Here is a 54,538-nt window from a genome sequence, read left to right as displayed (position 1 = left end):
TAGTCATAAACGGCAGTGTGGCCCCGCGGCCAATAGTTAGCAGTAACGACGATGCCAGCAGCGCGATGGTGGAGCGCCTGAGAGTGGTGATCATGATTTCCTTGCCTGTCATGTTGTTATAATTTTATGTCTTCGATCACAAATAACATGCTCATTACGCCTTGTACAGGTCAGCCCGGTCGCCGGGCTCACTTCCTGGCCTGCCAAAAATAATGATCTATCCTGGCGGCCGCTTTTTGGTTACTTTGATTTTGTTCACAAAAATTCTAATAACGACAGAGGCAGGGTATGACGAGGAAAGATGGACTGCTGGCGCTGCTGGTAGTGGTGGTGTGGGGGCTTAACTTTGTGGTGATTAAGCTGGGATTACACAATATGCCGCCGCTGATGCTGGCGGGGCTGCGCTTTATGTTGGTCGCCTTCCCGGCGCTGCTGTTTGTATCCCGCCCGGCCATCCCGCTGCGCCTGCTGCTGGGTTATGGCCTGACCATTAGCTTTGGTCAGTTTGCCTTTCTGTTCTGCGCTATTGGCCTGGGTATGCCTGCCGGGCTGGCATCGCTGGTGCTGCAGGCGCAAGCCTTCTTCACCATCATTCTCGGCGCCTTCGTCTTTGGCGAACGTCTGCAGGGCAAGCAACTGGCGGGGATCGCCCTGGCGATCTTTGGCGTGCTGGTGCTGGTGGAGGGCAGCCTTGGCGGGGAGCATGTGCCGCTGGTGGGCTTTATGCTGACCCTGGCGGCGGCGCTCAGCTGGGCCTGCGGTAATATCTTCAACAAGAAAATCATGTCGCATGCCGCCCGGCCGCCCATTATGTCGCTGGTGGTGTGGAGCGCGTTGATCCCGGTGCTGCCGTTTATGCTGGCCTCATGGCTGATTGATGGCCCGCAGACCATGCTGGCGAGCCTGCAACACATCGATCTGCTGACGATACTGTCGCTGCTCTATCTGGCATTTATCGCCACTATCGTCGGCTATGGTATCTGGGGATCGCTGCTGGGGCGCTATGAGACCTGGCGGGTGGCGCCGCTGTCGCTGCTGGTGCCGGTGGTGGGGATGGCCAGCGCTGCGCTGTTGCTGGGGGAGACGCTGAGCGGACTGCAGCTCACCGGGGCGGTACTGATTATGGCCGGGCTCTATATTAACGTCTTCGGCTTACGTCTGGTGCGGCCGGGTATGGCGCGCGGATAAAAAAAAGCCCCGAAGAAGGGGCTACACAATTATGCGTGTAATGGCATCACAGGTCGTGCTGCTGGTAGTACGGCACGCCCAGTTCGTCGGATTTATCACTGCCAGCCGCCATATGATTGAAATCAAATGGCGAATCGTTATGTTCCGAAGGGATAATCATTGTATCACGCTGGTTTTGACGCACCGGCGTGGTGTTTTGCTCCGCATAGCTGAGGCTGGAGACCAGCGACAGGAGTACGATAGCTGCGGCAGCGAATAGTTTCATGATTTCCTCAATACGTCTTTGATAATACAGGCGATTAACATCAGTTATTTAGCGGATGCAGATAGCGGGATTCGCCAGGTACATTCGTTATGCGATACTTGTGGGGCGGAACATCGAAATAGTTCTTGAACGTTCGCGTCAGGGTCTGCTGCGACTCGAAACCGTAGCGTTCCGCCAGGTACAAAATGGGCTCATTGCTCTGCTTGAGCTTTTGCGCAATCTCCGTCAGCTTGCGGCTGCGGATGTACTGGCCGAGGGAATGGCCGGTCTCTTTCTTAAACATACGTTGCAGGTGCCACTTGGAGTAACCTGAACGCTCAGACACTTTTTCCAGCGACAGGGGCGATTCCAGGTTATCCTCGATCCACGACAAAATACTATGGATAGTGATGGCGTCATTATTACGTCTGGACATCATCTTACCTCTTCTTATTTTACGGCAGGACCTTCTTGAGTAGTTGCTCAAGCGCGACGACTTCGTCCGCCGACAGATTTTTTGTTAACTCCTGGTGTAACTTCTGACCCACAACCTGATGACACTGCTCGCAGAGGGCTGCGCCGTCCGGTGTCAACTGCACCAGCACGCCGCGCTTGTCAGCGGGGTTGGGTAACCGTTCAATCCAGCCTTTGCACGCCAGGCGGTCGAGCATACGCGTCATCGCGCCCGGGTCGACGGAAAGCACGGTTTTCAGCTCAACGGGGGTAATACATACCTCGCAACGAATGGAACAGAGCACGCGAAACTGGGTCGCGGTAATATCCATGGGTGAGAGGTAGTCGTTGAGCAGGCGATCTTTTTTCTGGTTAACCATCTGGATCAAGCGGCCCAACGGGATCATTTCATTAAACAGGTCGCTGGTACTTTTCATGATGGTTGCCCAGGCAAGTAATTAGTTGCAGGTGATACTATTGCCCAGGCAATCATAAGTCAACATTATGAATTGGCCGATGCCACGATTTGCTAAAATAAAAAATTCTGACGTGGGTCACTGTTTGTGGTTTTGCTAACGCTTGTTAATTTTTAGCGGAAGTGGTTTATCAGCAGGCTGGCGGCGAAAGTGTCGAAGCCGGTATACTCACGGAACGAAACAATACTTAAAAAATGAATATTAACGGGACTTTAATTAACTATGTTCGATTTGTTTAAAGCAATAGGGCTTGGCCTGGCGGTGCTTTTACCGCTGGCAAACCCACTCACAACCGTGGCGCTGTTCCTCGGCCTGGCGGGCAATATGAACAACGCCGAGCGGAACAAGCAGGCGTTGATGGCATCGGTGTATGTGTTCGCCATTCTGATGGTGTCGTGGTATGCCGGTCAGGTGGTGATGAATACATTCGGCATATCAATACCTGGGCTGCGTATCGCCGGGGGATTGATTGTGGCCTTTATCGGTTTCCGCATGCTGTTCCCCCAGCAAAAAGCCCACGATTCGATGGAAGCGAAGATCAAATCGGAAGAACTGCAGGATGAACCGACCGCCAATATCGCCTTTGTGCCGCTGGCGATGCCAAGCACCGCCGGTCCGGGAACCATCGCGATGATTATTAGCTCCGCCTCGACCGTTAAGCACGGCGTGGACTTCCCGGAGTGGGTGGTACTGGCGGCGCCGCCGATCATCTTTTTGCTGTTAGGGGGGATTCTGTGGGCTTGTCTGCGCAGTTCCGGCGCGATTATGCGTCTGGTAGGCAAAGGCGGCATCGAGGCCATTTCGCGGCTGATGGGCTTCCTGCTGGTCTGTATGGGCGTGCAGTTTATTATTAATGGCGTGCTGGAGATCATTTCGACCTGGCACCCCTGATCGCCCCGGATGGGATGAGAGACAACAGCCTGCCGGTAGCCATGCCGGCAGGCTTTTTTATCGCGGTAACTCAGGAGTGGTGCGGTTGATGGTCTTCCAGCGATACCGGCCAGCGGCGGAAGATCATCAGAGACCATACCAGCGCGGCCAGCGCCGGGATGGCACCGATGTAGCCGATGGAAGCCATCGACAGATGCAGACTCACCTGGCTGCCCACCAGCGCGCCAGCGCCAATACCAATATTAAAGATGCCCGAGAACAGGGACATGGCGACGTCGGTGGCATCCGGCGCGGAAGCCAGCACTTTTACCTGCATACCGAGGCCGATAATCATGATCGCCACGCCCCAGAAGATACTGAGCAGCATCAGATGATGTGCATTGTCCGAGGCAGGCAGGAGCAACAGCAGGCAGGCCAGCAGCAGGCCGATAGCGATGCTAATCAGCCCGGAAGCGTGCTGGTTGCCGAGCTTACCGAACAGAATGCTACCGATAATACCGGCCCCGCCGAGGATCAACAGCAGCACGGTAGCAAAGTTGCCGCTCAGGCCCGCCACCGTCTGGACAAAGGGTTCGATATAGCTGTAGGCGGTATAGTGGGCGGTCACCACCACCACGGTCAGAATATAAACGCTGACCAGCGCCGGGCGGCGGAACAGCACCGGCAGGCTTTTCAGCGAGCCAGAATGTTCGCTCGGTAGCGTCGGCAGCAGTTTTACCAGACAGGCAAGGGTGGCTAACGCGCCGAGGCCAATCGCCAGGAAGGTCATTCGCCAGCCAAAATACTGGCCGATGATGCGGCCAATCGGAATACCGAACACCATCGCCAGGGCTGTACCGGTGGCGATCAGGCTCAGCGCCTGCGCCCGTTTGCCAGGCGGCGCCATACGGATGGCCAGCGCTGAGGTAATCGACCAGAAAACCGCATGCGCAAAAGCGATGCCAATGCGGCTAATCACCAGGACATCAAAACTCCACGCAAAAAACGACAGAACGTGGCTGGCGATAAACAGAATAAACAGGCCGATGAGCAGCTGCCGGCGCTCCATTTTGCTGGTCAGCAGCATAAACGGCAGCGACATCAGCGCCACCACCCACGCATAAATGGTGAGCATCATGCCCACCTGGGCGGTTTCCATGCCGAAGCTGCCGGCAATATCGGACAGCAGACCGACAGGGGCGAATTCTGTGGTGTTAAAAATAAACGCGGCGATGGCCAACGTCACGACACGTAGCCACGCTACCTTGCGTGAGACCGTATTCGTAGTCATAAGCTCTGGACGGGTGATTCAAGGGAAGATGTGACGGTGATCTTAAAACGATTACTGGCGAAAAGACAATCATTTTGTGATCTGCATCTCATTTCGCTGCAAGTGGCTGGCCGCGGTTAAGCAATTAATTTTGCTATGGATAGTGTCAGGGGAGCGCTTTTATGTCATGTTGAAGGAAAGTAAAAAAAGTAAGGACAGTGTATGCAGGAAATTCAATTTTATCTGGTCGATGCCTTCAGCGATAAAAACTTTGGCGGTAATGCCGCGGCCGTTTGCCCGCTCAGCGAGTGGTTAGCGGACGATGTATTGCTGAAAATGGCCCAACAGCATAACCAGTCCGAAACGGCGTTTTTCGTCCACACCGACGAAGGCTATGAGCTGCGCTGGTTTACCACGCTGGGCGAGATCAACCTCTGCGGCCACGCCACCCTGGCGACGGCGCATGTTATTTTCGAGTATCTTGACCATCCCTCGGCGACGATTACCTTCAGCACCCGTTTTGTCGGTGAACTGCGGGTGACCCGCAGCGGCGACTGGCTGACGCTCGACTTCCCGGCGTGGTCGACCACCCCGGTGGACAACCCGCCGGCGGACCTGCTGGCCGGACTGGGGCTTGAGTCTGCCGTCGAGGTGCGGGAGGGGCGTGATTATCTGGTCGTGCTGGCGGATCGCCAGCAGGTTGAAGCGGTGCAGACCGATATGGCACGTCTGCAGAAGCTCGGCAAAATGATCTGCGTCAGCGCGCCGGATGAGGAGTATGACTTTGTCAGCCGCTTCTTCTGCCCGGGTGAAGGGGTGCCGGAAGATCCGGTCACCGGCTCCGCCCACAGCATGCTGATCCCCTGGTGGGGCGAAAAGCTGGGGAAAACCACCATGATGGCGCGCCAGGTCTCCGCCCGCGGCGGCGACCTGCGCTGCCAGTGGCAGGGCGACAGGGTGCTGATTAGCGGCCAGGCCACCACCTATCTGCGCGGAACGGTTTACCTGCGAGGGTAACATTGTGTTTACGCCCGGTGGCATCCTCTACCGGGCGGATGGTTTTTAATGTTGTTCTGCGGTACTCAGGACGGAGGCTTTTTCTCCTTTGTCATTGATAGGTTCGATTTTACCCATCAGGAACAGGTAGTTGATTATCCCGATAACCACCAGAATGGCCGAGAAAATCAGTGCCCAGTTGAATGATCCTGTCGCAGCAACGATCGCCCCGGTAATGATAGGTCCTACCGCTCCTCCCATATTCGAAACTGTATTTTGCAGCCCAGCGACAATTGAGACGCTGTTTTTAGGGGCGACATCACCCGGTAAGGCCCAAACCTGTGATGCGGCTACCGTAGTGCCTGATTTGGCAACACACAAGAGAAAAACGGTCATGAAAACCGAGTCGGTAAATGGTGCAAAACCGATGCAAAGTGCCATGAGTAAGCCGATGGTCAAAAACAGTTTACGGGTCGCTGTTAGAGACAGTATTTTCTTATGTACCAGGCGATCTGAGGCCCAGCCAGCAAAAACTTCAATCACCATTCCACATAATAAAGGCAGAGCGGCTACCATCCCCATTTTAATAAAATCCATACCTTTCTCTTTTACCAGGTAAGTGGGAAGCCAGGTAATGAAAAAATAGGACGTATAATTGATGGTGAAAAAGCCGATGCACATTGCCCAAATGTTACGATAACGCAAGAGCTTATACCATTTCATTGGCAATACGGTTTTGTCGCCGTGATGTTGTTTTTGGCCATCGCGAATAATCCGCACTTCCGAAGGACTGATGCGTTTATGTTCTTCTGGGTTTTCAGCATAGATAAAATACCAGGCGATAACCCATAAAATGCCCACACTGCCGATGATCAGAAAGGTCAGTCGCCAGTCAAAGGTGTAGATCATCCAGACGATAAGCGGCATGGCAACGGCACCGCCAAATTTAGACGCGCTGTCGAACAGGCCGGATACCGTCGCGCGCTCTTTGTCCGGAAACCAGCGTGCGGCGATCCCTGCGTTGCTGGGGTAGGCGGCGGCCTCGCCAACACCTAAAGCCAGACGCAAGGCGAGAAGTGATTTAAATCCCGTGGCAACCCCCATCATCGAGGTGGCGATTGACCACCAGGCAACGGCTAGACCAAGACCTTTTTTCTGTCCAAAACGATCGGCGAACCACCCCGCGGGGATCTGTAATAACGAATATGACCAAAAAAAAGCAGCCATGATAAACCCCATCATTTCGGGGTCGAGCTTCAGTTCATCAATTAAATGAGGGGCGGCGGCAGATAATACTGTCCGGTCGATATAGTTAATGGCAATAGCCAACCACATTAATCCGGCTATCCACCAGCGAATACGAGTAGTGTTAGCTGTCGTGTTCATATATTCGGCTCTGAGTAGATGTTCGATATATTGGTGGGAATGACGTGCTTCCCACCTCGTTATTTACAGCGAATTCATAATGTTTTCAGGTCGTTCACCGCGACAGACGCAGGTAATAATATTGTTGACGCAGCGCGCGCTGATATTGCTTATTGCACCATCCGTATATCCAGCAATGTGAGATGTTGGCGCAAAATTTGCCAGGGTAAACAAAGGGTGCTTAGCGCACGGCTCCTCGAGAAAAACGTCAGCTGCGGCTCCGGAGAGGTGTCCTGATTTCAGTGCTTCATACAACGCTTGTTCATCAACGATACCGCCTCTGGAAACATTAATGAGGATTGCCCCTGATTTCATCTGCTGTAGCCGGGCGGCATTAAACATATTTTCAGTTTCCGGGGTTAACGGCGTATGCAGACTAATAAAATCACTTTGCGCCGTCAGGGTATCCAGTGAAACATATTCAACCTGATGCTCCTGAGCAAATTCTCTGTCCGGCCAGGCGTCGGTGGCCAGCACTCGCATATTGAATCCGCGCGCACGTCGCGCCACTTCCTTGCCGATATGGCCTAAACCGACGATCCCCAGGGTTTTGCCATAAACATCAGTGGCAAAAATACGAGGCCAGTTGCCTGCTTTCGTTTCACTGATTGCCTGAGAAATCTGGCGGGCAGTATTGAGAATTAAACCAAAAGCAAAATCGGCCACCGCATGCTTATTGGCATCCGGAACGTTAGTGACAAAAATATTGCGCTGACGTGTCGCGTTAAGATCGATGTTATCCACACCAACGCCGTGTTTGCAGACAATTTTAAGCCTGGGAGCTTTTTCCAGCAGAGATTCATTGATGTCGGTAAAGGCGACAATCATCGCTATGGTATCAGGCAGATGCTGAGCCAGCATCTCTATAGAGGCATCGGCAGGCAACATGACCAGTTCCAGATCGGCCTCTTTCAGTGCCGAAATGGGCGCGTCGTCGTATTTGGCGAATGAGGGCGAGGTGCAAATTACTTTCATAACCGTTTCCTGTTTACTGGCGACAATGAGCGTCGCAAATACAAGACCTTGCCCCAGCCAGTGATGGCCGGGGCGGATACGTAAATTAGTGAAGGTAGGTATTAATGATATTTTTAATCTGCTGCAGCTGTTGGTCACTGAACTGCACCGCGTAGCGGCTGTCGCCCACCTCATGACCCATCAGTTGCAGGGCTTTTTTCACTGCCGCGGGTGAGAACGCCACCTTATACAGATCGGTGCGCAGGCCCGTCACGCGCTCCTGCGCCTGGCGCGATCCGGCGATATCTCCGGCGTGAAACAGCGACCAGATCGCGTTGATTTCAGCGGGGGCGACGTTGGCAAGCCCTGAGATGCAGGCCGAACAGCCGTCGACATACCCCTGATGGATAAGGGAGTCCGGCCCGTTCAGAACGTCGAAACCGTCAATGTCGCGTACCGCGTCAAGAAAGCCTTTCAGGCTATCGTAGCTGCCGGCGCTGTCCTTAATGCCGACGATATTCTCGTGTCGGGCCAGCTGGCGTGCCGTCTCCGGAGCAATGGTGTTCCCGGTGCGGGCGGGAATGTTATAAAGAAAAAGCGGGACGCTCAGCGCGTCGGCGATCGCCGTATAGTGGTTAATCAGCTCTTCCTGCTTCAAGGGTACGAACCACGGGGTAATGGCCGATACCGCGTCAACCCCGAGGCGGGCGATCTGCTGGCCCAGCCGGCGAGTCTCACGGGTGGAAATCTCCCCGATATGCGCTACCACCGGCGCGCGTCCGGCGGCTTCTTCCACGCAGGTTCTGGCGACGGCGATCTTCTCCTCCTCATTGAGGACAAAAAACTCGCCATTGGTGCCGCCGCAGAAAATCCCGTTGCCTGCGGCGAGCTGGCGCTGCACCTGCTGGCGTAGCGCTGGCAGGTTAAGGGCTCCCTCGGCGGTAAAGGGGGTGACGATGGCGGTGAGTACGCCGCTAATGGCTCTCCTCATTTTCTTTCTCCTGTTAGGCATGTTCTGGAAACAGCGTTTGATAGATAGCCGCAATCTCTTCGCGGCTGACGCTGCAGGGGGCGTTGTTCATCAGGCGCTTGACGTTTTGCGCCGCTGCGCTGAGAGCAGGGATGCTCTCCCTGGGCACGCCGAGCGCGGCCAGGTTGTCCGGCAGGGGCAGTCGTTTCACCAGCGCCGCCAGCCACGCGACCAGCGCATGGGATTTCTCTTCCTCACTGAGCGTGCGATCTGCGTCGGGGATCAGATCCCAGACCTGAGCGAATTTTGCCACCGCGTGGGGGCGGACCACCCGCATGCAGGGCGCCAGCAGAATGGCGTTAGCCACCCCGTGCGGCAGGTGCCAGGTACCGCCAAGCGGATAGGAGAGCGCATGCACCAGATGGGTGCCGGCATGGTTGATCGCCGCGCCGCCGTACCACGAGGCCCAGAGCATCTCCAGCTTCGCCGTCAGATCCTGCGGCTGATCCACCGAGCGTTCGATATGCCGCACCAGCTTGTGTAAACCGATTAACGCCGCGTTGTCGCTCACCGGATTGGCGACGGTGGAGGTAAAGCACTCCAGCAGATGACACAGGGCATCGATACCGGTCGACGCCGCGATGCTGGCCGGCATGCTGGTGGTCAGCTCCGGCAGCAGGGCGACATAGTCCGGCAGCAGCACCGGGGAGATGATCCCCACTTTGGTCTGCTGCTCGGGGATCGCCAGAATGGCGTTCGGCGTCGCTTCGGAGCCGGTGCCGGCGGTGGCCGGGATCAACAATGAGCTAATCCGTCGTTGCGGCAACTCGCCTGCCAGCATGGCCGTCAGAGAGGGCGCCTCAGTATGCAGGAGCACCGAGAGCAGTTTCGCCACATCCAGTACGCTCCCCCCGCCGATGCCCACGATCATCTGGGGCTGACTGGCGCCCAGTTGGCTGACAATCTGCGCCACATCGTGATGGCTGGGCTCTGCCGGTACTGTGTCAATGACCTCAACCTGACGCCCTTCGGCCGCCAGCAGGCGATGGATCGCCCGGGTCGCTTCCAGCGCGCCAACGTTCTGGTCGGTCACCAGCAGGATGCGGGTTTTACCTGACAACAGCGGGAGCAGGGCCGTTGAGGCGCCCGCCCCGCTGATGATTGTGCTGTGTATCGTCGCCACGCGTTTCTCCTTGGTAGTAATTGATTGAATTCAATCATTCATGAATCTTGTCACTCGTCTGGTGGGGAAAAGTTATAATTTATACGGCAGTTTAATAACTTGAGCTTGCTCACATTTAATCAAATATGATTGAATATAATCAGTTTCAGATTTTCATCGACCACAAGGCAGAACAATGAACGATGGTAATAACCAGGTGCTGGTGCTGGCAGATGACTTTACGGGAGCCAATGACGCCGGTGTCAGCCTCGCGGAGGCGGGCATGTCGGTGGAAGTGGCCTTCAGCGCCGGGCAACCATCAACCGCCCGGGCGTTAATTCTCAACAGCGACAGCCGGGCAATGAGCGCCGCCGCCGCGGCGGACAAGGTCACCGGTCTGCTGCGCGGCGCGGCAAGATTTGTCCCGCACTGGCAGGTAAAGAAGATCGACTCCACGCTGCGCGGCAACCTTGGCGGCGAACTGGAGGCAATGATGGCGGCGCACGGCTGCCGGCTGGCGGTGGTGGCCCCGGCGTATCCGGCGGCCGGGCGGCATACCCGGGACGGGCGCTGCTATGTGCATGGGGTGGCCCTCGATCAGACCGAATTTGCCAGCGATCCGAAAACGCCCGTGAGCCGGGCGGAGATTAGCGAAATTATCGCCATGCAGAGCCGTCTTCCCTGTCTGACGTTGAACGCTGCCCGGCTTCCGGCGGCATTAGCGACCGCGGGCGAGGAGAAGCGAGTGTTGATTGTCGACGCCTGGGAAGACAGCCATCTGGACCAGGTGATCGACGCCGTTGCGCCCCATGCGCGGGAGACCCTGCTGGTCGGCTCGGCGGGACTTTGCGAGGCGCTGGCGCGCCGCCTGCGCCGCTGCGAGCAGGGGCCGCTGCTGGCGCTGGTTGGTTCGATGAGCGAGATGGCGCAGCGCCAGGTCGCTGCGCTGCAGGCTCATTCCCGAGTGAGAAAGATCGAAATAGATGTCGAACAGGCCTTTAGCAGATCGCCGAAGGAGGAAGCCTCGCGGATCGCCGAAGTGCTGCGTGAGGGTCATCACTGCGTGGTGACCACCCGCCCGAATAACGCCGCCCGGCACGGGATAGAAGCCCAGTGCCGCGAACATGGCCTCACCCGCGCGGCCTACGGGGAGCACATCTGCGCCTGGCTTGCCGACGTCACGGCGCAGGCGGTGGCGCTGTGCCCACCGGGCGCCCTGTACCTCTCTGGCGGCGATGTGGCCATCGCCGTCGCGCACGCGCTCGGCGCCACCGGATTTCAGATCCGTGGGCGGGTGGCGCAGTGTGTGCCTTACGGGCACTTTCTCGGCGGTCGCTGGTCGCGGCCAGTGATGACCAAAGCAGGGGGATTCGGCACCGACACTACGCTGTTAAATGTTGTGAATTTTATTGAGGAGAAACTGAGTGTCTAACATGATTGCAGTGACAATGGGCGACCCGGCAGGGATTGGTCCGGAGATTATTATCAAATCCCTCGCCGAAGGGGCGCTGAGCGGCGCGCCGGTGGTGGTGGTGGGCTGCGCGCAGACGCTGCGGCGGATCCTGGCGCTGAATATTACGCCGCGGGCGGAGCTGCGCATCATTGACCATCCCGCCGAGGCGAGTTTTTCCCCAGCGACCATCAACGTTATTGATGAACCGCTCAGCGACCCGCAGGGGCTGCGCCCTGGCGAAGTTCAGGCCCAGGCAGGGGACCTCGCGTTTCGCTGCATCAGGCGGGCGACCGCGCTGGCGCTGGACGGCGCGGTCGCGGCCATCGCGACCGCGCCGCTAAATAAAGAGGCGCTGCATCTCGCCGGGCACGCTTTCCCCGGCCATACCGAACTGCTGGCCCACCTGACGCAGACCACCGATTACGCCATGGTGCTCTATACCGAGAAGCTCAAGGTTATCCATATCACCACCCATATCGCCCTGCGCCAGTTCCTCGATACCCTCAACCAGCCGCGAATCGAGACGGTGATTGGCGTGGCGGATCGGTTTTTGCGCCGGGTCGGCTATCAGCGTCCGCGCATAGCGGTTGCCGGCGTTAACCCGCACGCCGGGGAGAACGGCCTGTTTGGCGATGAAGAGATCCGCATCGTCGCCCCGGCGGTCGCCGCCATGCAGGCGCAAGGGATAGAGGTCACCGGCCCCTGTCCACCGGACACGGTGTTTATGCAGTGTCATGAAGGTATGTACGACATGGTGGTGGCGATGTACCACGATCAGGGGCATATCCCGCTGAAGCTGCTCGGGTTCTATGATGGGGTGAATATCACCGCCGGGCTGCCGTTTATCCGTACCTCAGCGGATCATGGCACCGCGTTTGATATTGCCTGGACAGGTAAAGCGAAGTCTGAGAGCATGGCAACCTCCATTGAGCTCGCCATGCACATCGCGCAGGAATAACATGAAGGGATATAACCGGTTAGAGCAGATTATGGACTTCCTGAAAAGCCATAATCTGGTGACAGTCGACCAGCTGGTGGCGGCGACCAACGCCTCGCCGGCCACCATTCGTCGCGACCTGATCAAACTCGATCAGGAAGGGGTGATCAGCCGTACACATGGCGGGGTGACGCTGAACCGGTTTATTCCTTCCCAGCCGACGACGCTGGAGAAAGCCCAGCGCAGTCCGCTGGAAAAGCAGGCTATCGCCAGCGCGGCGGCCGCGCTGGTGAAGGCCGGCGACGCGATTGTGCTTGACGCCGGCACCACCATGATTGAGCTGGCGCGGCAGATCACCCATCTGCCGCTGCGGGTGATCACCAGCGATTTACATATCGCGCTGTTTTTGTCGGAATTTAAGCAGATAGAAGTGACGATTATCGGTGGGCGCATCGATGACAGCAGCCAGTCGTGCATCGGCGATCACGGCCGCCGCCTGCTGCAGACCATCTGGCCGGACCTTGCCTTCGTCAGTTGCAACGGCTGGGACCTCGAGAAGGGGATCACCGCCCCGACGGAGGAGAAGGCTGCCCTGAAACGTGATCTGATGGCTAATGCCCGGCGGCGCATCCTGCTGGCGGACAGCTCCAAATACGGCGCCTGGTCACTGTTCAATATTGCCCCGCTGGAGTCGTTGACCGATATCGTCACCGACGCCCATCTGCCGGAGGCGACCCGCGAGGCGCTGGTGACCCTTTCCCCACAGCTGATCATTGCTGACTGACTTGCAGGCTGCCGTCAGGGCAGACGGGCGATATTGGCCTTGATCACCGCTATCGACTGACTGAACTTCGCCTGCTCCTCGGCGGCCAGCTGCAGTTCAATAATCTGCTCCACGCCACCCTGGGCCAGCACCGCCGGCACCCCAGCCGCCGCGCCGCTGACCCCGTATTCACCGTCAAGAATGCAGGAGACCGCCAGCGCGCGGTGGCTGCCGGTGAAGATATTGCGGCAGATCTCGGCGATGGTGCCTGCCACGCCATATTCGGTGCAGCCTTTACCCGCGTAGATCTCAAACCCCAGTTTTCGTACTTTTTCGGCCATTGCCTCGCGGTCAAGCGGGTGGCCAGTGCGCTGCTGGTAGAGGTCGGCGATCGGCGAGCCATACACCGAGGAGTGTGACCATACCGGAAACTGGGTATCGCCATGCTCGCCGAGGATAAAGGCGTCGATGCTCTGGGCGCCAATATCCAGCTCCTGCGCCAGCAGGCGACGCAGGCGGGTGGTATCCAGCCAGACCCCGGTGCCCAGCACCTGACTGCGCGGTAGGCCAGAGAGTTGCCATACCTGCCAGGTGATGATGTCGCAGGGGTTGGTGGCCACCAGAAAGATGCCGTTAAACCCGTTGGCCATCATCGTCGGCACAATACTTTTCACAATCTTCGCCGTCGTGGTCAGTTCATCCAGCCGACTCTGACCGGGGCGCAGCGCACCGCCGGAAACGGTGATCACCGCGATATCGACATCAGCGCAGTCGCTGGCTTCCCGGGTGGAGATGGTCATCATCCCCGGCAGATAGGCCGCGGCATCGCTGAGATCCTGAGCATGGGCCTCGGCGCGCTGTTGGTTAAGGTCGACGAGGATCAGCTCCTCGCAAATGCTCTGGTTGAGCAGGGCGTAGGCCGCCGACGCGCCGACATTGCCGGCGCCAATAATCATCACTTTACGGGCTTTGGTGTGCATATTCAGATCTCAAGTACGAACGGCAGGGGATAAAATTACTGTGTTTCAGCGAGTTAGCGCAAGAGATGGGCAGCAATATAAGTTAATGCTATGGCGGAAACGGGCCGAGGGCGCGCTACAGTGGCGTAAAAAAAGGAGTTCACCTATGTATACCGTTACCGACATCGCCCCCACCGACGCTGAATTTACCGCCCTGATTGCCGCTCTCGATGCCTGGCAGGAGACACTCTATCCGGCAGAGAGCAACCATTTGCTGGACCTCAGCCAGCTGCCGCCGCAGACGGTGATCGCCCTGGTCATCCGCAGCGCGCAGGGCGAGGCCGTTGGCTGCGGGGCTATCGTCCTCAGTGAGGAAGGTTTCGGCGAGATGAAGCGGGTCTATATCGATCCGCAGCACCGCGGACAGCAGCTGGGAGAAAAGCTGCTGGCGGCCCTGGAAGCGAAAGCGCGTCAGCGTGACTGTCATACGCTGCGGCTTGAAACCGGTATCCATCAGCATGCGGCCATCACCCTCTACACGCGCAACGGCTACCAGACCCGCTGCGCGTTTGCCCCGTATCAGCCCGATCCGCTCAGCGTGTTTATGGAGAAACCGCTGTTTGCCGATCTTCGTTCAGCAGCGCTATAAACGCCTCCAGCTGGCGGGTTTTGGCGCCCCGGCGCCACACCAGCCAGGTGGTTAACCAGCGCCACTCTTCGGCCAGCGGCCAGGCGGAAACCTGCTGATGACCGGGCATACTCTCCAGCATACTGCGCGGGATCAACGCCAGGCCCGCGCCGGCGATCACGCAGGCCAGCATCCCATGGTAAGACTCCATCTCGTGGATCCTGCCCGGGGTTGCTCTGTCGGCATGGAACCAGCTCTCAAAATGCCGGCGGTAGGAGCAGTTGGCGCGAAAGGCGTAAACGTTGGCCCCGTTCACTTCGCTGGCGCGGGCGATGGGCGCGTGGCCGTACGGGGCGACGATCATCATCTCTTCCGGGAACACCGGCAGCCCCTCCAGACCCGGATGCACCAGCGGGCCGTCAACGAACGCGGCGCTCAGGGCGCCCTCCAGCACGCCGTCGATCATCGTCCCGGAAGGGCCGGTGGAGAGCGCCAGGTGAATTTTAGGGTAGCGCTGATTAAAGTGGGCCAGGGTGGTGGGGATCCGTACCGCCGCGGTGCTCTCCAGCGAACCAAGAGAAAACAGCCCCTGGGGTTCGTCGCCCGCCACCACCATCCGCGCCTCGTCCACCAGGGCGAGGATCTGCTGGCTGTAGCGCAAAAAGCTGTGTCCCGCAGGCGAGAGGCGCAGGCGCTGGTTCTCGCGGATAAACAGCTCAACGCCGAGGTCTGCCTCCAGCTGGCGGATGCGGGTGGTGAGGTTGGACGGCACGCGATGCACTTTCTGGGCCGCCTGGGTAATGCTGCCGGTGGTGGCGACAGCGTTAAACATCTCTAGCTGAGTCAGGTCCATACTATTCTTCTTTTGTGAATGCGTTGCTTAATATTATTCATTTTCAATGAATGGAAAGGTAAGCCAGAATACGGTTACTTCGCAAGCAACGAGAGAGAGAATAACGATGAATTTATCTGCAACGCACGCGGTTTCCGTCAACCCGACTACCGGTGAGGTGGTCTCCTCGCTGCCCTGGGCCAGCGAACGCGAGGTCGATGCGGCTATCGCTCTCGCCGCGGCAGGCTATCGCCAGTGGCGTCAGACGCCGCTCGCCGAGCGCGCTGATGCGCTGCGCCGCATCGGGGCCGCGCTGCGCGCCCGCGGGGAAGAGGTGGCCCAGATGATCACCCTCGAGATGGGCAAGCCGATCGCTCAGGCGCGCGGCGAGGTGGCGAAATCCGCCAACCTCTGCGACTGGTACGCCGAGCACGGCCCGGCGATGCTGGCGACGGAAGCCACCCAGGTGGAAAATAACCAGGCGGTGATTGAGTATCGTCCGCTGGGCGCCATTCTGGCGGTCATGCCGTGGAACTTCCCGGTCTGGCAGGTGCTGCGCGGCGCGGTGCCGATCCTGCTGGCCGGCAACAGCTACCTGCTGAAGCATGCCCCGAACGTGATGGGCAGCGCCCGCCTGCTGGGCGAGATTTTTGCCGCCGCCGGCCTGCCGGATGGCGTGTTCGGTTGGGTGAACGCCACCAATGACGGCGTTTCGCAGATCATCAATGATGACCGCATCGCGGCGGTGACCGTCACCGGCAGCGTCCGCGCCGGCAAGGCGATTGGCGCCCAGGCGGGGGCGGCGCTGAAGAAATGCGTGCTTGAGCTGGGTGGCTCCGATCCCTTTATCGTGCTCAACGATGCCGACCTGGATGAGGCGGTGAAGGCCGCCGTCACCGGTCGCTATCAGAACAGCGGCCAGGTGTGCGCCGCGTCGAAACGCTTCATCCTCGAAGCTGGCATTGCCGACGCGTTCACCCGCAAATTCGTCGACGCCGTGGCGGCGCTGAAGATGGGCGACCCGCGCGATGAGCAAAACTACGTCGGGCCGATGGCGCGTTTCGACCTGCGCGATGAACTGCACCAGCAGGTAACGGCGACCCTTGATGAAGGGGCAACTCTGCTGCTGGGCGCAGAAAAAATCGAAGGAGCGGGCAACTACTATGCGCCAACGGTGCTGGGCAATGTCACCGCCGGGATGACCGGTTTTCGTCAGGAGCTGTTTGGTCCGGTAGCAACCCTGACCACCGCTCGCGACGCTGACCATGCGCTGGCCCTCGCCAACGACAGCGAGTTTGGTTTGTCGGCAACGGTCTATACCACCGACGAGGCGCAGGCCCAGCGCTTCGCCCGCGAGCTGGAGTGCGGCGGCGTCTTCCTCAACGGCTACTGCGCCAGCGACGCCCGCGTGGCCTTCGGCGGCGTGAAGAAGAGTGGTTTTGGTCGCGAGCTGTCACATTTTGGTCTGCACGAGTTCTGTAATGCGCAGACCGTCTGGAAAGACCGTCGCTAATCAACGTTAGCCCCCTGACGACCGTCGTCCACGTCTGCTATACTCGCCCACCAAATTTCGATGGTGGGCAAGGAGCTGCATGTGGCGGCGGTGATCAATAACGCAATGCTGGAAGCCATTCTGGCAGAAATCAGGCCGCTGATTGGCCGCGGTAAAGTGGCGGATTACATTCCGGCGCTGGCCAGCGTCAGCGGCGATAAGCTTGGCATTGCGATCAGTACGGTAGACGGGCAGCACTTCGCCGCCGGCGATGCGCATGAACGTTTTTCCATCCAGTCTATCTCCAAGGTATTGAGCCTGGTGGTGGCCATGAACCACTATCAGGAAGAGGAGATCTGGCAGCGGGTGGGCAAAGATCCCTCCGGCCAACCCTTTAACTCCCTTTTGCAGCTCGAGATCGAGCAGGGCAAACCGCGAAACCCGTTTATCAACGCCGGGGCGCTGGTGGTCTGCGACATGCTGCAGAGCCGGCTCAGCGCCCCGCGTCAGCGGATGCTGGAGATTGTCCGCCGCCTGAGCGGCGTGGCCGATATCGCCTACGATCCGGTGGTGGCCCGTTCTGAGTTCGAGCATTCGGCGCGCAACGCCGCCATCGCCTGGCTGATGAAATCCTTCGGTAACTTCCATAACGACGTCGCCACCGTGTTGCAGAACTATTTCCACTACTGTTCGCTGGAGATGAGCTGCGTTGAGCTGGCGCGAACCTTCCTGTTCCTCGCCGATCGCGGTATCGCCCCGCACCTGGAGGCACCGGTTATCGCGCCCATTCAGTCCCGTCAGGTGAATGCCCTGATGATGACCAGCGGCATGTACCAGAACGCCGGCGAATTCGCCTGGCGCGTTGGCCTGCCGGCGAAATCGGGCGTCGGCGGCGGAATTGTGGCGATAGTGCCGCAGGAGATGGCGATCGCTGTGTGGAGCCCGGAGCTTGATGACGCCGGGAACTCGCTGGCCGGCGTGGCGCTGCTGGAAAAACTGACTCAGCGGATGGGGAGGTCGGTGTTCTGATGGTTGAGCAGGATCGGTTGTTTGCCCGTCTGGCGCGCTCGACGTTTCGTTCACGCTTTCGACTCGGGGTCAAAGAGCGGCAATACTGTCTAGATAAGGGGCCGGAGATCATCAACCAGCACGCTGCGGATTTTATCCGCCAGCGGCTGGCGCCCGCCGAACCGATGAACGACGGTAAGCAGACGCCGATGCGCGGCCATCCGGTATTTATCGCCCAGCATGCGACCGCCACCTGCTGCCGCGGCTGTCTGGAAAAATGGCACGCCATTCCCCACGGCCGCGCGCTGAGCGAGCAGGAGCAGCGCTATGTGGTGCAGGTGATCCATCACTGGCTGGTGCTGCAGATGAACGGCCCGTCTGTGCGGTAATCTGCATTTGATCGGCGCCGGAGTATGCCTGATAAATATTCTCATGTTATGATAATCCGCTAACTAATTATTAACATAATAATTGCCTGAAACAATTAGACGGATAATTACTGAATGTCTTCACTGTCGATTCGGTCATTTACGCTGTTTCGTGAAGAGCAGCCCGTGCGCGACGCACTGGTATTATTCACGTTAACGCTACTACTGCATTTTCTGGGGGCTATGCTGCGCCTGGTGCAGGAGCTCTCATTCTTCTGGCCGCTCAATGCCGTGATGGCCGGGATCTTTGCGCGCTATGTCTGGCTTAATCGCAGCTATTTTTATGCCGTCTGTTTTGCGGCAATGCTGGTTTATGACGGACTCACTTCGCGCTGGGGGATGGGCTTTGCCTCATTGCTGATTAATTTCTCCAATATTGTCTTTATTGTGGTGCTGGCGCAGCTGGTGCTGTGGGATAAGCGACGCGCCGACTCCATGCCCGGCCCGATTAATGCGCTTAATTTATTCTGTTTTTGCCTGTTTGCCGCCTTATTGTGCGCCGCCGTCGGCGCCCTGGGGTCGGTGGATGTTGAACGCGCCACCTTTATTCCCCAACTGGCAGACTGGTTTAGCGAACAGTTCTCGACAGCGGTGCTGATCCTGCCGTTTATTCTGACCCTGACGTTGCCTTCGGCATTAAGCGGTTTTCGTTTTCGCCAACTGCTGCCCGCGCTGGCGCTGGTGCTGTCGATAGCCCTCGGCGTAGCGGTGGGCGGCGCCGGCAGCATTACCTTCCCGTTGCCGGCCCTGATCTGGTGCGCCGTTCGTTATCCGCTGCCGCTGACCTGCCTGTTAACCTTTCTCACCGGCATCAGCGAGATATTGCTGGTCGCCAACTCGTTAATTCACTTTTCGCCGGATGCGCGAATGCAGCCGTGGCAGCTGTTCTCCACCCGCCTCGGCATTGCCGCTATGCTGATTAGCCCGGTGATTGTCGCTTCCAGTGTCGAAGCGATTAACACGCTGGTGAAACAGCTGGCCCTGCGCGCCGATTTTGATTTTCAGACCCGGGTGTATTCCCGTTCCGGACTGAGCGAGGCGCTGAAGCGTCAGGCGTTGCCCGCCGATAAGCTGCTGACGGTGATGGTGCTGGATATCGATGGCTTCAAACGGGTGAATGATGCTCTGGGCCATGAAGGCGGCGATTGCGTATTGACCCAGTTTGCCCAACAGGTTCGGCAACTGGTGGACGAGCAGGGGATGGTTGCCCGCATTGGCGGTGAAGAGTTTGCGGTGGCGGCGGTCGTCGACAGTACCCAGCAGGGCTATTTACTGGCGGAAAAAATCCGCCATGGGGTGGAGTCGCAACCCTTCGGCCTGGGGCAGAATCCAATCCACCTGACCATCAGCATGGGGCTGGAGACGCGCGAGGTGGGGCACGCTCGCATCACGGAGCTGTTTAACCAATTGCTGATGGCGGCAGACGAGGAAATGGTCAAAGCCAAACAGACCGGTCGCAATCGCATCTGTATGCCAGCGCTAACCGAAAGCGCACCATAAGAAAATCCTATACGGAATCCGCTTGTGTTAATTTTTGGTTAAAAACATAGTGATGTGGTCAATTACAGGGAGCTTCCATGACCACATCCTTTTCACTGCGCACGCTGTCGCGTGACGATATTCTGCATCACCTCCCGGCATTAAGCGATATCCTGGCAAGCTGCGTCAACGGCGGCGCCTCGGTAAGTTTTATGCTGCCCTTTAGCGCGCACACGGCCACCACTTTCTGGCAACATACCGCCGACAGCGTGGCGGCCGGCGAGCGCATCGTACTGGTGGCCCTCGACGCCAGCGAGCAACCCATCGGTACCGTGCAACTTATTACCCGCCAACCGGAAAACCAGCCCCATCGTGCGGATGTCGCCAAACTTTTGGTTCACCAAAATGCCCGTCGCCAGGGGATTGCCAACGCGCTGATGAGCGAGCTAGAGCATGTTGCCCGACAGGAAGGGAAGACGGTGTTGGTGCTGGACACGGCAGCCGGTAGCGGGGCGGAGCAGTTCTATGTCCGCTGTGGCTGGGAAAAAGTGGGGGAAATCCCGCGCTATGCGCTGATGCCTGACGGAGAGATGACCGCCACCTCACTGTTCTATAAGTTTTTGCCCTGACGGTCGCTATTGCAGAATGCTTTGATCAAAACGGGGTTTCACTGGTAGAAAAACCTGATAACTTATTGGACCAATTACTCAGGTTGTATGACTACTATTAGAGGGAACCCATTGTGAAAACATTAAACCGTCGTGATTTCCCCGGCGCGCAGTACCCTGACCGTATCATCCAGTTTGGTGAAGGCAATTTCCTGCGCGCATTCGTTGACTGGCAGATAGATCTCCTCAACGAGCATACCGACCTGAATGCGGGCATCGTGGTCGTCCGTCCTATTGCGACGGATTTCCCGCCTTCACTGAGCACCCAGGACGGCCTTTACACCACCATTATTCGCGGTCTGAACGAGCAGGGTGAGGCGGTGAGCGACGCGCGCCTGATCCGCTCGGTCAACCGGGAGATCAGCGCTTACGCTGACTTCGACGCTTTTTTACGTCTGGCGCATAACCCGGAGATGCGGTTTGTCTTCTCCAATACCACTGAGGCGGGCATCAGCTACCATGCCGGGGATCGTTTTGACGACGCGCCGCCGGTCAGCTATCCGGCGAAACTGACGCGTCTGCTGTTTGAACGCTACCAGCATTTCGCCGGTGCGGCCGACAAGGGATGGGTGATTATTCCCTGCGAACTGATCGATTATAACGGCGAGGCGCTGCAGGCGCTGCTGCTGCGCTATGCTGCTGAGTGGCAGCTGCCGCAGGCCTTTATCCGCTGGCTGACCTCCGCGAACACCTTCTGTTCAACGCTGGTGGATCGCATCGTAACCGGCTATCCGCGTGATGAAGTGGCGGCCCTTGAGGCACAGACTGGCTATAAAGATGCCTTCCTTGATACCGCCGAGCATTTCTACCTGTTTGTGATCCAGGGGCCTGCCTCGCTGGCGGCCGAGCTGCGTCTCGATAAACTGCCGCTGAATGTGCGCATTGTGGACGATATCAAGCCGTATAAAGAGCGCAAAGTGGCGATCCTCAACGGGGCGCATACCGCGCTGGTGCCGGTGGCCTTCCTGGCCGGGATCGACACCGTGGGTGAGGCGATGAACGATGCGGAGATTTGCGCGTTTGTCGAAAAAGCGATTTATGACGAGATTATTCCGGTGCTGGATCTGCCGCGCGATGAGCTTGAGTCATTTGCCAGCGCCGTGACCGGGCGCTTCCGTAACCCGTATATTAAACATCAGCTGCTCTCGATTGCGCTCAACGGCATGACCAAATACCGCACTCGCATTCTGCCGCAACTGCTGGCAGGGCAGCAAAAGAGTGGGCAACTGCCGCCGCGGCTGACTTTTGCCCTGGCAGCACTGATCGCCTTTTACCGGGGAGAGCGGGAGGGTGAACGCTATCCGGTACAGGATGACGCCGAATGGTTGACGCGATATCAGACGCTGTGGGCCCGGCATCGGGATCGCCAGATGAGCACCCGCGAGCTGGTGACTGCGGTACTCAGCGTAGAGGCTCATTGGGAACAGGACTTGAGCCAGATCCCGGGTCTGGTGGAGCAGGTGACTGCCGACCTCGATGCTATCCTGTCCCGCGGTATGCGCGATGCTGTACAGCCTTTGTGCTGATAGCGGACGTCATTGACCCGGCTGCGGCCGGGTTTTAAAGCTACCTCATTAGTTACAACATACTTTTTATCATAGTTAACAAGCAGGTCTGTTACTCCGCTGCGAAAAAAGCCTTTTAGTGCCAAATCGCCCCTTCAGGGAGAGAATTGCCGCTAAGCCGCTTGAACATATGCCTGTGCAGGAAAATAATGGTTTGAACCCATTTTCCCTGCCAATGTTCGCAGGCTAATTCATTCATCTGTAAGGAAACTCGCATGGTCATCGATATCCGGGAAATACGGCCGCACGACAAAGCCGAATGGCTTAATCTCTGGGAAGGCTATACCCGCTTCTATGGCAGCCCGCAGCCGGAAGAGGTGACCGAATGCACCTGGCAGCGAATGCTGGACGAGAACTCCCCGGTGCTGGGCAGGGTGGCTGTGGTCGATGATACGGTGGTGGGGTTCGCCATCTGCATTCTTCACGAGGGAACCTGGGTCACCACGCCCATCTGCTATCTGGAGGATCTGTTTGTCGATCCCGCCTTCCGTGGACAAGGCATTGCCAGAACAATCATTAAGTCGCTGCAAACCGAAGGGGCAGACAAAGGCTGGTCGCGGCTGTACTGGCATACGCGTCGTGATAATCCGGCCCGTCATCTGTATGATGAGTTTACCCCGGCTGACGATTATGTGCGCTACAGGATCACGCTTGGGTCCTGAAGCGGTAAGAGGTTGTTAAGCTTTTCCCGCTATAACAGGGGAAACCGGCTCAGGAGAAGCAACGATGGAAAAACGTCTCGACACAGTGGTCAATCTGATTATGTTTCTTTCACTATTGGCTACGGCCTGGGATCTCTCACTGGTGCATCATCTCGCCTGGTAGCAAAGATATCGTGCTGAAACGCGGCGCCTCATGCGGCGCCGCCGGCGTTATTCAATAGCCATCCTCCCTGCGCTAAAACTCCAGTCCTCCCGCTGGTTAAACTGGATAACCACCATCACGTCCTGCGGGCTGACCGCCATCTCATCGTCTAACCGCGCGCAGAGCCGACGATAAAGCCCCTGTTTCTGCTCCCGGCAGCGCGGTTTACCGGCGAAAATATGAAACAGCACGAAGCGGGCGCTGCGTCCGTCGCTGAGGTAGTTCGGGTCGTAAATGCGCTGCTCGTCGGCGGCCTGCTCGATAAACTGAAATTTATCTGCTGACGGCACGTCGAACTCTGCCACCAGACACTCATGAAAGAGCGCCGACAATTGAGCAAACTCCGTGGGACGCCAGGCCGTGCCAAGCGATATGCGGGTCAGGGGCATGGTGTCTCCTGCTCATTCAGACAGGTCAGGGCGCTGGCCGCCGCTGGCCAGCCGGCATAGAACGCCAGGTGGGTGAACAGCTCGACGATTTCGGCCTGGCTCAGGCCATTTTGATAGCCGAGAGCGATATGCCACGGCAGTTGCTGGGTTTTACCCAGCGCCGTCAGGGCAGAAAGGGTGATCAGGCTCCGTTCGCGGGGCGACAGATCGCGGCGAGCCCAGATATCACCAAACAGTACCGTTTCGGTCAGTTCGGCCAGTTTTGGCGCAATGGCGGCCAGGGTGTTGCGATTAACAGCGCTATTTTCCACAGTGACTCCCGTTATTGGGTGTTGAGATGGCAATCACTGTCGCATGCCGGGAAAGAGGTTGAATATCGCAATGTTCAGGATATTTCGTCCTGATAAACAGGATGATTTTTCACCCTGTTCTCCTTATTCATTGCCGCGCTTAAGCGCTCATTCCGGTTAGACGTCGATTTTTCGCGCCACGATAAACAACCTGGGGAATCGCAGGAGCACCTTTCCGTTACACTGTAACGGATAGTGTTCGGCCAGTAGTTCGACATAGCGTGTCAGAAATGCGTTTCTGGACTGCTCGTCCAGGCCGGCCAGATAGGGACGCAATCCGGTCCCCTGCAACCAGTCGCTTATCGCCTGATGGGAAGCGAGGGGATGAAAATAGGTGGTGCGCCAGATATCAACTTCACAACCCTGACGGGTCAGCATGTCATACCAGGCGTCTGGCGGGAGTAAGGGCTGGCGCCCGCGGTCCGGTAATCCCTGCTCGTCGGCGACCTGGCGCATCAGGGTATGCGAAGGTTCCTGCCAGTTATCCGGCATTTGCACGGCCAGCGTCCCGTTGACTGCCAGCTGCGCCACCAGATGTGGAAACAGCGTCTCATGATCCGCCAGCCACTGCAGAGAGGCGTTCGCATAGATCACGTCTACCGGTTGCGCAGGCCGCCAGCGGGCAATATCGGCGTCGATGAACTCACAGTCGGGTAAGGCCTGTGCCGCCTGAGCCAGCATGGCCGGGGAGTTATCGATACCGGTGATTGCCGCCAGCGGCCAGGCGGCGCGCAGCAGGCGGGTGCTGTTTCCCGGCCCGCAGCCAAGGTCGACAACGTGCTCAACCTGCAGATGGGCAATACGCGAGAGCAGGTCGGCCGCGGGGCGGGTACGTTCAGCGTCAAATTGCAAATACAAAGAAGGGTTCCAGTCAGCCATAGCGCGGTCCTGTGTGAGGGAAGACTGGGCAAAGCATAGAACGCTACTGGCAGCCTGTCAGCCGCCGAATGTTACCAGCGGTAACCCACTTCGTGACAGTGTCACAAAAAGAATAAACATCAGTGGGCTTTTCGCGTCTGGTCGGTACGCTCAGGGAGGCGGTGAGATGGACAGTCACTGCGCCCGTTGCGGGCGCAGTGACTTATTCGGCGTTCTTGAGCGCTTCAGCGCGGCTGGCGGTGGCGTAAACAAAATCCAGCATCGGTTCGAGATCGGTGTCGTAACCGGCCTGAATGATTTTACCTCGCAGCCATTCAATTTCGCTGGTGATATCGGGCGGGAAGATGTTGTTATCCTGCGCCCGGCGCAGCCATTTCAGCAGAAAGTTATTCTTTCCTCTGATACCGCCCGATTTTTTCGACTTTCCGTGCATCTTCAGCGCGACCAGGACGCAGTAATAGAAATGAACGCGCTGATTAAAACTTTGGTGCATGTCTGTGTTTCCCGCCAGAATCAGGAATTCACCGTGTGGGTCAGTGATTCGGATTGGACTACGGCGCCGGGCTGGATCGTTGTGCGATCTCTGTTGTTCTCCGCTACCGTCCTTGCATCTGTTGTCAGACGCTGAGGAGGATGTTGGCATGGAAGCCGAATCGTCGTCAATTGCCGATTCGTTTTTTGCCCGCGGCGATCCGCGGGCCAGGGCTGACTACGTTCCTGAGACGGCTCGCTGTTGTCGCTGGACGCGTAAAATGAGCAGGAAAGCGAACACCACGACAATCGCCGCCAACAGATATAGCGTGGCGAGGTCGTAGAAGCCGGCAACCCATCCGGCCAGCGGCCCGGTGAGTCCCAGCGCCAGGTCAAGAAACGCCGAGTAGGTGCCGAGGGCGGTCCCCTGGTTTTGCTCTTCCACCTGTTTGACTGCCTCGACCCCTAGCGCCGGGAAGACCAGGGAAAAACCCGAGCCGGTGAGAAAGGCGCCGACGCCGGCCACCCAGGCTGACGGCGCCAGCCAGATCAGCAGCAGGCCGAGACACTCGATCACAAAGCAGACCAGCGAGACCGGGACCCCGCCATAGCGGGTAATGGTATTTCCCAGCACCAGGCGGACGCAGATAAAGCCGACGCTGAACAGGGAGAGGGTAAACGCCGCGCCCTGCCAGCTGTGCGCCGCAAAATAGAGGGTGATGAAGGTGGCGATAACGCCGAAGCCAACGGTACCAAAGGCCAGCCCCAGGCCATAAGGCCAAATTTTTCGTACCACTGCGTGAAAGGGCGCTCTGACACCGGCAGTCACGCTGACATCCTGGCGGGTGCGGGCGAACAGCAGGCCGATGACGGCCACCACTACCACCACCGTGGCAAATCCGCTAATGCCGAAATAGTGGTTAAGGGTGACCCCCAGCGGCGCCCCGATCGCCATGGCGACATAGGTCGCCACGCCATTCCAGGAGATCACCCGCGAGGTATGGATCGCGCCGACGGTTTTGATCCCCCAGAGCGTGGCGCCGGTCGCGGTAAAGCTCTCGCCGACACCAAGAAACACCCGGCCCGCCAGCAGCGCGGCGATGGCCAGCATCGGCGTCGCCTGCAAAAGCACCGCCAGCAGGGTGAATGCTCCGCTCAGCAGACAGCAGATGATCCCGAGACTGACCACTTTTTTCGGGCCCCAGATATCGGTATAGCGCCCGGCGTGCGGTCGACTGATCAGCGTTGAGATGTATTGCAGGCTAATCACAATCCCGGCGACAAAGGTGCTGTAGCCCAGCTGATAGTGAATGTATCCCGGCAGTACGGCCAGCGGCAGGCCGATGGAGAGATAGCAGATACAGGTGAAGACAACGATCGAAATGATGCGCAAATTGAGTTGCGTGGTGCTGACGGAAGTGCTCATAGGGATAAGTGATTAATACAAGGGATGTTTAGCATAGCGCGCCGCGAGGACGCTGGCGAGTCGCGAGGGCGTTTTATCTGTCACCGATGAAGTCGCCGTCTGTCCGAAGGGGCGCAACGGTCTGTACCGTCGATGATGTTGTGCATGCGCCCGCCATTAATCGGGTTTGCCGCTGGCGCCTGCGTACGGGCATGATGGCGTTAGCTTACCACCGCGTTCAGGAGAGAACATGTCCCACGATTTCGCTGATATTGACGTTTTGTTCATTGCAGGCTTCGGTCCCATCACCCGCAGCACGTCGCAAAGCCGTGACTTCTATTGTCAGGCGTTGGGTTTGCCGCTAAAGCCGATGCCGGGTAACGAGGCGTATCTCCTCAGCGAGCAGGATGCTATCGGCGGGGTGAAACATTTCGCGCTGTGGCCGCTGGCGCAGGCGGCGCAGTCCTGTTTTGGTCAGGACCAGTGGCCGGAGACGGAGCCGGTGCCGCAGGCATGGATTGAGTTTGAGGTCCGCGACCTTACTGCGGCGACGGCGCGGCTGCAGCAGCAGGGATACCGCCTGCTCGTCGCGGCGCGCGACGAACCGTGGGGACAGACGGTCACCCGATTGCTCAGTCCGGAAGGGCTGCTGGCCGGGCTCACGGTGACGCCGTGGCTGCGGGCGGAAGAGCCATAGCGCCCGCGCCGGACGCGGCGCAGGGCATATAGGGGAAGTTATTGATTCTCCTCGTGATCGGAAGCGCTTCGTACTTCTCCCCAGGCGCGGTTTTGCAACACGGTGCGATAGCCGTCGCGGTCGACGAAAGTGATGCCATTGACCTCCCAGTAAGGGTTAAACGCCGTAACCCGCAGAAACCCGGCGGCGTCCATGGCGGCGCACTGTGCTTGCCATTCCGCCTGCTGTGGGTAATACAGCACCAGCAAATCTTCATCTCCTGGCGAGGGAGTGACGGGATGGTGGCGACAGTGGGTGAATTCCAGATGCCAGCCCGCGTCGGGCGCGCCGAGCATAATCCCGCTGAATCCTTCATGATCGGTAAAGCTGCCGAGTTGCTGAAGCCCCAGCCCGGCGCAATACATGCTGGCGGTGGCGTCCAGTTCACTGACCGGTCTGGCAATACGCATATGGCTGAACAACATAATGGCTCCCGTAAGCAAAAGCTCAAGTTGATACTGTACCGGTAAATCGGCCCGGCGTGTGTTAAGACGTGCCCGGGCGCCATTTTCTCTCTGTCAATACCATAGCGGATTAACGTCCGCCTTGCGCCGACATTCTCTCTTAATCATAATAAAAAAAGAATTATAAAATACTATTGTTCTTAATATGAGAATCATTGTGAGGTGGTGGATGAATAACAGATCGCGCCAGGCCATATGGCTGGCACTGGCTGGGTCGATAGTACTGATGATCGGCATGGGCTACGGGCGCTTTGCCTTCACCGGCGTGCTGCCGCTGATGCTTAATGAAGGTCTGTTGACCCTGCACCAGGGCAATCTCGCCGCGTCGGCCAATTACGCTGGTTATCTGGTCGGCGCGTTGCTGCTGGCGCGGGTACAGCCTGGGGCCGCCAGCCGACTGAGCATTATCTCCGCCGGGTTGACCATCGCCAGCCTGGCGCTGCTGGCCTGGGTGAGCTCGCCGTGGACCATTATTGCGCTGCGCGCCGTCGCCGGCGCGCTGAGCGCGATAACGCTGATTGCCGGTTCGCTGTGGCTGCTGGAACATATGGGCCATCATCACGGGGCGCCGTTGCTGTATGCCGGGGTGGGGCTGGGGATATTTATCTCTGCGGAGGGGATCGCCCTTGGACATGCCCTGAGCCTCACCAGCCAGCAGATCTGGCTGCTCTGCGCATTATGCGCCGGTCTGCTGCTGGCGCTGGCGATCCGTTGGCTGCTGACTCCGCCGGCTGCACTGGTGAGGGTTTCCCATGTTGAGACCTCCTTGCCTGAGGCCGGGAGCGATACGCGTCGCGCGGCGTGGCGACTATTGATGGTTTACGGCCTGGCGGGCTTCGGCTATATCATCACCGCCACTTATCTGCCGTTGTTTCTGTCCGGTTCGCTGCAGAGCGTTGACCCGGTCCATCTGTGGGCGCTGTTTGGTCTGGCGGCCGCGCCGTCCTGCCTTATCTGGCATAAGCTGGTGCTAAAGTGGGGGTACCGGCAGGCGCTGACCCGCAACCTGATCGTCCAGGCGCTTGGCGTGATCCTTCCAGCCTGCAGCGCTTCACTGCTGTTTTGCGTGCTAAGCGCGCTATTGGTGGGCTTTACCTTTATGGGCACCGTCACCATTGCGCTACCGAAGGCGAAAAGTCTCAGCCATCAGGTGAGCTTCAATATGATTGCCGCGATGACTGCACTGTACGGCGTGGGACAGATTGCCGGGCCGCTTATCGCCGGCGCGCTGTATCAGATCGCGGCTTCATTTAACCCGGCGCTCTATGCCGCGGCGCTGGCGCTGCTGATTGCCGCAGGGCTGGTCTTTACCGAACGCCAGGCTTAGCCAATCGCCACGCTTTGCAGCAGCTTGCGCCACTCGCTCAGGGCGGGGGCGTTCAAGCCGCTGCGCCAGATAAGCTGGGTGGTCGCCTCGCACAGCGGTTCGCTAAGGCAGTTTTCGGGAAGCGTCATCTGCGACAGCACGCTCTGCGGCAGCAGGCAGGCGTAGCGTCCGGAAGCCACGCAGGCGAGCATGCTGTGATAGGAGTTGACCTCATGCACCTCGACGGCCGCCTGCTGCTCCGCCAGCCAGCGTTCGCCCAGCGCGCGGTAGCTGCAGCCGCTGGCGAATGCCGCGAACCGCAGCGGGCCCGGGGTCTGCGGACGGACCAGCATCAGCGTTTCATAAAACACCGGGGTGCATGCCAGCTCGGCGGGACAGGCCGGTTGACCATCGGCCCCAGGCGGCAGGCAGACCAGCGCGGCATCGAGGGCGGCGGTTAACACTCCCTCGGTTAACTGGCGGGTCGGTTGGGTGATAAGGGTGATATCCACCTGCGGGCACCGTTGTTGAAAGCGGGTAAGCAGCGGCGGCAGCCGGCTGGCGGCGGTCGCCTCCATCGCGCCCAGACGCAGACTGCCGCCTGGGGTTGTCGGATGCAGAGCCTGCTTTGCCTCTTCCGCCAGGCTCAGGATCCGCCGGGCATAGCTGAGAAACTGCACGCCTGCCGGGGACAACACCATTTTTTTGTTGCCGCGAACGAAGAGCTCAACGGCAAGTTCCTCTTCCAGCTGCTGAATGCGGGTCGTGATATTGGACTGTGCGCGGCCCAGCCGTTTTGCTGCCTGGGTGACGCTCTGCGTTTCTGCCACCTGAATGAAGATCTCTAGTGTGCTGTGGTTCATATTTTTCTTCTCAATACGATAATGATGTTGATCTTACCATCTTTAAAGGAGATGGTAAGCCTCCGGCACCGCTAATGCATGAGGAAACCATGAGCAACCCGCTACTTTCGCTTATTGATATTGATTATCCCCTGATTCAGGCCCCGATGGCGGGCGTCTCCACCCCCGCGCTGGCTGCCGCGGTAAGTCATGCCGGCGCGCTGGGCTCGCTGGGGCTGGGTGCTTCAACCGTTGCCCAGGCGGAAGCGATGATAGTCGCCACCCGCCAGCTGACGGACCGTCCGTTCAATGTCAATCTGTTCTGCCATGCGCCGCCCCGGCGCGACGCCCGGCGGGAAGCCGACTGGGCAACAACTTTACGACCCCATTTTGCCCGCTATGGCAGTACGCCACCGGATTCGTTAAGCGAGATCTACCAGACATTTATCGGTCATGCGCCGATGCTGGAGCTGCTTCTCGACCTGTCGCCGGCGGTGGTGAGTTTTCATTTTGGTCTTCCTGAACGTGAGACGATCCAGCGTCTGCGACAGCAGCGGATTGTCACCCTGGCGACGGCAACCTCGCTCCAGGAGGCGCTGCTGATTGAACAGCAGGGGATCGACGTAGTGGTCGCTCAGGGCTATGAGGCGGGCGGGCACCGGGGGATCTTTGCTCCGCAGGAGCCTGATGCCCAACTGAGCACCTTCACCCTGGTGCAACTTCTGCGGCGTCGGCTAACCATCCCGGTGGTAGCCGCCGGGGGCATCATGGACGGGGCGGGGATCACCAGCGTAATGCAGTTGGGGGCGCAGGGCGTTCAGCTCGGTACGGCGTTTTTACTGTGTCCGGAATCGGCCGCCGACGCCGGTTATCGCGCGGCGATCAACAACAGCATTGACGGACGTACGGTGCTGACCTCCGCGATATCCGGGCGTCCGGCACGCTGTCTGGCGAATGCCTTCTGTGCGCTGGGGGAAGCCTGTCCGGCGAGCGCCGTGCCGGATTATCCGCTGGCGTATGATATCGGCAAAGCGCTGGCCGCCGCCGCGAAAGCCCAGGGCGTTCATGAGTATGGCGCCCACTGGGCCGGGCAGGGTGTGGGGTTGATCCGCGAGTGTGACGCCGCCAGTCTGGTTCGTCAGCTGGCGGCAGAGTGCGGCTGGAACTAGTGTCTGACGGTTAGCGACGGTGGGCCAGGCTGCGCACCAGCCGATCGCCGGCCATTTGCACGCCCTGGACCATCGCCACCAGGATCAGCACCGTGCCAAACATGACTTCATTATTAAACCGCTGATAGCCGTAGCGGATGGCGAGGTCGCCGAGTCCACCGCCGCCGATCACACCGGCCATGGAGGAGAAACCAATCAGCATCACGATGGTCAGCGTGATCCCGGCCAGCAGCGTTGGCAGGGCTTCCGGCAGCAGGGATTTAAAAATCACGTGCCAGACGTTACCGCCCATCGACAGAATGGCTTCGATTCTCCCGTAGTCCACCTCGTCGAGCGCGTTTTCCGTCAGACGGGCAAAGAACGGAAAGGCGCCGATGGTCACCGGCACGATGGCGGCGGTGCTGCCCAGCGTGGTGCCGACGATCAGGCGGGTAAAGGGGATCAGGGCGATCAGCAGCACGATAAACGGCAGCGACCTGCCGATGTTGATCACCGCGCCTAACAGCGCGTTCAGTTTCGGCATCGGCGCCAGCCCGTTGGCGCGGGAAATAAATAACAGCACGCCGGTGGGCAGCCCGATCAGCACGGTAAACAGGGCCGCCAGGCCCACCATATAAAGCGTATCCAGCGTGCCGTCGAGTAATAACGGCCACAAATCTTCCCAGCTCATGCTACTCCGCATAATGGCCTCCCCTGAACGCCGTGACGGGTAAGAAAATCTTGTTCAGCCTGCGGGTCGTGCAGCAACGACTGGCGCAGCCGCGACCATGGGGTCACCAGCAGGTCGGCGAGTTTACCGCTCTCGACAATCTCGCCCTGTTCCAGCAGCGCCGCGTGGTCACAAATGGTTTTCACCACCTCCAGCTGGTGCGTAATCAACACGATGGTCAGATTGAGGCGCTGGTTAATATCCGCCAGCAGGGCCAGCACCGAGGCGGTGGTCTCGGGATCCAGCGCACTGGTCGCCTCATCGCACAGCAACACTTCCGGCCGGGCGGCCAGCGCCCGGGCGATGCCGACGCGCTGTTTTTGCCCACCGGAAAGCTGCGACGGGAAGGCGGCGGCCTTTTCGCTGAGATCCACCAGCTCCAGCAGTTCGCGCACCCTGGCCTCGCGAGCGGCCCTCGGCACTCCGGCAATCTCCAGCGGCACCGCGATGTTGTCAGCGACGGTGCGGGCATGCAGCAGATTGAAGTGCTGGAAAATCATCCCGGTGCGCAGGCGATAATCCCGCAGCGCCGCCTTGTTCAACTGGGTAATATCCTGTCCGTTCACCAGAATGCGGCCCGAGGTGGGCCGCTCCAGTAAATTGAGACAGCGGATGAGCGTACTTTTGCCGGCGCCACTGCGCCCGAGAATGCCGTATATTGCCCCTTTCGGTATCTGCAACGCGATATCGTTCAGCGCCGGTCGGCCGGTTCCGGCGTAGGTTTTGCTCAGCCCTTCGATGGTTATCATGACTGAGGGGCCACCGGGATCACCGAGCCGTTGTAGGTTTTACGGATAAACTCCGCCACCTGCGGTGACGTCAGATCTTTCGCCAGCGCCTTAATGCGCGGGTCATTCGCCAGGGCTGGGGTGGTCACCAGAATATTGGCGTACGGATTATGCTCGGCGCTTTCCAGCCCCAGGGCATCTTTCGCTGGCACCAGGCCGGCTTCCAGCGCGTAGTTACCGTTAATCACCGCCAGGTCGACATCGTCGAGGGAACGCGGGATCTGCGGTGATTCAATCTCCAGAATCTTCAGGTGTTTCGGGTTCTCGACAATATCCTTCGGCGTCGCCAGGGTGGTGGCCGGGTCGGTAAATTTGGGATCCAGCTTAATAAGCTTCTGCGCCTGCAGCAGGAACAGCGCCCGGCTCAGGTTGGTGGTGTTATTCGGCACCGCCACGGTGGCGTTTTCCGGCAGTGATGAGAAATCTTTATGCTTATGCGAGTAAATTCCCAGCGGCTCAATATGCACGGTGGCCGCGACGGCAAAGGTTTTACCCAGCGCTTTTTCCTGATCCTTCAGATAGGGAACATGCTGGAAGTAGTTGGCATCCACATCGCCACTGGCCAGCAGTTCATTGGCGTTGACCCCGCTGGTCAGCTCCACCACCTTCAGATCGAGGCTGGGATCGATTTTTTTGATGTAGTTGAGGATCTCCGCGTGGGGAACCGGGTCCGCGGCGACGCGCAGCGCGGCAGCCTGGGCAGACGTCCATGCCAGAGAAAGAGACAGTGCGACCCCTGCCAGTTTAAAAGCGGCATATTTCATGGTGTGTTCCTTTTTAGTTATGGTTAAACGATCAATTGCTCGGCGCGTTCGCGAAACACGTCCTGATAGTAGCGTTCCGCCACGTCCGGATGGGAACGCAGACGGCCCTTGAGATAATTCCAGCCGACATCGCGTAGCAGCGGATTGTGCGGGTCGCTGTCCGGACCTCGCGCTTCACGCGCCAGCTCGGGCGGCAGGGTGTAAACCGGCACCACCGCGTCAAGCTGGGCGCCGAGGAAGAAAGCGATGGAGAGGCGCTGCTGCTGCGCCGGCGGCGACACCACGCGATGGACGGTGGCGCGCAAATACCCGTTGGTCGCCAGCTCCAGCAGTTCGCCAATATTGACCACAAAGCTGCTGGCCAGCGGCACGGCGTCGATCCATTGTCCAGGCGCGACCTCTACCTGCAGTCCTTTCTGTTCGTCCTGCAGCAGGAAGCTGAGGAAACCGGAATCTTTATGGGCGCCGACGCCCTGGCTGCTTTGGGTCTCCTGCTGGCCGGGATAGCGGATCAGTTTGATATGCTCGTTGGGTTTCTCGCCGTAGAGCCGGTCAAAGGCATTCTCCGGGAGCTGCAGGGCTTCGGCAAAAGCGCGCAGCAGGCGGATGCCCACCTGGGTCATCTGCTGTTGCCAGTGAAGTAACACCGGTTTAAGCGACGGCAGGGCGGCAGGCCACAGATTCGGACCCTGCAGGCGCTGCCAGCGCGGGGCGTCGTCGCTGAGGGTCAGCGCCGGACGTTCGGCGCCGATATCAAACTGCTCTCGCCAGTCAGGCTGGCCGCGCGTCAGCTCTGAGGCCGCGCGGTTATAGCCGCGAAAATGGGGGGAGTGGATCATCGCCACCTGCTGTTTCTGCGCCTCATCGAGAGCAAAAAAGCGTTGAGACTGGCGCTGAACTTCATACTGAAGCGCGTCGTCGACACCGTGATTGATCAGATAGAAGAAGCCGATGTCGCGGGCGGCGTGACGCAGGTCGGCCAGAAAGGCCGCTTTATCCGCGGGGTCCGCGTAGCGGGCCAGGTCGAGAATCGGCAGGGTGGTCGCGTTCATTGTGTTCTCCGAAAACGGGGTAATAAGTTATGGGTTGATTCAGGTTCAGGGTTCGGGCACAACAGCAGCGCATGGTGATTTCCTCTGTCCGGGGCTGAACACAGCTTGCCTCAAGGCCAAATAAGCAACCAATAACGTTATTTTCTAATTTATGACCGCGCGGGGTTCAGTGCTTTTGCGTTAAATAGATATAGGCGCGAAGCGCGTAATGAAGCCGGTTGCGCCCGTCGGTCAGAGCCAGTAAGGTAGGCGCACTTTTTTAATGCGGAACGGACGTATCGTAATGTACAGCTCGAAAGATCCCCTGCACGGCGTGACGCTGGAAGCGCTGCTCAATGCCCTGGTGGCGCGCTATGGCTGGGCGGAAATGGCCCGCCAGGTCAACATTAACTGCTTTAAAAGCGATCCCAGCATTAAGTCCAGCCTCAAATTTCTCCGCCGGACGCCGTGGGCGCGCAAAGAGGTGGAGGCCATGTATCTCGCCTCCCTTGATGATGACGCGCCGGTGGAGAAAGCGGATCCCTGGGCAAACTGGCAGAAAAAATAACCCTTACCACAGGACACCATCATGCAGAGCTGGAGCAGTAAAGATTTCACCGCCGACCGCGCGTGGGGCGCGCTGGATATCGCCAATTTTTCCGGGACCACCGTGCGTCTGCACTGGACCGACCAACCCTATATCTGGCACATCAACGATGGTCAGGAGGTGTTTGCCGTGATGGATGGTCAGGTGGCGATGCATGTGAAAGTCGACGGCGAGGAGCAGGTCATCATGCTGAACGCCGGCGATATCTTCTACGCCGAAGTGGGATGCGAGCATGTCGCCCATCCGCAGGGGGCGGCGCGTATTCTGGTGATCGAGAAAGAAGGGTCGGTCTGATCCCTCCGGCGGGCGGTTCTTAGCCCGCCGTTTCATCACCGGTTAGACTCAACATACCGCGTTGATATAAATCACTTATCCAGCTTTCGATATATTTAATTCTTGTTTGCCATTCCCTTCACCCCAGCACTATCTTTTGCCGCAGGCGCCTGAACAGGCACAATCGCGGGAGAGATCATGGCAACCTTGCAGTGGGACCACGCAGTACAGTTTGTGAATCAGCCGGAAGCGGCCATTCAGACCTTTGCCGACCAGCAGCTGCGGGCGGTGGCCGGAGGGCGACATCCGGGGTGGGGAACCCGCAATGCGCTGAGCTATTTTGGCCTGACCTATATCGAATTCCTCGCCATTTCCGACCCGGACGAACTGCGCGCCGCGACGGACAGGTTCCTGCTTTCGCGGGATGCCGAGCGGTTGCTGCCGGAGAACGAAGCGCTGTTTCGGGTGGCGCTGCGCAGCGACGACATCGAGGCCACTCATGACCAGTTGCGTCGCAAGGGGTTGGCGGTATCACCGATTGTCGATGGTCAGCGCAACGATCCGCAGGGCAATATCATCCGCTGGCGGATCTTCACCATCGATGGCGACACTGACGGGCTGGTCTATCCATTTGTGCTGCAGTGGGGAGAAGACGATACCACCCGGCTGGCGCGGCTGCGCGCTCAGGAACTGGACGTGCCGCACCCGCTGGGCGACATTGCGCTTGAGCAGGCGGTGTTCGAGGTGGTCAATCCGCAGGCGGTACGCGATCGCTGGCAGGCGCTGCTGGGCTTCCCGCCACAGGGGGAGCAGGGACTGGACGTGGGCGGCCAGTGGTTTACTTTCCGCGAAGGACCCGCTAACCAGCTGACCGAACTGGTGTTTCGCGTCGCCAACCCGGCGCTTAAGGGGCAGCGCTTTCGCGTCGGCAACGGCGTGTATCGCTTTACATAAAAGCTGAATCTAGCGTGCTGTGGCGCGCAGGGCCCCCGGCGGATGGCCGGTGATGCGTTTGAAGGCCCGGCTGAAGGCCGCCAGCGATTGATACCCGAGGCTGAAGGCGACCGTTTCCAGCGCCTGGCCTTCGTGGGTGATGTACTGCACCGCCAGCCGCATACGCAGCTCGGTCAGATAGCGGGCGGGGGTGGTGTCTGTCGCGGCGAGAAAACGTTCCGCGAACAGCGAGCGTGAAAGCCCCGCCTCCCGCGCCAGATCTTCCACTTTCCAGTTGACCCCCGGCCGCTGATGCATGGCATAGATCGCTTTTGCCAGCCGGGGATCGCGCAGGACCTGTACCCAACCGGTGGCGTTGCCACATCCGCACTCTACCCAGCCACGGACAATCAGCGCGGCCACCACGTCCGCCAGCCGGGCGAGGATCCCGGCATAGCCTACCTGGCGGGTGAGGGATTCCCGCTCCATCGCTACCAACAGCGGCTGGATCTCCGGCCAGGTGTTTAGCAGGCTGCTGACCCGCATCACCTCGGGCATGGCCTTCACCAGCGGCTGCATGCCGCCGAGCTCAAAATCCATACAACCGCTGAAAATGACGGCGCGCTCCGGGCAGTCCGGGCGGCCGCCGGCGTTGATACAGCTTACCGTGCTGCACACCGTTTCGCTGGGCAGCTGGGCCACATTGACCACCGTGGCCTGCGGATCAGAAAGCAGGGCGTGCCCGTCGCCGTTGGGAATAAACAGTGCATCGCCGCTCTCGAGGGTGAACTGTTCTCCGCTGGCCATGCGCAGCAGCACCGGCCCGCGGCTGATGAAATGGAACTGGGCTTTACCCGCCACGGCGCTAAAGCCGACGCCGAACGGGCGTGCGGTTTCGATGCGCCGGTAGTTAACGCCGGAGAGGCGCATCCCGCGCAACAGTTCGCTGGTCAGGTCGATGCCAGGCTGGCTCATGGTAATTCCGGACGAATAATCAATAACTGAAGAGTATGCATCATATATCGTCCAAAGGTAAGTCCCTAAGATGACCAGGATGTTAATAAAACTGGAGAGATGTATATGAGTTCCTGCATAGCTGCTGACGCGAGCCTGTCACCCGCCAAACCTGCCTGGTGCGCCGTCTATGCCCTGGCCCTCGGGGTGTTCGGCCTGATCGTGGCCGAGTTTCTGCCCGCCAGCCTGTTAACGCCGATGGCCAGCAGCCTCGGGGTCAGTGAAGGGATGGCCGGACAGGCGGTCACCGCGACGGCGCTGCTGGCGTTAGTCACCGGCCTGCTGATCGCCACCGCCACCCGCAATATCGATCGCCGCTGGGTGCTGATGTTCTTTTCCGTGCTGCAGATAGTCTCCAGCCTGATGGTCGCTTTTGCCGATTCGCTGGCGTTTCTCCTGCTGGGCCGTCTGCTGCTGGGGGTCGCCATCGGCGGCTTCTGGGCGATGTCCACTGCCACGGCGATGCGTCTGGTGCCGGCGGCCCATGTGCCGAAGGCGCTGGCGATCATCTTTTCCGCGGTGTCTGTCGCTACGGTGGTAGCCGCGCCGCTCGGCAGCTATCTTGGCGAGCTGATCGGCTGGCGCAACGTATTTATTCTCTGTGCGATACCCAGCCTGCTGGCGCTGCTCTGGCAACTGTGGGTGCTGCCCTCCATGCGTCCGGAGAGCGTCGGGACCTTCTCCACGCTGTTCAGGGTGCTGCGCCGTCCCGGTATGCTGGGCGGCATGCTGGCGACAATCCTGATTTTTAGCGGCCATTTCGCCTTCTTTACCTACCTGCGGCCGTTCCTTGAGACCGTTGCGCAGGCCAGTGTCGAAGGGGTCTCGCTGATATTGCTCGGCTTCGGTATCGCTAACTTTATCGGCACCTCGGTGGCGAGCTATCTGCTGAGCCGTAGCCTGCGCCTGACCCTGGCGCTGGTGCCGTTGATGATGAGCGTTCTGGCGCTGCTGATGGTGACGTTTGGCCATCTGACCATGCTGGACGGGCTGCTGGTCGCCCTGTGGGGATTTGCCTTCGGTCTGGTGCCGGTGGCCTGGTCCACCTGGCTTGCCACCACCGTGCCGGATGAAGCAGAAAGCGCGGGCGGTCTGCTGGTCGCCTCTATTCAGCTGGCCATCAGCGCCGGAGCCGCCGGCGGCGGGGTGGTGTTTGATTTGCACGGCGCCAGCGGCGTCTTCACCGGCAGCGGTCTGCTGCTGTTGAGCGCGATGGTGATTGTTTTCGCCGCCGTGCGGGTGAAACCGGTCGCCAGCGCTGACCAGCCGGAGACGGGCCGCTTATCCCGCGAGATCGATAACTAAATTGGCCGACAGGCTGCGGGAGCAGCACAGCGCAATATGCTGCTCTGCGGCCTGTTTTTCCGCCTCCGACTGCACGGTATCCCGGTGGTCGACGGTTCCCTCCCGCACCGGCGTCAGGCAGGCGCCGCAGATCCCCATCTCGCAGGAGAGCGGCACCGCGACGCCATGCTCCTGTAGCACCTGGGCGATGGTTTTGTTCCCCGGGACCGGCCAGCGTTCCCCGGTGGAGGCGAGGGTGATGGTGAAGGTTCCGTCCGCCGCTGACGCTGCCGTCGGGGCGGGCGGATGGAACGCTTCGCTGTGCAATTGCGCCTCCTCCCATCCGGCCCCCCGCGCGGTATCGCGAACCCGGGCCATAAATCCGGGCGGACCGCAGAAGTAGACCCGGGTGTCGGCGTCCGGAGCCCCCAGATCCTGCGCCAGCCGCTGGCGCGGACTCTGCCCCTCGTCTGAGCAGTGGATCTGGCAGATTCCACCGGTTAGCTGGCGGGCGATCTCGGTGGCGAAGGCGGCCTCCTGCGCACGGCTAACGTAATAGTGCAGCGTAAAGCTGGCGCCGGACGCCGCCCGGGCGTGGGCCATCGCCAGCAGCGGCGTAATGCCGATCCCGGCGGCGAGAAGCACCACATGGCCGCCCTCGTGCAGCGGAAAGTGGTTGCGCGGGGCAGAGATCATCAGCGGTTGTCCCGGGCGCAGGGTGTCGTGGACATAGCCTGAGCCACCGCGGGACTGCGCCTCGCGGGCGATGCAGAGCAGATAGTGATCCCGTTCGGCCGGGCTACCGGTCAGGGAGTACTGGCGGATCAGCCCGCAGGGAAGATGGAGATCGATATGGGCGCCGGGCGTCCACGCCGGCAGCGGTTGCCCCTCGGCGCTCACCAGACGAACGGCCAGATTTTTCGCGCCCTGACGCCACAGGCCATCGACCACCACGGGGAATATGTCGCGCATATGACCTCCACTCATACCAGAAAGAAATCGCCAAAACCCATCTTCTTCAGCCCACGCCGGTAGGCGATGGAGCTACGGTCTGCCGGAATATGCGCCTCAAGGGTCAGATCCAGCGGCAGCCGCTCCGGACGCTGGGTTTCTACCATCAGGCGGTCCTCTTCGAACACCCGCAGGTTGAACGCATGTACGTCTTCCACCGGCACGTGCAGGTCGAAATTGCGGGCAATAGGGGCAAACATCCGCGTCACCCGTGACGACACCGGCGAGGCGGCGTTCATGATCACCAGCCTGGCGTCGGCGGGAAAATGGATGGTCAGCGTAGCGGTGAACGGCAGATGCATTTCAAAGTGACGCAGCCACTGGAACCCTTCCGGCGCACGGAAATCGGAGCTGGCCGGGTAATTGCCCACCGAGCTCCAGTAGTCGGCAACAAAGCCGAACGGCGTCTCCTGCGGGGTATAGTCCGGCACCTGCTGGTTGTCCGGATCGGCGAAGGTGTCGGTGTGGATCCACGCGAAGTGGGCGACATCGAGAAAGCCTTCGACCTGGCGGCCGGCAAATCCCTTCACCTCGAAGGCCGGGCAGTTGATTTGCTGAAATCCCGCGTCGTCCCAGTGCGGCATGGTCGGTAACGGCGGCGGATTGTCCGGATCGCAGGCCAGGCAGGTCCAGATCAGCCCGTAGCGCTCCTCCACGGCGAAGCTGGTGAGATGCAGTTTGGCCGGAATGGGTTGCCCCGGGCTGGAGGGGATACGGTTGCAGCGGCCATCCTCACCAAAGCGCAGGCCATGATAGGGGCAGACGATGCCTTCCTCTTCATGAAACCCCAGGGTCAGCGGCACCCCGCGGTGCGGGCAGACGTCGCGGGCGACCACCACCTGGCCTTTAATACGGTAGATAACCAGCTGTTCGTCCAGCAGGGTGGCTTTCACCGGGGCGCCGGTAATATCGCAGGCGCGGGCCACCGGGTGCCAGCAGCGGGCCAGCCGCAGCCAGTCCTCTGGATCAAAGGTGCAATGGGCGGGGGGCGTGGGGGTGATTGTCTTCATGATTTCTCTTCCTGCTCACATCGGTGATTGTTTTATTGTTGTGAGATTATTGTTGTCATATTAGGGTGTTCACATCCATCACCATTAATTCACTCTGCTGTTGCAAAAAAGAGTACAGAGGTGCCATGAGTCCTTTTTCCCGTTTCGCCCACTATTTTATCGCCGTGGCCCGCTGCGGCAGCTTGCGCCGGGCCGCCGAGCAGCTGCATATCTCCGCCTCGGCAATTAACCGCCAGATCCTGCAGGCCGAGGAGGCCTTCGGCACCCCGCTGTTCGAGCGCCTGCCGGAGGGACTGCGGATGACCACCGCCGGTGAACTGCTGTATGACAATCTGCTGCGCTGGCAAAAGGAGTTTCGCCAGACCCGACAGAAATTTGATGAGCTGCAGGGGATGAAGCGCGGAAACGTCAGCGTTGGGATGGTGCAGGCGCTGGCGGAAGGGGGCTTCGCCGCCGCGCTGGCGGAGATCATCGCCAGCTGGCCGTGGCTGGAGCTGGATCTGCAGGTGGCCGACAGCCACACCGTCAGCCAGAAAGTGCGTCAGGCGGACCTGGACGTCGGCCTGATCCTCGATCCGCAGGGGCAGGCCGGACTCAGCGTGCTGGCCTTTGCCGAACTGGAAGTGGGGATTGTGATGCGTCCGGACCATCCCCTGGCGGGGGCGAAAGCGCTGTCTTTGGGCGAGCTCAGCCTGGAGCGGCATATCGTGCCCGGCGCGCCGCTGATCGTCCATGAGCGGGTGGCGCTCCTCTATCGCCACCATGACTTTGCGCCGGAGAATACCATCAGCTGCAATGATATCCGGCTCATCAAGTCGTTGGTGCTGCGCGGCAGCGGCGTGACGCTCCTCAGCCTGCTCGACGTGCTGGACGAGGTCCAGCGCGGACAGCTGGCCTTTATCCCGCTGCGCAGTACGCTGCTGCGACCGCTGACCCTGGCGCTGTGTACCGCGCCCTCGCGTCAGCTTTCGCGGCCCGCGCAAATGGCCATTCAGACGCTGAGTGCGGTGATTGAATCCATGGCGACGGTCAGCCCAGCGGCCCGCTGAGGATGGTGTCGCACATGCCGTTGATAATGCGCTCCCCGGTCTCCTCGCGCAGCTCCTGGTACCAGGCTTCGGTGAGCTGCATATCCTTCCCGTGGGTAATATCGCAGCGCTTGCGCGCCTTCAGCACCAGGTCACGAACCCGGTCGCAGCGCTGGGCCTCGTACTCGCGCAGGGCGGCCGCAATATCGTGGGTCTGGCGGAAAACGGCGCCCAGCACCACCGCATCTTCCATCGCCGCGCAGCCTCCCTGGCCAATATCCGGGGTGGTGCTGTGTCCGGCGTCGCCGAGCAGCGCGACGCGGCCGCGCACCAGGCGGCTGAACGGCTCGATATCATGGATTTCAATACGGTTGGTGGTCTGCGGGTCGAGGGTGGCGATAAGCTGCTGCACCGGCGGCGCCCAGCCGGCAAAATAGCGGCTGAGGTCGGCGCGCAGAGTGTCGCGATCCTCCGCCAGACCCGCCGGCAGCGGCACATCAAAGAAAAAATAGAACCGGCCGGCGGAGACCGGCATCAGCGAGACGCGCTTGCCTTCGCCGACAAAGGTGGTCCACTGGTCGCCGGGCGCCAGCGCTTCATCTATTTCCACCAGACCGTTCCAGTTGACGTAGCCGGCGTAGCGGCGCTGCGGGGTAAAGCCCAGCACCCACGGACGCAGTGCGGAATGGCTGCCGTCGGCGGCAATCAGCAGATCGCCGCTGGCGCTGCTGCCATCGGTAAACCACACCGTCACGCCGTCGGCATCTTCCTCACAGCGGGTGACGCGTTTGCCGAACTGCACGCTTTCCCGTCCCCAGAAATCCAGCATTTCCCGCTGCAGCTCTGCCCGGGAGACCGGGCAGGGGCGGCTGCCGGTGCGTTCGATCAGCGGGGCGAGACTGAACTGGGTCATGTTCTCGCCGCTGCGGAAATCACGATACGCCATCCGGCGCAGCGGCCCGCCGAAAGTCTCCATGATGTCACCCATGCCGAGGTGGGCCATGCACTTCACGCCGTTGGGCCACACGGAAATCGCCGCGCCGACCGGTTTGATCTCTTTCACCGCTTCATAGACGTCGCAGTCGATCCCCGACTGTTTGAGCGCCACTGCCGCACTTAAGCCGCCGATGCCGGCGCCAATCACGATTGCTTTCATTTTATTCTCCTTATCCAGATGTCGTGACTGACTCCAGCAATTTACGTACCAGTTCGCCGGAGGGAGGAAAACCGCCTGCTCAAAGCACAGCGATAGCTCACGGCGCACCGCATTGGTGCAATGTGACGTATTGGTTGCCTTTTTATGAATCAAAAGTTTCTTAATATTGCATCAGGAATCTATCGTTTCAGCGTGCTGATTTTCAGCGGTGCGGGGGTATACGTTAACAGAGTAATGTAAGCTAATGATTTTGCAGCATTAATGAAATTTTCTGGTCGCTTTTGTCGTCTCTGGCCTGCTTTGTGCACTAGCCCATGCACTTCTCTTTGCTATGGGATTACACCATGTCTGACGAACATCACAGTGGCTTGCTTTACGGCCTTGAACAGCGGATCCCACCGCTTCCGGCCTTTTTCAGCGCTCTCCAGCATGTGCTGGCGGGCCTGGTGGGGATCATCACGCCGCCGCTGATTATCGGCGCTACCCTCGGGCTTGGCGACTGGCTGCCGTATCTCATCAGTATGTCGCTACTGGCCTCGGGCATTGGCACCTTTCTGCAGTCCAATCGGGTATGGGGCGTTGGCGCCGGGATGATCTGCATGCAGGGCACCAGCTTCGCCTTCCTCGGCGTGACGGTGGCCGGAGGGATGTGGGTAAAAGCGCAGGGCGGCGGGCCGCAGGATATGATGGCGATGCTGTTTGGCGTTAACTTTGTCGCCGCTCTGGTGCCGGTGATTGTCAGCCGTTTTATTGAGCCGCTGAAAAAAATCTTTACCCCCATTATCACCGGCAGCGTGATTGCGCTGATCGGCATCAGTCTGATCAAAGTCAGCGTCATCAACTGGTGCGGTGGGGAAAAGGCCGAGGATTTCGCCAGCATGAGCAACATCGCGCTCGGGGCGGGCACCCTCGGGGTTATCGTCCTGCTGAGCTGCGCCAAAAACCGCTGGCTGCGTCTCTCCTCGGTGGTGGTGGGCATTGCCGTGGGCTGCGTCGCGGCAGGGCTGAGCGGTCAGTTCCATCTTCACAGCCTGGGCGACACTCTGTTTCGCCTGCCGACGCTGTTTCCGTTCGGCTTTCAGTTTAACAGCGCGATATTTCTGCCGGTCGCCCTGGTGTCGCTGGTTTGTATTCTGGAGGCGGTGGGCGATCTGACGGCCAACTCGCTGATTTCGCAACAGTCTATTGATGATCACGCTTTTCGTAACCGGCTGAAGGGCGGTATCCTGGCGGACGGTGTCAGCTGTATGGTGGCCGCCATGCTCTGTGCTTTTCCGAACACCACCTTCGCGCAGAACAACGGCGTGATCCAGATGACCGGGGTGGCCAGCCGCTATGTCGGACGCTACATTGGCGTGATTCTGATCCTGCTTGGACTGTTTCCCCCGGTGGGCGAACTGCTGCGGCAGATCCCGGCGCCGGTGCTGGGGGGCGCCACGATGGTGATGTTTGGCTGTGTAGTGGCGGCCGGGATCCGGATTATTACCCAGACCCCGCTGAGCCGTCGCGATGTGCTGATTGTGGGGCTGGCGTTTGGTGCTGGCCTTGGCGTGGAGTCAGTGCCGGCGTTTCTTAGCCATTTTCCGCCGATGGTCGGCGATCTGTTCGGTTCGGCGGCCACCAGCGGTGGGCTGGTAGCGATAGCGCTGAACCTTATTCTGCCGCAGGAGCAGGCGGCGACGAAAACGATAAGGAGTCAGGATGATCGCGCTGAGTCAGTTTAACGGCCTGAGTAAAGATGAGGCAGTGGGGCTGCTGGTCCCCTGCGTGGCGATCCCGGCCTGGGGCGAGACGCTGGTGAACTTGCGACCTTTTGCCAGCCGTCATGCGCTACTGCAGACCGCCCGTGAGGCGATGGATTACTGGGGAGAGGACGAGCTGAACGCGGCGCTCAGCGCCCATCCGCGGATCGGTGAAAAGCCGACCGGCGGCCAGGCGCACGCGGCGCTGTCGCGCCAGGAGCAGTCGGCGGTGGACAGCGAGAATGAGCGGCTCGCGCAGGCCCTGCAGGAGGGCAATGCCCGCTACGAGGCCCGTTTTGGCCGGGTGTTTTTAATCCGCGCCAAAGGGCGCAGCGGCGAAGCGATTTTACAGGCGCTGACGCGCCGACTGCAGCATACCGCCGACGAAGAAGTGACTGAGGCGCTTGCCCAGCTGCGAGAGATTACGATGTTAAGACTGGAAGGAGTGATTGGCGAATGAGTACCCTGAGCACCCATATTCTGGATATTTCCACCGGCAGGCCGGCGGAAGGCGTGACGGTCAGCCTGAGTCGGGAGGGCGAGACGCTGGTGACCCTGGTGACCAACGCCCAGGGGCGTATCGCCACCTTTAGCGCCGCACCGCTGCCGGCGGGGAGCTATTGCTTAACGGCGGAAACCGGGGCGTGGTTTGCCCGCGCCGGGCGGGAGAGCGTCTTTACCCGGGCGCAGATTGATTTTGTTATCGGCGAGGCGGCAGATGACCATTTCCATCTGCCATTTCTCATCGCCCCGGGCGGGTGGTCGACCTACCGCGGCAGCTAAACCCGGCAGCCCATTGCCGGGCGGCGCTGCGCTTGCCCGGCCTGGATCGTTACGGAGCGGACAGAGACAGCTCGTAGGCCCGGTAAGGCGCAGCCGCCACCGGGCATGTAAAGGTGTCTCCGGCCACCATCCTTCCTGTTTTATCCCCACACAAGGATAATTACCCACCTATCCCCTACAGGGGATAATCTTGACATTATCCCCTGTAGGGTATAAAACCAAGTTTATCCCGATAGGGGGATAAATGATGGTGAGGAACAAGGCGATGAATTCCCCGCAGATATACAGTCCCGTGCAGCTGGCCAATTATCTGAAGCTGCTGCGCCAGCAGAACCACTGGACCCAGGATGCGCTGGCCAGGCGGATCGGCATTAAGCAGGCCACACTGTCCAATTTTGAAAATCACCCCGACAAAACCACCTTAACCACGCTGTTTAAGATCCTCCAGTCGCTAGGGGTGGTGATGACGCTGAACGCCAAAGCCACAGAGACGGCGCCGGCTCCCGATAACAACACGGACCTTGACTGGTAATGGCGACGCTTACCACCTGGATGAACAATGTGCGCGTGGGCACCTTAACCCGCCAGGCTAACGGGGCGCACAGTTTTCGCTATGACGAAGAGTGGCTGCGCAGCCCGCGCGCCAGACCGCTCTCCCTCTCGCTGCCGCTGCAGTATGGCAATATCACCGCCGACGCGGTGTATCACTATTTTGATAACCTGCTACCCGACAGCCCGCAGGTCCGCGATCGGATCGTCAGGCGCTATCAGGCGCGCTCGAAGCAGCCGTTCGATCTGCTGGCCGAAGTGGGACGGGATAGCGTAGGGGCGGTGACTCTGCTACCGCCGGGGGAAGAGGCGCACCTCGAGGGGTTGCGCTGGCAGACGCTGGACGAGGCGCAGCTCACCGCTTTGCTGACCGCCTACCAGTCGGATATCCCTCTCGGGATGATTACCGGCCAGGATGATTTCCGTATCTCGGTGGCCGGCGCCCAGGAGAAAACGGCGCTGCTGCGGATGGGCGGGCACTGGTGTATTCCGCAGGGCACCACGCCGACCACGCATATCATTAAACTGCCCATCGGCGAGATAAAGCAGCCTAATGCGACGCTGGATCTGCGTGAAAGCGTGGATAACGAGTTTCTGTGCCTGGCGCTGGCCAGGGAACTGGGCCTGGCGGTGCCGGAGGCAGAGATTATCACCACGCCGCGGATCCGCGCGCTGGCGGTGACCCGCTTTGACCGGCGCTGGGCGCAGGAGGGACGGGTGCTGCTGCGTCTGCCGCAGGAGGATCTGTGTCAGGCCTTTGGCATCCCGTCGTCGATGAAATATGAATCTGACGGCGGGCCGGGTATTGCGGCAATCATGGCCTTTCTGCTGGGCTCCAGTGAAGCCCTGAAAGATCGCGCAGACTTTATGAAATTCATGGTCTTTCAGTGGCTGGTTGGGGCAACGGACGGGCATGCGAAGAACTTCTCGCTCTTTTTGCTGCCCGGTGGCAGCTACCGTCTAACGCCGTTCTACGACATCATTTCGGCGTTTCCGGTGCTGGGAGGTACGGGACTGCATCTGCGCGACCTGAAGCTGTCGATGGGGCTCAATGCCACAAAAGGGCGGAAAACAGAGATTAACGCCATCTATCCGCGTCATTTTCTGGCAACCGCCAAAGCGGTGAACTTTCCTGGGGAGCAGATGCTGGCGATCCTCCAGGAGTTTGCCGGGCATGTGCCGCAGGCAATCGAAAGCGCTCGCCGGACGCTGCCGGCGGACTTTTCCACCCACGTCTGGCGGGCCATTACGGAAAATATGCTGAAGCTGCACGCCCGCCTGCAGCAAGGGCTGCAGGCGTTATAGCGAAGCCGGCTGGCGGTTAGCTCTGCGGTTGCCCCCAGCGGCTGCGCAGATAGTTGACCGCCTGCCGGGTTTGCGGCTGATTGAGGTTATTTTCGCGGAACAGGATCGTGCCCTGGATCTGCGGCAGAGTTTCATTGAGGTCGAGCTGCTTTTTCAGCTCCGGCACGCCGCCATCCACCGTCCAGTCAGGCTCATTTTTGGACGGCTCACCCACTTTGTACAGCGCCACGCCGATATACAGCCGGGTATGCGTCGGCTTAACCACCTCGGCCCACCAGTTGGCCAGCACATCATAGCGCGCGGCATCGCGGGCAAACGGCCAGTAGATCTGCGGCGCGATGTAGTCGAGCAGTCCCTGCTGCACCCAGCTGCGGGTATCGGCATAGGACTCATCATAGGCGGCCGCGCCACGGGTATCGGACCCCGCCGGATCGTGCGAGCGGTTGCGCCACACCCCGGCCGGGCTCACGCCAAACTCGACGTTCGGATTGAGCTTTTTGATAGTAGTGGAAACCTGGGCTATGAGCTGCTGGGTGTTATGCCGGCGCCAGTCGCCCTTCGAGGCGTAACCCTGTCCGTAACGGCGGAAGGTTTCATTGTCGTTAAGCGGGGAAGAGGCGGTTTCGGTGTAGAAATAGTCGTCGAACTGCACGCCGTCAATCGGGTAGTTCTGCACCACTTCAGCGACGATGCTGGTGATCCAGTCCCGTGCTTCGGGAATGCCCGGGTCGAGGACAAAGCGATCGCTGGCGGTGCGGATCCAGTTACGGTGCAGGACGAACACGCTGGCCGGCACCTGCGTGAGGGTGTTATTCAGCTCGGCAACGGTCGACGGTTTGGTGTTAACTGAGACACGATAGGGGTTAAACCATGCGTGAACCTTCATACCGCGCTTGTGCGCTTCATCCAGCATAAACTGCAGCGGATCGTAGCCGGGGTATTCGCCGATTTTGCCGGTCAGCATATCGGACCACGGCAGAATGTCCGACCGCCAGAGCGCCGTGCCGTCGGGTTTCACCTGGAAAAAGACGGTGTTGATACCCAGGCGCTGCAGGTTATCGAGTTTGGCGATCAGCGCCAGCTTCTGCTGCGTGATGCGGCTTTCCGGCGTGCTGGCGATAATCGACCCGACCGGCGGCCAGTCAAGGCGCGACACGGTGGTGAGCCACACGCCGCGTACCGGCTCCCGGTGCGTCTGGCTGGCTTTGACGGCGGTAGTGTTCGGTGTCGTGACAAGGGATTTAGGGGCCTTACTGGTGCAGCTGAACAGCATGCCCACGGCAATGACGGCCGCACCGGCCAGCGCCACTTTGCTGGCTAAGGGGAATCGACGAGAATGGCTGATGATGAACTCCCGTGTAATCAGATCGTCGCGTGTAGCGGCTATTCTCTTACGATTCGTGGGTCAGAGCAATTCCTTCATCCGTCGGTTCTCCATCGCCTAGTCATAATGTAAGGTATAGGTCGCGACGGCCGACACCTGACCGGCGGTGATCCGGAGACGGGTCTGGTAGTAGCGGGCCGTGAGCGGCAGGATAAACCGGCCCGCACTCGCGCTGCCCAGCGTCATCTCATGATTCAGGGAAACCGGCTGGCGATGGTAAAGCAGTTGCACACCAATACCCTGCGCCCGATCGTCCGTGGCGTCATTGCGCAGAACGCCATGCCCCCGGGCGGTGAGGGGCTCCGCGCCGTCAACACGCAGGGAAATAGTCACAGCGCTGTTGCAATCCAGTTGCAGCGCGAAAGGCGTGTCGCCGGTGGTTTTGCCGACGCCGCCGAAGTGGTCAAGCATCGCGGCGGGCAGCTTAATCAGCGCTGGCGTGGCGTCATTCACGGAACATCCCGCGGTGTTGACCCTGCCGCTTAAGTCTAACGCGGCCAGCGGGGTATGCTCTGCCATTAAAAAGTGCTCGCTGTGATACTCAAGCTCGCCCGGTGTCGCCGCGGGACCGGTTTTAATAAGCTCAATCGTCAGGCGGAAATAGCCCAGTTTCCACACCGCATCAGGCAATATGGCCGGATTGTTCACCCGTTGGCTAAACGGCGAGGGCGTCGGCCGGTCAGGAAAACCGCCATAGCCGCCGATAGCGCGCAGCGATACGCGAACGCCAATGCCGGCGAGATTGGTTTGATAAACCGTCGGTCGCGTCGCTCCCCCGGACAGCAAACTGTTCAGCTGTAGCGGCGACAGCCCACGCGGGTCGTCCGCACAGCGGATCCACTGTTCGCCGCCGTCGCTAAGGCGATTCCAGGCGAAACTTTTGTGATACAGCGGGGTGCCCGGTCTGGCGTCAGCCGGAACGGTGAGTTGACCTACGTTCAGCCGAAGGGTGGTGGCCTGGCCGCGGACAAACACCGGCGTACAGGCCCATCCGCTGGCGGGGGGTAACAGGGCGAGTAACAGCGTCAGGGTGGCCCGACGCAGGAGAGTTAAAAAGGACATGTTAACGTCTGCTGTAAAATGAGTGGATGGGGTGTCTGCGCCAGCGTCGGGGTGAGATCGTAGCGGGCAGTACAGTGCTGCTGAGGGCCTGGCCCCCATTGTGCATACAGGGTGCCTTTCGGCGCCAGGCCGGCGAGGTACACCTGACCCTCGCTGGCAACGATGCTGCTGGTGTCTTTGGCGTGCACTTCGCTGCCAAAGGGCAGCGGTTGTCCCTGCGACTGCAGCGTAAACAGCGCCTTATAACCAACGTGGGTGTGAAAACGCGCCAGCACCACCGCGTCCTTAGTGGGAACCCGCGTCACGGTGCTGTTGGCCAGATCCACATTCTCCGGCAGCGAGTGGCTGTCGAGGGCGACGTCGTTGCGGTGATAGGCGGTAGCGAAGGGCAGCACGGCATATCCATCGCGATTGGTGGCGATGGTTCTCTGGTTGGCGAGGGTCACACCGCCGGCGCCACCGGCGTCAATCAGAACGACAGCGCCATTCATTTCCGGCGTAAAGACCACCCCGTGGCGGTGAATCAGGATACCTCCGCTGGCGCCGTAGTTCAGGCGAGTGGCCTGTGAGTCACGGCTGTAGCCGAGATTCAGATCGCCTCTTCCACTGCTGTAGCTGGCCGTCAGGCTGCCGCTGTGCCCGTTTTGCTGATCGAGGGTTTGGCTGACGGCGTAGCTGAGCGCGTGATTATCCAGCATGGTGCCATTGAGACTGACCATCTGACTGTCGGCGCTGTGGCGGGAGGAGGTCAGGGTATAGCCGGCATAGCTCCCCGGTAGCAGGTGGCTCAGCGCTACTGAAAGTGACAACGTCACCACTTTATCGGAATGCGGCTCGTCATTCTCCTCTTCTCCGTCGCTACTGTGCGCATCGCTGTAGCTGAGCGACCACGCGATACCGTAAACCTGGCTGCTGATCCCCATATTGGCGGTACGCTGTGGGGCGCCCCCTGACCAGTAGCTGTCCTGGTCGAGACTCAGATAGAGGGTGATATCGTACGGCAGGCTCTGGCTGGCGGTGATTTGCAGGGTCGTTTTTTTGTTGTCGTTATCCCGCGAGTCGGCGTCGGGATCCGGGCTGGAATACGCCTCGCTCAGCGTGGCATAGCGCTGATGCGAATAACGCCAGCCGGTGAAGGTGAATTGCGTGCCAAGACGTTCAAAACCTTTGCTGTACTGGAGCTGCCAGGCCCGGCCATCGATCGGATCCTGCTGGTGCTGGTCGCAGGCGTTTAACAGCTGCAGCGAGAGCGCCCCGGCATCACCCAGCCCCTGTCCCGCGCCGAACGAGAGGTTATGGTATTGCGCCGCGCTCTGCAGTCCGCCAAACAGCGTCAGGTTGTGGGCGAACCCGCGCATCAGCGACAACTGCATCATCAACGGCCGCTGGCTGCCATCGTCGCTATGATAGCGCCCGGCGACCAGGTTGTATTTCAGGCTGCCTTCGCGTTGCATGCTGGTGACCGATGCATACGGCTGGGTGAAGCGGCGGATTTCGCCATCCGACTCTTTGACGGCAACCTCAAGATTGCCGCTACTGGCGGTGGGATAAAGATCGTCAATCACGAACGCGCCAGGGGTGACGTAGGTTTGATACAGCACGTAGCCATTTTGCCGAACCGTGACCTGGGCGTTAGTTCTGGCTATCCCACGGATGGTCGGGGCAAAACCTTTCTGCGAGTCCGGGAGCATCGCATCGCTGGAGGCGAGGGCAATTCCCTGAAACTGTACCGCGTCGAACACATCGCCCGACGTGAAGGTATCCCCGAGCGTCAGTTCACTCCGCCAGCGCGTCAGATCGCGTTCAAGCCAGGCGCCGCTGGTGGTCCAGTGGGGCTTATCGTCGCTGTTGGCGGTCAGGCTGTTGCTGGCGCGCAGGCGCCAGGCGCCGGCGTTCACGCCACTTTTCAACATCAAATAGTTATCGCGCTCAGTGTTGCCCTCGCGGGTACGCTGGCTGGCGCCTGAATAGCGGTAATTGCTCTGAAAGGCGCTGATACCTTCATCCCACAGCGCAGAAGGAACATTATCCCTCGCCTGGCGCGTCATCAGCGCCTGGGGAAGGGTCATTGCCAGCCGCTGATGGGCAAAATCGAAATTGACCGTACTGCCCGGCAACAGCGTGGCGAGTTCGGGACATGAGCGGGAGGTTGCGCCGGACGCCTGGGATAGCACGGCCGGATTAACACCGGCCTGCAGCAGATCTTCCGGCTTAAGGCAGGGCGTCAACTGCCCGCGGTCATTCTGGCGAAACGTGATGATCTTACGGGCATCCAGGGTGACGCCGTTGACCTGCCAGCTGACCGGATAGTCGCCAGGCGGCTGGCTCGTTTGCTGATTGAAGCGCTGCAGATCCACCGCCGGCAAATGGTCGTTTTTTTCCAGCAGATCCATATTAAAGGTCGCCTGGGCGTGCAAGGGCGCGCTCTGTCCGCCCAGCAGGATGGAGAGGCTGACGACGGTAACGGTATGAGCCGGGCCGTGGCGCATCGCAACATCAGGCTTTTAGTGCGCCGAAACGGGAGCGCTAAACGTCTGCACAGCGCCAAAATCATCCAAAATGTGCCAGCTCACCTGGCGGATGCAGGCCTCGCCGGGCAGGGCGTACTCTTCACGGCTGTGAGGGGCAATCACGCTGTGCTCAAGCGGTGTTTTCTGGTTCTGGCCCGCGCAGGTGAGCGTGGTGATAGTCACATAATAGGGGGAGGTATTCTCCCCCTGCAGGTGGTTGCCACTGACGTGCCAGCGCAGGTGCTGCGCCGCGTCGAGCGCCGAGCCGGGGAGTCCTGCCGGGCGATAAATGAGCTTAAGTTGATTCTTAATAGCAAATTGCAGAATGTTCTCGCCAGCCGGCGCGGTATTGGCAGGAATCACTTTGATATTCAGGGTGAACAAACTTTCCCGATCGTTTGGCAGTTGCGCCGAGGTTAATAATACGCGCAGATCGTTGCTGTCTCCAGCATCCAGACGGAACAATGGCGGGGTGACGATAAACGGTGATTTATTATTATCAGCCAGATCGTCTACCCAGCTCTGAATAAGTACCGGATCGTGAGGATTGGTGTTTTTTACCGTGATGTCGGCCTCATGACTTTGTTCATTATAAATGACACGCGTGCCGGCAATGGCAACCCCGGCAGCAGACGCCAGGAGCGGACAAAAGAGAAGGCTCAGGAAAAAAGCCATTTTATAACACTGCATAATTGAGGATCCGGTCACGAGGAATGAAAATAAGGGCAGGGGATGCTGCCCTCGGTAAAAGCGGCAATCAGCACATTCTATTCATATACAATATCAATATTGGCTGTGGCATTAATATTGCCGGCGGTGACATCCAGGGAGGAATCGCTCTTCAGATCGGCAATAAAATTAAAGGCAATATCACCGTTTTCGTCGGCTTGCGAAACCGCCGTTTTGCTCTGTTTGTCAAAGGTCAACTGAGTGCCTTCCGTTGAGCCGTCAGGGGAAGAGAAGACTTCAATGCCCACCCCTTTGGCGGTATCCGCGGCATCGGAGAGCGCCAGCACGGCGGCGGTGGTGCCGTTAGCATTGGTGTCCGGGGTACCCTCCAGGCTAATGCTGATATTCTGCGCCAGCGGGCAGCCGGTCAGGTTGATGGTAAACGGTGTTTCTGCGGTTTTCGCTTCATGTGATTTCAGCGCCGACATATCGACGTTGCCAAAATCGACATTCACATCGCCACCGTTGTTGGCGATCTGGCACGACTCGTTAATAATTTTACCGGTGAAATTCAGTGTGCCCGCCGCGCGGGCGGGGGTCACAGTAGCCAGACTGAAGGCCAGCAGTGAACCCACAACCAGCAGGGTGCCTTTTTCTTTCATACTCAAACCTTATTAAATAATCACAAGTTAATTAAATCGTTTAACATTTTTAAAGCATGTTTTTTATTTCTGTTCACAAAAAACGGTAAGCATCACTAATGTATCTTGCCGTCGGGGGCGGGATTATACGGAGAACGTCGTAAAGGCCCATGGATAAGGTGTGTTAAGCTGTAACAATCTTTATTTTTTGGTGTAAGTATAATCTCATTTAATATTGTAATTGGGTTCTATATACAGAATGTATTATTTCCCGGGAACGCCTGTTTTGGCAAAGTTCTGGCAAAAAATTGCTGTTATTCCCGGCAGTTGACCGGAGAGGGCAGAATAATCGTTTACGCTGCCGCTATTTTGCCGTAGCGTGAAGATCGCGGCAGGAAGCCGCAGGTTGGATGGCACAGAACGATTCTGTGCCGCGCAGTGTCACTCGCTATCAAGGAAGATTGCTATGTCTCCGCTCCGTCTCGCTCTAATATGTCTGTGTCTGGCGCCGTTGGCGTCGTCTGCTGCGCGCTCCGGTCAGGTTCATTTTTCGGGACGTGTCATCAATCCGGCCTGTCTTATCGCGCCGCAGCGCAATCGTATCGATGTTTCGTGCCAGCACCGTTCACCGGAACAGGTCGCCTTGACAGACAACCCCCCTCGCTATGCCATGCCGGATGATCGCGGTGAGGTCAGTCTCCACTGGCGAAATGCACAGCACAGTGAAGCGGATGTCATTATTCGCTATCGCTAAGGTAAGAAAAACGCGGTGAAGGGTAAGCGGATGCAGGACGTAAAGGGTAACGCGGTGGGCGGTTTAAGCGCGCGTCAGCAGTGACTACTGGGGTGACGTGCACGTAGAGTACATTTCATGAAAACAATCCTTGCCGTCGTCCGACAGCAGAGTATCGCCTCAGTCGGGTTCCCAGGCGAGGATATCACCGGGCTGACATTCCAGCGCCTCGCAGATGCGGGACAGGGTATCAAAACGGATGCCTTTGACTTTTCCCGACTTGAGCAGCGACAGGTTCTGTTCGGTAATGCCTACAAAGGCCGCCAGCGCCCTGGACGTCATCTTTTTTTCCACCAGCAGTTTGTCCAGATTCACCACCACAGCCATCGTTAAATAAACTCCTTATTCTCTTCTTCAGCACGGATCCCGTGGAGCATGGCGTGAAATGTCACAAACA

61 protein-coding genes (2 of these 61 only partly in view) are annotated in these 54,538 nt (G+C 59.4%); 28 read left to right on the top strand and 33 right to left on the bottom strand.

Annotation, left to right across the window (positions count from 1 at the left end; all coding sequences use genetic code 11):
- Nucleotides 1–94 carry the start of an efflux MFS transporter YdeE gene (gene ydeE, locus R0140_RS14060; RefSeq protein WP_012968270.1) on the bottom strand. Its footprint begins 1,100 nt before the window's first position, so 94 of the gene's 1,194 nt are visible here — the first part of the coding sequence; the start codon lies at nt 92–94; the stop codon falls past the left edge of the window.
- 194 nt (nt 95–288) lie between these two features.
- Between ydeE and eamA the strand changes: the two genes are divergently transcribed.
- Nucleotides 289–1,188 (top strand): O-acetylserine/cysteine exporter, encoded by a 900-nt coding sequence (eamA, locus tag R0140_RS14055; RefSeq protein WP_008804965.1) that lies wholly within the window; start codon nt 289–291, stop codon nt 1,186–1,188.
- Nucleotides 1,189–1,234: 46 nt separating this feature from the next.
- On the opposite strand, the gene marB is transcribed toward eamA, so the two are convergent.
- From marB to marR, 3 genes are read right to left on the bottom strand one after another with little or no spacing between them, the layout of a single operon-like run.
- Entirely contained in the window at nt 1,235–1,453 is a 219-nt protein-coding gene (gene marB / locus R0140_RS14050; protein WP_008804964.1) for a multiple antibiotic resistance protein MarB, read from the bottom strand.
- 40 nt (nt 1,454–1,493) lie between these two features.
- Nucleotides 1,494–1,868 carry an MDR efflux pump AcrAB transcriptional activator MarA gene (gene marA, locus R0140_RS14045; RefSeq protein WP_002904397.1) on the bottom strand — a complete coding sequence of 125 codons (375 nt, stop codon included), beginning with the start codon at nt 1,866–1,868 and terminating at the stop codon, nt 1,494–1,496.
- Nucleotides 1,869–1,887: 19 nt separating this feature from the next.
- Nucleotides 1,888–2,322, bottom strand: coding sequence for a multiple antibiotic resistance transcriptional regulator MarR (gene marR, locus R0140_RS14040; RefSeq protein ID WP_008804963.1), 435 nt, complete (start codon nt 2,320–2,322; stop codon nt 1,888–1,890).
- Nucleotides 2,323–2,583: 261 nt separating this feature from the next.
- Between marR and R0140_RS14030 the strand changes: the two genes are divergently transcribed.
- Nucleotides 2,584–3,252, top strand: coding sequence for a MarC family NAAT transporter (locus tag R0140_RS14030; RefSeq protein ID WP_032739882.1), 669 nt, complete (start codon nt 2,584–2,586; stop codon nt 3,250–3,252).
- Between the two features lie 70 nt (nt 3,253–3,322).
- Here R0140_RS14030 and R0140_RS14025 read toward each other — a convergent pair whose 3' ends face one another.
- Nucleotides 3,323–4,522, bottom strand: a complete 1,200-nt coding sequence (locus R0140_RS14025) for a sugar transporter (protein ID WP_032739883.1) — start codon at nt 4,520–4,522, stop codon at nt 3,323–3,325.
- Nucleotides 4,523–4,723: 201 nt separating this feature from the next.
- Here R0140_RS14025 and R0140_RS14020 point away from each other — a divergent pair, with 201 nt between their 5' ends.
- The gene (locus tag R0140_RS14020) at nt 4,724–5,518 is read left to right on the top strand and encodes a PhzF family phenazine biosynthesis protein (RefSeq protein WP_032739884.1); all 795 of its coding nucleotides are present in this window, start codon (nt 4,724–4,726) and stop codon (nt 5,516–5,518) included.
- A 45-nt stretch (nt 5,519–5,563) separates the two neighbouring features.
- On the opposite strand, the gene R0140_RS14015 is transcribed toward R0140_RS14020, so the two are convergent.
- From R0140_RS14015 to R0140_RS14000, 4 genes are all read right to left on the bottom strand, one after another.
- Nucleotides 5,564–6,883 carry an MFS transporter gene (locus R0140_RS14015; protein ID WP_032733014.1) on the bottom strand — a complete coding sequence of 440 codons (1,320 nt, stop codon included), beginning with the start codon at nt 6,881–6,883 and terminating at the stop codon, nt 5,564–5,566.
- Nucleotides 6,884–6,946: 63 nt separating this feature from the next.
- On the bottom strand, nt 6,947–7,897 hold the full coding sequence (locus R0140_RS14010; RefSeq protein WP_023322585.1) for a phosphoglycerate dehydrogenase: 951 nt from the start codon (nt 7,895–7,897) through the stop codon (nt 6,947–6,949).
- Between the two features lie 85 nt (nt 7,898–7,982).
- Entirely contained in the window at nt 7,983–8,867 is an 885-nt protein-coding gene (locus R0140_RS14005) for a dihydrodipicolinate synthase family protein (protein WP_023313144.1), read from the bottom strand.
- A 13-nt stretch (nt 8,868–8,880) separates the two neighbouring features.
- Entirely contained in the window at nt 8,881–10,029 is a 1,149-nt protein-coding gene (locus R0140_RS14000; RefSeq protein ID WP_032739885.1) for an iron-containing alcohol dehydrogenase, read from the bottom strand.
- Nucleotides 10,030–10,204: 175 nt separating this feature from the next.
- On the opposite strand from R0140_RS14000, the gene dtnK reads away from it, so the two are divergent.
- From dtnK to R0140_RS13985, 3 genes are read left to right on the top strand one after another with little or no spacing between them, the layout of a single operon-like run.
- Nucleotides 10,205–11,440, top strand: coding sequence for a D-threonate kinase (gene dtnK, locus R0140_RS13995; RefSeq protein ID WP_032739888.1), 1,236 nt, complete (start codon nt 10,205–10,207; stop codon nt 11,438–11,440).
- On the top strand, nt 11,433–12,419 hold the full coding sequence (locus R0140_RS13990) for a D-threonate 4-phosphate dehydrogenase (RefSeq protein WP_012541770.1): 987 nt from the start codon (nt 11,433–11,435) through the stop codon (nt 12,417–12,419). Before dtnK ends, R0140_RS13990 begins: the two co-directional genes overlap by 8 nt.
- A 1-nt stretch (nt 12,420) precedes the next feature.
- Nucleotides 12,421–13,182, top strand: a complete 762-nt coding sequence (locus tag R0140_RS13985; protein ID WP_012968265.1) for a DeoR/GlpR family DNA-binding transcription regulator — start codon at nt 12,421–12,423, stop codon at nt 13,180–13,182.
- Nucleotides 13,183–13,196: 14 nt separating this feature from the next.
- Here the strand turns inward: R0140_RS13985 and R0140_RS13980 are convergent, their stop codons facing one another.
- Entirely contained in the window at nt 13,197–14,141 is a 945-nt protein-coding gene (locus tag R0140_RS13980; protein ID WP_012541768.1) for an L-lactate dehydrogenase, read from the bottom strand.
- 145 nt (nt 14,142–14,286) lie between these two features.
- On the opposite strand from R0140_RS13980, the gene R0140_RS13975 reads away from it, so the two are divergent.
- Complete coding sequence (locus R0140_RS13975) at nt 14,287–14,769, top strand: GNAT family N-acetyltransferase (RefSeq protein WP_008804952.1); 483 nt, start codon at nt 14,287–14,289, stop codon at nt 14,767–14,769.
- On the opposite strand, the gene ptrR is transcribed toward R0140_RS13975, so the two are convergent.
- Entirely contained in the window at nt 14,723–15,601 is an 879-nt protein-coding gene (ptrR, locus tag R0140_RS13970; RefSeq protein WP_012968263.1) for a putrescine utilization regulator PtrR, read from the bottom strand. The genes R0140_RS13975 and ptrR overlap by 47 nt on opposite strands.
- 106 nt (nt 15,602–15,707) lie before the next feature.
- On the opposite strand from ptrR, the gene sad reads away from it, so the two are divergent.
- From sad to R0140_RS13935, 7 genes are all read left to right on the top strand, one after another.
- Complete coding sequence (gene sad / locus R0140_RS13965) at nt 15,708–17,093, top strand: succinate-semialdehyde dehydrogenase (protein ID WP_008804950.1); 1,386 nt, start codon at nt 15,708–15,710, stop codon at nt 17,091–17,093.
- 105 nt (nt 17,094–17,198) lie between these two features.
- Nucleotides 17,199–18,101, top strand: a complete 903-nt coding sequence (glsB, locus tag R0140_RS13960) for a glutaminase B (RefSeq protein ID WP_223168521.1) — start codon at nt 17,199–17,201, stop codon at nt 18,099–18,101.
- On the top strand, nt 18,101–18,469 hold the full coding sequence (locus R0140_RS13955) for a DUF4186 domain-containing protein (RefSeq protein WP_032739889.1): 369 nt from the start codon (nt 18,101–18,103) through the stop codon (nt 18,467–18,469). Before glsB ends, R0140_RS13955 begins: the two co-directional genes overlap by 1 nt.
- Before the next feature lie 114 nt (nt 18,470–18,583).
- On the top strand, nt 18,584–20,008 hold the full coding sequence (locus R0140_RS13950; RefSeq protein ID WP_008804947.1) for a GGDEF domain-containing protein: 1,425 nt from the start codon (nt 18,584–18,586) through the stop codon (nt 20,006–20,008).
- Nucleotides 20,009–20,085: 77 nt separating this feature from the next.
- On the top strand, nt 20,086–20,616 hold the full coding sequence (locus tag R0140_RS13945; protein ID WP_032739890.1) for a GNAT family N-acetyltransferase: 531 nt from the start codon (nt 20,086–20,088) through the stop codon (nt 20,614–20,616).
- Between the two features lie 113 nt (nt 20,617–20,729).
- The gene (locus tag R0140_RS13940; RefSeq protein ID WP_064143804.1) at nt 20,730–22,181 is read left to right on the top strand and encodes a tagaturonate reductase; all 1,452 of its coding nucleotides are present in this window, start codon (nt 20,730–20,732) and stop codon (nt 22,179–22,181) included.
- Nucleotides 22,182–22,435: 254 nt separating this feature from the next.
- Entirely contained in the window at nt 22,436–22,882 is a 447-nt protein-coding gene (locus R0140_RS13935; RefSeq protein ID WP_008804944.1) for a GNAT family N-acetyltransferase, read from the top strand.
- Nucleotides 22,883–23,092: 210 nt separating this feature from the next.
- Here R0140_RS13935 and R0140_RS13930 read toward each other — a convergent pair whose 3' ends face one another.
- The 5 genes from R0140_RS13930 to R0140_RS13910 all read right to left on the bottom strand — a co-directional run bounded on the left by R0140_RS13930 (nt 23,093) and on the right by R0140_RS13910 (nt 26,599).
- Nucleotides 23,093–23,473, bottom strand: coding sequence for a tautomerase family protein (locus tag R0140_RS13930; RefSeq protein WP_032739892.1), 381 nt, complete (start codon nt 23,471–23,473; stop codon nt 23,093–23,095).
- Nucleotides 23,464–23,784, bottom strand: coding sequence for a carboxymuconolactone decarboxylase family protein (locus R0140_RS13925; RefSeq protein WP_008804942.1), 321 nt, complete (start codon nt 23,782–23,784; stop codon nt 23,464–23,466). The genes R0140_RS13930 and R0140_RS13925 overlap by 10 nt, the downstream gene beginning before the upstream one ends.
- Before the next feature lie 156 nt (nt 23,785–23,940).
- Nucleotides 23,941–24,702: a trans-aconitate 2-methyltransferase gene (gene tam / locus R0140_RS13920; RefSeq protein WP_012541762.1), complete on the bottom strand. Its 762-nt coding sequence runs from the start codon at nt 24,700–24,702 to the stop codon at nt 23,941–23,943.
- Between the two features lie 202 nt (nt 24,703–24,904).
- On the bottom strand, nt 24,905–25,195 hold the full coding sequence (locus R0140_RS13915; protein WP_008804940.1) for a hypothetical protein: 291 nt from the start codon (nt 25,193–25,195) through the stop codon (nt 24,905–24,907).
- Between the two features lie 216 nt (nt 25,196–25,411).
- The gene (locus R0140_RS13910) at nt 25,412–26,599 is read right to left on the bottom strand and encodes an MFS transporter (protein WP_023340119.1); all 1,188 of its coding nucleotides are present in this window, start codon (nt 26,597–26,599) and stop codon (nt 25,412–25,414) included.
- 229 nt (nt 26,600–26,828) lie between these two features.
- Between R0140_RS13910 and R0140_RS13905 the strand changes: the two genes are divergently transcribed.
- Nucleotides 26,829–27,275, top strand: a complete 447-nt coding sequence (locus R0140_RS13905) for a VOC family protein (RefSeq protein ID WP_012541761.1) — start codon at nt 26,829–26,831, stop codon at nt 27,273–27,275.
- Nucleotides 27,276–27,313: 38 nt separating this feature from the next.
- On the opposite strand, the gene R0140_RS13900 is transcribed toward R0140_RS13905, so the two are convergent.
- Nucleotides 27,314–27,739, bottom strand: a complete 426-nt coding sequence (locus tag R0140_RS13900) for a VOC family protein (protein ID WP_032733017.1) — start codon at nt 27,737–27,739, stop codon at nt 27,314–27,316.
- A 208-nt stretch (nt 27,740–27,947) separates the two neighbouring features.
- On the opposite strand from R0140_RS13900, the gene R0140_RS13895 reads away from it, so the two are divergent.
- Nucleotides 27,948–29,105: a YbfB/YjiJ family MFS transporter gene (locus R0140_RS13895; RefSeq protein WP_023322597.1), complete on the top strand. Its 1,158-nt coding sequence runs from the start codon at nt 27,948–27,950 to the stop codon at nt 29,103–29,105.
- On the opposite strand, the gene R0140_RS13890 is transcribed toward R0140_RS13895, so the two are convergent.
- Nucleotides 29,102–29,947: a LysR substrate-binding domain-containing protein gene (locus tag R0140_RS13890; protein WP_023340121.1), complete on the bottom strand. Its 846-nt coding sequence runs from the start codon at nt 29,945–29,947 to the stop codon at nt 29,102–29,104. The genes R0140_RS13895 and R0140_RS13890 overlap by 4 nt on opposite strands.
- A gap of 89 nt (nt 29,948–30,036) precedes the next feature.
- Here R0140_RS13890 and R0140_RS13885 point away from each other — a divergent pair, with 89 nt between their 5' ends.
- Nucleotides 30,037–31,095 (top strand): NAD(P)H-dependent flavin oxidoreductase, encoded by a 1,059-nt coding sequence (locus R0140_RS13885; protein WP_012968253.1) that lies wholly within the window; start codon nt 30,037–30,039, stop codon nt 31,093–31,095.
- A gap of 10 nt (nt 31,096–31,105) precedes the next feature.
- On the opposite strand, the gene R0140_RS13880 is transcribed toward R0140_RS13885, so the two are convergent.
- The 4 genes from R0140_RS13880 to R0140_RS13865 are packed head-to-tail and all read right to left on the bottom strand — an operon-like array spanning nt 31,106 to nt 34,408.
- Nucleotides 31,106–31,765, bottom strand: coding sequence for a methionine ABC transporter permease (locus R0140_RS13880; RefSeq protein ID WP_004217626.1), 660 nt, complete (start codon nt 31,763–31,765; stop codon nt 31,106–31,108).
- Complete coding sequence (locus tag R0140_RS13875; protein ID WP_008804932.1) at nt 31,762–32,553, bottom strand: methionine ABC transporter ATP-binding protein; 792 nt, start codon at nt 32,551–32,553, stop codon at nt 31,762–31,764. Before R0140_RS13875 ends, R0140_RS13880 begins: the two co-directional genes overlap by 4 nt.
- Entirely contained in the window at nt 32,550–33,356 is an 807-nt protein-coding gene (locus tag R0140_RS13870; RefSeq protein WP_002904638.1) for a MetQ/NlpA family ABC transporter substrate-binding protein, read from the bottom strand. Before R0140_RS13870 ends, R0140_RS13875 begins: the two co-directional genes overlap by 4 nt.
- Nucleotides 33,357–33,379: 23 nt before the next feature.
- Nucleotides 33,380–34,408 carry an isopenicillin N synthase family dioxygenase gene (locus R0140_RS13865; protein WP_032739893.1) on the bottom strand — a complete coding sequence of 343 codons (1,029 nt, stop codon included), beginning with the start codon at nt 34,406–34,408 and terminating at the stop codon, nt 33,380–33,382.
- Nucleotides 34,409–34,691: 283 nt separating this feature from the next.
- On the opposite strand from R0140_RS13865, the gene R0140_RS13860 reads away from it, so the two are divergent.
- The 3 genes from R0140_RS13860 to R0140_RS13850 all read left to right on the top strand — a co-directional run bounded on the left by R0140_RS13860 (nt 34,692) and on the right by R0140_RS13850 (nt 36,221).
- Complete coding sequence (locus R0140_RS13860; RefSeq protein ID WP_032739894.1) at nt 34,692–34,955, top strand: VF530 family protein; 264 nt, start codon at nt 34,692–34,694, stop codon at nt 34,953–34,955.
- 21 nt (nt 34,956–34,976) lie between these two features.
- Nucleotides 34,977–35,288, top strand: a complete 312-nt coding sequence (locus R0140_RS13855; RefSeq protein ID WP_004205936.1) for a cupin domain-containing protein — start codon at nt 34,977–34,979, stop codon at nt 35,286–35,288.
- 177 nt (nt 35,289–35,465) lie between these two features.
- On the top strand, nt 35,466–36,221 hold the full coding sequence (locus tag R0140_RS13850) for a VOC family protein (protein WP_023297599.1): 756 nt from the start codon (nt 35,466–35,468) through the stop codon (nt 36,219–36,221).
- A gap of 9 nt (nt 36,222–36,230) precedes the next feature.
- Here the strand turns inward: R0140_RS13850 and R0140_RS13845 are convergent, their stop codons facing one another.
- The gene (locus R0140_RS13845; RefSeq protein ID WP_012968250.1) at nt 36,231–37,175 is read right to left on the bottom strand and encodes an AraC family transcriptional regulator; all 945 of its coding nucleotides are present in this window, start codon (nt 37,173–37,175) and stop codon (nt 36,231–36,233) included.
- A gap of 105 nt (nt 37,176–37,280) precedes the next feature.
- Here R0140_RS13845 and R0140_RS13840 point away from each other — a divergent pair, with 105 nt between their 5' ends.
- Entirely contained in the window at nt 37,281–38,519 is a 1,239-nt protein-coding gene (locus R0140_RS13840; RefSeq protein ID WP_317703819.1) for an MFS transporter, read from the top strand.
- Here R0140_RS13840 and hpxE read toward each other — a convergent pair.
- Both hpxE and hpxD read right to left on the bottom strand, forming a co-directional pair.
- The gene (gene hpxE / locus R0140_RS13835) at nt 38,496–39,470 is read right to left on the bottom strand and encodes a molybdenum cofactor-independent xanthine hydroxylase subunit HpxE (protein ID WP_012968248.1); all 975 of its coding nucleotides are present in this window, start codon (nt 39,468–39,470) and stop codon (nt 38,496–38,498) included. The genes R0140_RS13840 and hpxE overlap by 24 nt on opposite strands.
- Nucleotides 39,471–39,481: 11 nt before the next feature.
- On the bottom strand, nt 39,482–40,519 hold the full coding sequence (gene hpxD, locus R0140_RS13830; protein ID WP_004148366.1) for a molybdenum cofactor-independent xanthine hydroxylase subunit HpxD: 1,038 nt from the start codon (nt 40,517–40,519) through the stop codon (nt 39,482–39,484).
- Between the two features lie 125 nt (nt 40,520–40,644).
- Between hpxD and hpxR the strand changes: the two genes are divergently transcribed.
- Nucleotides 40,645–41,568 carry a LysR family hpxDE operon transcriptional regulator HpxR gene (gene hpxR / locus R0140_RS13825; RefSeq protein ID WP_032739896.1) on the top strand — a complete coding sequence of 308 codons (924 nt, stop codon included), beginning with the start codon at nt 40,645–40,647 and terminating at the stop codon, nt 41,566–41,568.
- Here hpxR and hpxO read toward each other — a convergent pair.
- The gene (gene hpxO / locus R0140_RS13820) at nt 41,549–42,703 is read right to left on the bottom strand and encodes an FAD-dependent urate hydroxylase HpxO (protein ID WP_008804924.1); all 1,155 of its coding nucleotides are present in this window, start codon (nt 42,701–42,703) and stop codon (nt 41,549–41,551) included. The genes hpxR and hpxO overlap by 20 nt on opposite strands.
- A gap of 344 nt (nt 42,704–43,047) precedes the next feature.
- Here hpxO and R0140_RS13815 point away from each other — a divergent pair, with 344 nt between their 5' ends.
- From R0140_RS13815 to R0140_RS13795, 5 genes are all read left to right on the top strand, one after another.
- Nucleotides 43,048–44,427 (top strand): nucleobase:cation symporter-2 family protein, encoded by a 1,380-nt coding sequence (locus R0140_RS13815; RefSeq protein ID WP_012968246.1) that lies wholly within the window; start codon nt 43,048–43,050, stop codon nt 44,425–44,427.
- On the top strand, nt 44,405–44,905 hold the full coding sequence (uraD, locus tag R0140_RS13810; protein ID WP_023297604.1) for a 2-oxo-4-hydroxy-4-carboxy-5-ureidoimidazoline decarboxylase: 501 nt from the start codon (nt 44,405–44,407) through the stop codon (nt 44,903–44,905). Before R0140_RS13815 ends, uraD begins: the two co-directional genes overlap by 23 nt.
- Nucleotides 44,902–45,228 carry a hydroxyisourate hydrolase gene (gene uraH, locus R0140_RS13805; protein ID WP_008804921.1) on the top strand — a complete coding sequence of 109 codons (327 nt, stop codon included), beginning with the start codon at nt 44,902–44,904 and terminating at the stop codon, nt 45,226–45,228. The genes uraD and uraH overlap by 4 nt, the downstream gene beginning before the upstream one ends.
- Before the next feature lie 265 nt (nt 45,229–45,493).
- Nucleotides 45,494–45,760 (top strand): type II toxin-antitoxin system antitoxin HipB, encoded by a 267-nt coding sequence (gene hipB / locus R0140_RS13800; protein WP_008804920.1) that lies wholly within the window; start codon nt 45,494–45,496, stop codon nt 45,758–45,760.
- Nucleotides 45,760–47,082 (top strand): type II toxin-antitoxin system HipA family toxin, encoded by a 1,323-nt coding sequence (locus R0140_RS13795; RefSeq protein WP_008804919.1) that lies wholly within the window; start codon nt 45,760–45,762, stop codon nt 47,080–47,082. Before hipB ends, R0140_RS13795 begins: the two co-directional genes overlap by 1 nt.
- Before the next feature lie 16 nt (nt 47,083–47,098).
- Here the strand turns inward: R0140_RS13795 and R0140_RS13790 are convergent, their stop codons facing one another.
- From R0140_RS13790 to R0140_RS13770, 5 genes are all read right to left on the bottom strand, one after another.
- On the bottom strand, nt 47,099–48,391 hold the full coding sequence (locus tag R0140_RS13790; protein ID WP_012968243.1) for a glycoside hydrolase family 10-like protein: 1,293 nt from the start codon (nt 48,389–48,391) through the stop codon (nt 47,099–47,101).
- Between the two features lie 132 nt (nt 48,392–48,523).
- Nucleotides 48,524–49,528: a fimbrial protein gene (locus tag R0140_RS13785; RefSeq protein ID WP_032739902.1), complete on the bottom strand. Its 1,005-nt coding sequence runs from the start codon at nt 49,526–49,528 to the stop codon at nt 48,524–48,526.
- Nucleotides 49,516–52,017, bottom strand: a complete 2,502-nt coding sequence (locus tag R0140_RS13780) for a fimbria/pilus outer membrane usher protein (RefSeq protein WP_317703818.1) — start codon at nt 52,015–52,017, stop codon at nt 49,516–49,518. Before R0140_RS13780 ends, R0140_RS13785 begins: the two co-directional genes overlap by 13 nt.
- Before the next feature lie 15 nt (nt 52,018–52,032).
- Nucleotides 52,033–52,728 (bottom strand): fimbrial biogenesis chaperone, encoded by a 696-nt coding sequence (locus tag R0140_RS13775; RefSeq protein ID WP_048963773.1) that lies wholly within the window; start codon nt 52,726–52,728, stop codon nt 52,033–52,035.
- Between the two features lie 77 nt (nt 52,729–52,805).
- Entirely contained in the window at nt 52,806–53,369 is a 564-nt protein-coding gene (locus R0140_RS13770) for a fimbrial protein (RefSeq protein ID WP_070611642.1), read from the bottom strand.
- A 445-nt stretch (nt 53,370–53,814) separates the two neighbouring features.
- Between R0140_RS13770 and R0140_RS13765 the strand changes: the two genes are divergently transcribed.
- On the top strand, nt 53,815–54,102 hold the full coding sequence (locus tag R0140_RS13765) for a type 1 fimbrial protein (RefSeq protein WP_072023769.1): 288 nt from the start codon (nt 53,815–53,817) through the stop codon (nt 54,100–54,102).
- Between the two features lie 159 nt (nt 54,103–54,261).
- Here R0140_RS13765 and R0140_RS13760 read toward each other — a convergent pair whose 3' ends face one another.
- Both R0140_RS13760 and R0140_RS13755 read right to left on the bottom strand, forming a co-directional pair.
- Entirely contained in the window at nt 54,262–54,468 is a 207-nt protein-coding gene (locus tag R0140_RS13760) for a helix-turn-helix domain-containing protein (RefSeq protein WP_004205917.1), read from the bottom strand.
- A 2-nt stretch (nt 54,469–54,470) separates the two neighbouring features.
- Nucleotides 54,471–54,538, bottom strand: partial view of a hypothetical protein gene (locus R0140_RS13755; protein WP_032739904.1) — the final stretch only. The gene runs 466 nt beyond the window's last position; 68 of the gene's 534 nt are visible here — the last part of the coding sequence; its start codon lies off the right edge, out of view; the stop codon is at nt 54,471–54,473.

Origin of the sequence: Klebsiella sp. w6 (assembly GCF_033100215.1) — a bacterium.
Classification (GTDB): Bacteria; Pseudomonadota; Gammaproteobacteria; order Enterobacterales; family Enterobacteriaceae; genus Klebsiella; species Klebsiella variicola.
Note: the sequence above shows the minus strand (reverse complement) of the source record. Positions and strands in the feature narration are given on the sequence as shown.

Bases quoted from the DNA above. Each gene is read 5' to 3' on its own strand.
- R0140_RS13870 (WP_002904638.1), bottom strand. From the start codon at position 33,356: ATGAAATATGCCGCTTTTAAACTGGCAGGGGTCGCACTGTCTCTTTCT.
- R0140_RS14015 (WP_032733014.1), bottom strand. From the start codon at position 6,883: ATGAACACGACAGCTAACACTACTCGTATTCGCTGGTGGATAGCCGGA.
- R0140_RS13845 (WP_012968250.1), bottom strand. From the start codon at position 37,175: ATGAGCCAGCCTGGCATCGACCTGACCAGCGAACTGTTGCGCGGGATG.
- R0140_RS13930 (WP_032739892.1), bottom strand. From the start codon at position 23,473: ATGCCCCTGACCCGCATATCGCTTGGCACGGCCTGGCGTCCCACGGAG.
- hpxD (WP_004148366.1), bottom strand. From the start codon at position 40,519: ATGAAGACAATCACCCCCACGCCCCCCGCCCATTGCACCTTTGATCCA.
- glsB (WP_223168521.1), top strand. From the start codon at position 17,199: ATGCTGGAAGCCATTCTGGCAGAAATCAGGCCGCTGATTGGCCGCGGT.
- dtnK (WP_032739888.1), top strand. From the start codon at position 10,205: ATGAACGATGGTAATAACCAGGTGCTGGTGCTGGCAGATGACTTTACG.
- R0140_RS13865 (WP_032739893.1), bottom strand. From the start codon at position 34,408: ATGAACGCGACCACCCTGCCGATTCTCGACCTGGCCCGCTACGCGGAC.
- ptrR (WP_012968263.1), bottom strand. From the start codon at position 15,601: ATGGACCTGACTCAGCTAGAGATGTTTAACGCTGTCGCCACCACCGGC.
- R0140_RS14025 (WP_032739883.1), bottom strand. From the start codon at position 4,522: ATGACTACGAATACGGTCTCACGCAAGGTAGCGTGGCTACGTGTCGTG.
- R0140_RS14020 (WP_032739884.1), top strand. From the start codon at position 4,724: ATGCAGGAAATTCAATTTTATCTGGTCGATGCCTTCAGCGATAAAAAC.
- R0140_RS13780 (WP_317703818.1), bottom strand. From the start codon at position 52,017: ATGCGCCACGGCCCGGCTCATACCGTTACCGTCGTCAGCCTCTCCATC.
- R0140_RS13850 (WP_023297599.1), top strand. From the start codon at position 35,466: ATGGCAACCTTGCAGTGGGACCACGCAGTACAGTTTGTGAATCAGCCG.
- hpxO (WP_008804924.1), bottom strand. From the start codon at position 42,703: ATGAAAGCAATCGTGATTGGCGCCGGCATCGGCGGCTTAAGTGCGGCA.
- marR (WP_008804963.1), bottom strand. From the start codon at position 2,322: ATGAAAAGTACCAGCGACCTGTTTAATGAAATGATCCCGTTGGGCCGC.
- R0140_RS13910 (WP_023340119.1), bottom strand. From the start codon at position 26,599: ATGAGCACTTCCGTCAGCACCACGCAACTCAATTTGCGCATCATTTCG.
- R0140_RS13855 (WP_004205936.1), top strand. From the start codon at position 34,977: ATGCAGAGCTGGAGCAGTAAAGATTTCACCGCCGACCGCGCGTGGGGC.
- R0140_RS14005 (WP_023313144.1), bottom strand. From the start codon at position 8,867: ATGAGGAGAGCCATTAGCGGCGTACTCACCGCCATCGTCACCCCCTTT.
- R0140_RS13890 (WP_023340121.1), bottom strand. From the start codon at position 29,947: ATGAACCACAGCACACTAGAGATCTTCATTCAGGTGGCAGAAACGCAG.
- R0140_RS13860 (WP_032739894.1), top strand. From the start codon at position 34,692: ATGTACAGCTCGAAAGATCCCCTGCACGGCGTGACGCTGGAAGCGCTG.
- R0140_RS13795 (WP_008804919.1), top strand. From the start codon at position 45,760: ATGGCGACGCTTACCACCTGGATGAACAATGTGCGCGTGGGCACCTTA.
- eamA (WP_008804965.1), top strand. From the start codon at position 289: ATGACGAGGAAAGATGGACTGCTGGCGCTGCTGGTAGTGGTGGTGTGG.
- R0140_RS13900 (WP_032733017.1), bottom strand. From the start codon at position 27,739: ATGTTGTTCAGCCATATGCGTATTGCCAGACCGGTCAGTGAACTGGAC.
- R0140_RS13880 (WP_004217626.1), bottom strand. From the start codon at position 31,765: ATGAGCTGGGAAGATTTGTGGCCGTTATTACTCGACGGCACGCTGGAT.
- R0140_RS13770 (WP_070611642.1), bottom strand. From the start codon at position 53,369: ATGAAAGAAAAAGGCACCCTGCTGGTTGTGGGTTCACTGCTGGCCTTC.
- R0140_RS13765 (WP_072023769.1), top strand. From the start codon at position 53,815: ATGTCTCCGCTCCGTCTCGCTCTAATATGTCTGTGTCTGGCGCCGTTG.
- uraH (WP_008804921.1), top strand. From the start codon at position 44,902: ATGAGTACCCTGAGCACCCATATTCTGGATATTTCCACCGGCAGGCCG.
- R0140_RS14030 (WP_032739882.1), top strand. From the start codon at position 2,584: ATGTTCGATTTGTTTAAAGCAATAGGGCTTGGCCTGGCGGTGCTTTTA.
- R0140_RS13775 (WP_048963773.1), bottom strand. From the start codon at position 52,728: ATGCAGTGTTATAAAATGGCTTTTTTCCTGAGCCTTCTCTTTTGTCCG.
- R0140_RS13955 (WP_032739889.1), top strand. From the start codon at position 18,101: ATGGTTGAGCAGGATCGGTTGTTTGCCCGTCTGGCGCGCTCGACGTTT.
- R0140_RS13945 (WP_032739890.1), top strand. From the start codon at position 20,086: ATGACCACATCCTTTTCACTGCGCACGCTGTCGCGTGACGATATTCTG.
- hpxR (WP_032739896.1), top strand. From the start codon at position 40,645: ATGAGTCCTTTTTCCCGTTTCGCCCACTATTTTATCGCCGTGGCCCGC.
- R0140_RS13905 (WP_012541761.1), top strand. From the start codon at position 26,829: ATGTCCCACGATTTCGCTGATATTGACGTTTTGTTCATTGCAGGCTTC.
- tam (WP_012541762.1), bottom strand. From the start codon at position 24,702: ATGGCTGACTGGAACCCTTCTTTGTATTTGCAATTTGACGCTGAACGT.
- hipB (WP_008804920.1), top strand. From the start codon at position 45,494: ATGAATTCCCCGCAGATATACAGTCCCGTGCAGCTGGCCAATTATCTG.
- sad (WP_008804950.1), top strand. From the start codon at position 15,708: ATGAATTTATCTGCAACGCACGCGGTTTCCGTCAACCCGACTACCGGT.
- marB (WP_008804964.1), bottom strand. From the start codon at position 1,453: ATGAAACTATTCGCTGCCGCAGCTATCGTACTCCTGTCGCTGGTCTCC.
- R0140_RS13785 (WP_032739902.1), bottom strand. From the start codon at position 49,528: ATGTCCTTTTTAACTCTCCTGCGTCGGGCCACCCTGACGCTGTTACTC.
- hpxE (WP_012968248.1), bottom strand. From the start codon at position 39,470: ATGCGCGACATATTCCCCGTGGTGGTCGATGGCCTGTGGCGTCAGGGC.
- R0140_RS14010 (WP_023322585.1), bottom strand. From the start codon at position 7,897: ATGAAAGTAATTTGCACCTCGCCCTCATTCGCCAAATACGACGACGCG.
- R0140_RS13985 (WP_012968265.1), top strand. From the start codon at position 12,421: ATGAAGGGATATAACCGGTTAGAGCAGATTATGGACTTCCTGAAAAGC.
- R0140_RS13760 (WP_004205917.1), bottom strand. From the start codon at position 54,468: ATGGCTGTGGTGGTGAATCTGGACAAACTGCTGGTGGAAAAAAAGATG.
- R0140_RS13815 (WP_012968246.1), top strand. From the start codon at position 43,048: ATGTCTGACGAACATCACAGTGGCTTGCTTTACGGCCTTGAACAGCGG.
- uraD (WP_023297604.1), top strand. From the start codon at position 44,405: ATGATCGCGCTGAGTCAGTTTAACGGCCTGAGTAAAGATGAGGCAGTG.
- R0140_RS13840 (WP_317703819.1), top strand. From the start codon at position 37,281: ATGAGTTCCTGCATAGCTGCTGACGCGAGCCTGTCACCCGCCAAACCT.
- R0140_RS13980 (WP_012541768.1), bottom strand. From the start codon at position 14,141: ATGCACACCAAAGCCCGTAAAGTGATGATTATTGGCGCCGGCAATGTC.
- R0140_RS13975 (WP_008804952.1), top strand. From the start codon at position 14,287: ATGTATACCGTTACCGACATCGCCCCCACCGACGCTGAATTTACCGCC.
- R0140_RS13875 (WP_008804932.1), bottom strand. From the start codon at position 32,553: ATGATAACCATCGAAGGGCTGAGCAAAACCTACGCCGGAACCGGCCGA.
- R0140_RS13885 (WP_012968253.1), top strand. From the start codon at position 30,037: ATGAGCAACCCGCTACTTTCGCTTATTGATATTGATTATCCCCTGATT.
- R0140_RS13895 (WP_023322597.1), top strand. From the start codon at position 27,948: ATGAATAACAGATCGCGCCAGGCCATATGGCTGGCACTGGCTGGGTCG.
- R0140_RS13915 (WP_008804940.1), bottom strand. From the start codon at position 25,195: ATGCACCAAAGTTTTAATCAGCGCGTTCATTTCTATTACTGCGTCCTG.
- R0140_RS13935 (WP_008804944.1), top strand. From the start codon at position 22,436: ATGGTCATCGATATCCGGGAAATACGGCCGCACGACAAAGCCGAATGG.
- R0140_RS13950 (WP_008804947.1), top strand. From the start codon at position 18,584: ATGTCTTCACTGTCGATTCGGTCATTTACGCTGTTTCGTGAAGAGCAG.
- marA (WP_002904397.1), bottom strand. From the start codon at position 1,868: ATGTCCAGACGTAATAATGACGCCATCACTATCCATAGTATTTTGTCG.